A 57,671-nucleotide genomic window follows, 5' to 3' on the forward strand; every position below is an offset into this window, starting at 1 on the left:
GCTTGGCCATTGTGCCGGCAGCAGGTTTTGCGGCTGCAGCGGATTTTGTGGCCGCTGGTTTGGCAGAGGAGGCCATAGCAGCATGATTACTGTGGTCAGGCGCTGCAATAGCAAGCTTTTCTCCATCCGGAAACTGGTTGAGCGTATAGTAGCCTACGTGGTGCAGCAAGGGTTTGCCGTCTGCTCCACGCACACCTTCTGCGGTAATCTCGTGGATATAGCCTTCGCGCAAGCCATCTACCACCAGGCGGGCCTTTAATCCATCTTCCGATACTACCACGCCACGCACAGTGCATTTTTTATTGTTGATAACTGGGCTGCCGTATTCGGCCTGGTACTTATAGTTGAAACCTGTAATCTGATAAACAGAAGGATCTGCTGCTACTGTTCTGTTAACAGGAAGTGTAAACTCTATCTCAAAACCATCCGGCATAGCACGCACGGTCTTCATCTCGAAAGGTGTTCTGCCGGTCCAGACAAGGCGCTGCAGGCCGAACAGTTCTTTACCGGTAGAGGACCAGCCGCGGCTGGTCATGCCGCTGAACATGGCGCCGTCGCTGCCCCATATCAAACGGAGTATACCCGAGGAGAAGCCTTCCCTGAAAGGAAACACAACACCCTGGTACTGCCCCTTTACCTTTTCCAGTGCCACCCGCATAATCTTGCTCTGCCCCTGGTCTCCAACAAAGAACTGGTTACTGAAAGGGCCGAATTTTCCGTTGGTATTGTCGTTCAGGATGCCGGAGGTAGAAATGCCCAGGATGCCGTGCGGTAACCAGACAGCAGGTGGCTTCAGAGCCTCCACACGTTTCGCCACATCATAGAGAGGCTCTCCGGTATCTGGTATGTCCTGTGGTTTGATGTTGAGAGGTGAGTCTGGCAGGTCCGTCCAGCGAAGGCTTTCCGCATTGCCCAGAAAGTCACCTTTTTCGATGTGCGAGATACGGCCGGAACCAACCCAGTCACCCTGGTTCTCAGTGTAGAAAACATCCCCGGCTTCATTAAACCCAAACCCGGAAGGCGAACGCAGTCCGGCAGCAACAGGCGTCATTTGCCCGTCGGGGGTAATTTCCAGCATCCAGCCGCGCCACGGGGCCAGGCTGACACCATGCCCGAGGCTATTGCTCCAGCCCAGGTTCAGGGTTACCAGCATGTTTCCGTTTGGCATAAACAGGGGGCCATAGGAATATTCGTGGTAGTTGCCCGACAGCGGCCAGGAGAATACTTTGTCGTAGGCGTCAGCCTCTCCGTCGCCATTCATGTCGCGGAGGCGGGTAATTTCGCTGCGCTGCGTTACGTAGATGTCGCCGTCTTTGTAGGCCAGCCCCAACGGCTCATGCAGCCCGTAAGCAAAACGCCTGTAAGTAGGCTTGATATTTCCTGAAACATTCGGATTAGAGATAATCCATACTTCTCCTCGCCGGGTGCAGGCTGCGATGCTGCCATCCGGTAATGTGGCCAGGCCCCCGACTTCCAGTATCACCCCTTCCGGTATCGGCAGCGAAATCAATTTATAAAAATCGTCTTCCACTTCCGGAATAGCATCGTCAGATGCCGCCTGTGTGCTTCCTTCTTCGGCATTTTCCTGTGCCATGCCTGTTTGCCCGCCCAGGGTAAGCAGGCAGGTTGCAACAAGCGTAGCCTTTGTAAGGTGTGTTATATATGATTTAATTCTCATGATGATGTCTTTCCTTCTGTTGCTCTTAGCCTACCAAACAATGTTATACTGTGCCGTTGCGATGCCTCTTCTAGCTTTTACAGGTAGCAGTAACTCTTTCCTGTTCTCTGCTGTGTTCCGGATAACAGGCCTTGCCCTGCGCGGCAATTCTATCAGGTATTCCTTGTCATTGATAGCGTAAAGCCCGTTAGGCAGTTTTGTAATTTCGCTTCCTTCTGCCACCCTGCACCACAGTTCCTCCTGCTCCTGGCCGGGTACTACTGCCAGAGAATGGGCCAGTTTCCGCCCTCCCTCAATTACTTCAAAAGCCTCTCTTACACTGGCTCCGCCCAAAGCGTATTTAAAGGATGGCCGACCGTTCTTATCCACTTCATAACCGACATAGTTATAAGCAGTATTAGAGTCAGGCCATGCCGTATTTGCATCTGACAGAAAAGCAAGCGTGGGGTTGCCGGCAAGCTCCACCACGCTTCCCATCGGTACGCCCAACTGGGGCTCGCCCCGCTCGTGCCACATCAGGGTGGTTTCCAGAAAATTGCCGCGCCAGAACTGCAGGAAATCACCGGTACCTAAGTCTATGGTATAATTTGCATTTCCGGGTTCTCCTACTGAGATGGTGTGTGTTCTTTTAATTCCTTTATGCTCGATAAAGCTTCTCAGCATCACCGGCTCTTCTTCGGCAAGCACCATAATGGCACCCACCGGATCTGCGGCGCGTAACGGAGTATTCAGTGTTGTATAAGGCACGCCTGAGCCTTCCACAGAAAGTGTGAAGTCGTTGCTCTGGGCATACCAGTATCCGAATTTCTTCAGGTAAGAAAGCTCTACCGGGTGCTCGCCTGCTTCCAGTTGCACCATGGCGGTGGCAGTTCCGTGTTCTCCGTCAATCGCTATTACTCTTTCCCCGCCAATAGCCAGCTCTCCGGCACCATTCGGTCTTTCAGGATAATTATTGTCTTCCGGTATCCAGTCTAACTTCAGGGTGAAGAGGTATTCACCAGTGCGCGGTATCTGGATGATTCCGTTTATTTTCCCGCCGAACTTGTCCCGGGTGCCGGAGCCCTGGTGGGCCAGTGCCCGGATGTCCGTTTCTTTTACAGGCGTCTGCGTATCGAAGGCAGCCACATCATCCACATCCCCCTCAAATGCCTTCAGCGTCAGGCCCGTCAGGGTGACAGGCTCTGTGCCGAATGATTTGTAGCTGATGTTACGGATAGCCACGCGGCCGTGGTCGCCCTGTATCATGAGAGGGCCCAGCGGCTGCTCATCCTGGAAAGCAGCGGCACGCGTTGGACCTGTCACTTCCACGTTCTCATGAATGGTTACTCCGTTATGAATTACCTGTACAAACACGGCATTCTCTGTTTTCTGCCCCTGCGCATTAAAGCGGGGTGCCCTGAAAACAATTTTGTAATGTTGCCACAGGCCGGGCGCCTTGCTGACATTTACGGCAGGAGGGTGACCTTCATAGCCTTTCCTGTCGCCTAGGCGGGTTTCGTCCCAGCGCTCATAGATGGCTCCGCAATCAGCGGCTGTCGGGTTTTGTACACCCCAGCTATCAAACAGCTGCACTTCGTAGCGCCCCTGCAGGTAGACACCCGCGTTCGACCCTTTGTCCATCATAAAGTCAAGCTCCAACTCTATGTCGCCATGCTCCATATTAGTGAAAAGGTTGTCCATGTTCCGGGCTGACGGGTCGTTTACCAGCACGCCGGTGCCTTGCTGTATTTTTCCCCTGCCCGCCTTCCGGAGGTCATAATATATATCCCCTGCCAGTTGCCAGTTGGCTGCTGCAGGCCTGAAGTCTTCCATGTTCTGCAGCGAAACAGTTGTGTTAGGTAATTCTCTTGTCTGTGCCATGCTGGCAAAGCTGGTAAGCATCAGAAAGAAGAGAATCGAAAAAGGTTGGTATCTCATAATCTAATAGAAGCGTTTTTCAAACACATAATTAAAGAAAGTGATTAACTAAAGCAATTAATAGCCGCATCAACAGCCAGGTAATTAGTGAGGGAAGAGGCGAAGATGCATGTTGATGCGTAACGCATTAATTTTTCAAAGATTATGAACAACTATCCTGGAGACATTAAACTATCTGCTCACTACTACAGTCAATAGTGAATATGCTTTACACACCTAATTGTAGTAACTTGAGTAATTAGTCACTTTTTTATGTTGAACATTTTTATTTATAGATAGAGGTCTTATATTTAGATAGATATATTGAGCAAGATAGAGCGGAAAATGTATTAGACTGATGTGAGCTATGGCGATGAAGGCAAAATGATAACTCAATGCTTTTTGATAATCTTAATCCTATGGGTAACGTGATATCAACCCAAATATTTTAATAATGATGGATTTAGAGTCATGGTTGCTGCCCTATGTTTTAATAGCTGAAAGAGCCTACAGAGCCTGATAAAGCAACCTTTTTATGTACACTTACAAGCCCCTGAATATTTATGTACTATCCTAAAATAAGCAGTACTTGTAAAATTCCGAAATACAAGCAGATCCTTCAGGCTATTATCGATGATGTAGAAAAAGGTGTTCTGAAAAAAGACCAGAGATTACCTTCTATCAATGATTTAAGTGCAGAACTTTGGATAGGACGTGATACTGTAGAGCGGGCATATCGGGAGTTAAAGGGGCAGGGAATTATAACCTCGATACAGGGGAAGGGTAACTTCATAGCTGGCACTGGTGCCAAAAGGCTAAAAATACTGTTGGTATTTAACAAGCTAAGTTCTTACAAAAAAATTATCTACTATTCCTTTTTGAAAACACTTGGTGACAAAGCCACGCTGGATCTGCATATTCACCATTATGATGTTCAGGTATTTAAGGATATCATTGAAAAGAATTTGGGCAAGTATAATTACTATGTTATTATGCCTCACTTCTCTTATGATGCCGATCAGAACGAATACAAGCGAATACTTAGAAGTATTCCAGGTGAGGAACTAGTTCTACTGGACAAAGATCTTCCTTCTTTAAATTCCAAGTATCTGGCGGTATACCAGGATTTTGAGAAGGATATTTTCAATGCCCTTCAGTCAGCTTTAGATTTATTGAATAAATATCAAAAGTTAACACTGATATTTCCGGTTGACGGGCAGTATCCAATCGAGATCCTGAATGGATTTCGTTACTTCTGTCTATGTTATAATAAGAATTTTTCTATCCTCAATAACCTTGCTGAAGAAGTGCCGCATACAGGTACAGTTTATATAACCATAGAGGAATCGGATCTCGGGGATTTATTTAAAAAGCTCAAACAGTTGAATTTTACTCCGGGTAAGGAGGTAGGCATTATTTCATTCAATGATACTGCTTTAAAGGAGGTGCTGTCTGTTACGATTATAACCACTGATTTTGAGGCTATGGGGCAGACGGCTGCTAACTTGCTGTTAAACAGGAAGCAAATAAAGGTGAAGAACTCTTTTTACATGATTCGGCGCACTTCATTATAGAACCTGCAGGATAACCGTAGCTCTTGTTTCAGTAGAAGAGCTTATTGTTAGACTGAATCAACTCCAATCAATTTAAGCTGGGTATTACTATGTCATACTTTGTTTATGATACATCGTTTTTGTACACCCTCCGTCTTCCTTACCTTCTAGAGTTGATCCTATGCGCTTCACATTCGCGAGGACATCTGTTCATCGCAGCCTCTCAGGAAGATTAGTGACTGCCCTGTTATGAGTTGAGAAAGCATCTTCAAAAAGTAATATAAGGTTTTGCTTATTTAATATTCCTTAAGTTATAAATACATTAGTTAATAACTAATACCTCAGTGGAACGGCAGATTGCTTTAGTACCTTAAAAGAACTGCATACGGTCAGCACAGATCATGACAGTTAGCTGCCGGGATTACAGTAGATTTAACTGATAAGCAAGTATCAAGAGAGGTTAAGTGTCGCAAGCTATTTAGTTTGTCATGACTAACTCAGTTCTCAAATAAAAATAATTAATATGAATAAACTCTTATTTAATAAGAAGATGTGGGCGCTACTGCCCTCCTTTGTCCTTTTCACCATTGTGTGGGTGCTGGCTCAGGGAAGTCTTAAAGATGAAGATGGCTTTGTGGAAATATTTGATGGCAAAACACTTACGGGTTGGGAGGGCGATCCTGCCTATTGGAGAGCAGAAAACGGCAGCTTAGTAGGAGAGGTTACTCCAGATAAACTACTGAAGAATAATACATTCATTATTTGGCGAGGAGGACAGGCGAAAGATTTTGAGCTAAAAGGGGAGTTTCGTCTTACCGAAAGCGGTAACAGCGGCATTAATTACAGAAGTGAAGAGGTAGATGGTATTCCTTACGCACTTCGGGGATATCAGGCTGACATAGATGGCAGGAACCGCTATACCGGCCAGAACTATGAAGAACGCGGAAGAACAACGTTGGCCTATCGCGGGCAAAAAGTGCTGGTGAATTCGCCAGCGGGAGAAGCAAAGGCAGTAAGAGACAACGTTAAAAACAACGCCTGGACTGCGACTACTGTGACGGAGTCGCTAGGTGCCTCAGATTCATTACAGGCGCTTATCAAAAGTGAAGACTGGAACGATGTCCATTTAATTGTAAATGGCAACAGGTTGCAGCACTATGTTAACGGCATCCTAATGAGCGATGTCACAGACAATGACACTGTGAACCGGAAACTTGCAGGAGTGCTGGGGATACAGGTGCACGTTGGTCCACCAATGAAGGTCGAATACAGGAACCTGCGCATGAAGCAACTGTAGCTTTCGAAGATAATCAGGTTATAGCCGGAACTTGATATAAGAGCAAGACAACAGCAGGAATCGTGTCAATTATTAACCTGTCAAGTTATACTTCACCGTCATTAACCATTCAAGAATTGGCTGACTCAACCTGGAAAAACAAGATTTGCAACCCTGCACAACTGGGAGGCATAGAGACTTCTGTAATGGACAATGGCCCTGGGCGCGGAACCCGTGTTGCCTGGATTAATACCGGAACGGGGCTTCGCTATAAGGTCGTAATAGACCGGGCCATGGATATTGCGGAAGCTTTCTACAACCAGCATAGCCTTGCCTGGCTGAGCCACTTGGGTATTACGCCTCCCGAACCATTTTCTGATAAGGGAATAGACTGGATAAGAACGTTTGGGGGAGGCTTATTGATTACGTGTGGCTTAACGCATGTGGGTGGTCCGGAGGCAGACGCTTATGGTGAGCGCGGCCTGCACGGGCAAATCAGCAACACGCCTGCTGAAATCGAATCGATTATTCAACCTGATCCCATCGCCGGTAAAATGGAGATGAGCATCACAGGCAGAATCAAACAGACCCAGTTGTTTGGGCCGAACCTCGAGTTGAGACGAACAATATCAGGAAGGGTTGGAGAAGCATCCATCCGGATTCATGATGAAGTGCTGAACCGGGGCAATACGCCGGCTCCGCATATGCTGCTGTATCACTTCAACTTTGGTTGGCCATTAGTAGACGAAGGCACGGATATTATCTGGCAGGGAGCATGGGAATCACGGGAGGGTGAGCCAAACAACAAAATCTTCCAGGAGGGAAACAACTTCCGTAAGTGCTCTGCTCCTTTAGAAGAACACACTGGAGGAGGCGAGGAAGCGGCTTTCATTGATGTGACACCTGATAATGCGGGAGTTTGCGTGTGCGGGCTGTACAACGCTCAAATCGGTGTTGCCCTTGCGCTGCGGTTTCAGAAAAAGCAGTTGCCCTGGCTAACAAACTGGCAGCATTGGGGGAGGGGCGAATACGTGACAGGCCTTGAACCTGGCACCAACCCGCCCATAGGACAGGCAAAGGCAAGGGAGCAAAACGAACTCATACACCTGTCACCGGGAGAGAGCAGGACATACGACCTGGAAATTGAAGTGTTCAACAATGAAAAAAGCATTAACGATTTTTTGAAACATAACTTAAGCTAACTGTAATAGAAAAAATGGAAACAGTAGAAAAAGTAAGTTTAGCTGCAAAGGCATTAGAGCAAGGAAAAGGTATTCTTCGTTTGGCCCCCACCTGGGTGCCACGTTCATTTTGTGTGCCGGGGCGAAGAATAAAGCTGCACCCTGACGATTACTATGTATTGGGAGGGGAGCGCGGCGGTATTGATGAACGTTGGCTTTCATCCACCACGCCAGCGAAAAACGGTCCGTTAACCGGAGAAAATGAAGGCTTAAGCGCCATCGTTTTTAATGATGGCGCCAACGAAGAGGAAATACTTTTAAAGGATGCCGTTGATGAACTCAAGGGCGAACTGATTGGCGACCGCTTATGGAACGAGCATGGCAGCTGGCCGATGTACTCCAAGTTCTTCGATAATATGGGTCCCCTGCCGCACCACGTGCATCATAACGACGAACATGCCAAGTTAATTGGGCAGATGGGTAAACCCGAAGCTTACTACTTCCCCCCACAGCTGAATAACCATGGAGGTGATTTCCCCTATACCTTTTTCGGTATCTCGCCGGGCACAACAAAAGGTAAAATCCGCGAGTGCCTGGAAAACTTCTCTAAAGGCGACAACAAAATAACAAACTACTCGCAGGCTTTCCGACTGGAGCCGGGCACAGGCTGGGATGTTCCGCCAGGGCTGCTTCACGCCCCGGGAAGTATGTGTACGTACGAGCCGCAGAAAGCTTCTGATGTTTTTGCGATGTACCAATCCTTAGTAAATGAAGCCATCATACCAGAGGAATTATTATGGAATGGTACTCCAGAGGATAGAGTAGGAGACTTTGACCAGCTGCTGGAGGTGCTCGACTGGGAATTGAACGTGGATCCCTATATGATGGAAAATCGTTTTATGGCTCCCAAGCCTGTAAGACCTGTAGAAGAAATGGAAGCCGAAGGGTACATGGAGACCTGGGTGTGCTATAAATCAGATGCTTTTAGTGCCAAAGAGCTCACTATTTCCCCGGGAGCAACGGTAAAGATAAAAGATAGCGCTGCTTATGGCTTAATCATGATGCAGGGGCATGGTAAAATGGGGGTTTGGGACATAGAGACTCCTGCGCTGATTCGTTACGGGCAGTTAACCAACGACGAGTTCTTTGTGAGTGAGAAAGCTGCCAGAGAGGGTGTTAAAATTGTAAACGCGTCCACGACTGATCCGATTGTGATGCTGAAGCACTTTGGCCCGGGCAATCCTGACCTGGTGCTGTAGCTGATAACCCAAAAATGAAGCTGACTGCTCTTCTTCATCAAAAGAGCAGTCAGCTTATGGTGCTGTATAATAGGCTTACGCAAATGACTGCTGTATTCACCGCTGATCAAATGACCACAGCAAGAGCCGTTTTGTTTAAGTCCCTGCTTTGCGCTTTAAATTGTTTTTTAATCCTGATAAAATTTATTGGCTTATGAACGAGAATAACTATCCAAAACTACACAATGCAACCTGGCCTGGTATCGTAGGAAAAGGTCCTGACTCAGAGCCACCCATCTCTTTTGATTCCATGCTCGAGATGACTGCTGCTGCTGAGGTAGACGGGGTGAAGTTCGATGGTGTTGACGTTGGACTTTTAGAGCCCCATGTTGATATCAATAACATGGATGAAATAAAGAGGCTGGCAGACAAGGTGTCTTCCTTTAACCTGAATATTGGCACGCTGGTAGCGCCCATCTGGGGTGGCCCTGCCATGGGCAGCAAAGAAGAGCGGGCTCAGTTCATCGAACAGGTTCGGAAGTCCTGCATTTTCGGGAGTAAGCTCCGCGAAATGGGTGTCCGTCCGCATGGGGTTATTCGCATTGACTCTGCCAGTACGCCTGAGAATTGGGCCGTTGACCCTGTTAATAACACAAAGCTGATTGCCCAGACTTTCCGCGAAGCCTGCGATGTAGCTGCCGACTATGGTGAGAAGCTTGCGGCAGAGGGTGAAATCTGCTGGGGTGGCATGCATAGCTGGAAAACCATGATTGATACCTTAGAAGCCGTTGACAGACCAAACATCGGCTTCCAGGCCGATATGTCTCATACCTTGTTGTACCTGCTGGGCTATAACAGGCCAGAGGACCGTATTTTGCCGAAGAACTTCGAATGGAGTGACCGGGAAGCTTTAACAGAGGGACTCCGAACGCTGACCAATGCACTCCGCCCCTGGACAATAGATTTCCACGTTGCCCAGAACGATGGCACTGTGCACGGAACAGGCTCACATGATAAAACAGGACGGCACTGCCAGGCGCTTGATCCGAACGGGAAGCTGGACATTGCGAAAGACGCAGGTCACTGGCTCCGCGATAAAAAGGGTGAGCTAACGAAAGCGTTCAAGCACATTTGCTGGGACGGATGCATGTTCTCCAACGATGTGATGCAGCAGCAGCAGACCTGGAACGACATCCTCGCTACTATGATAAAGGTTCGCCAGTTGCATGGCTGGTACGAGCCCGAGAAAAAGCCAGTAGTTGAAACTGTTCGATAATCTTCAAAAAGCGAAAAACATGGGAAATAATAAAGAACTGAGAATCGGATTGATTGGGTGTGGCCTGATGGGGCGCATCCATACCAACGGGTATAAGCGCGCAAATGACTTCTTTCCTGAACTGGAGTATCGGCCGGTGTTGAAGGCTGCTTGCTCGCGCAGCGAAGAGAAAGTACGTGCATTTGCCGAACAATGGGGCTACGAGTCTTACGAGACGGATTGGAAGGTCATTATTGCCCGCGATGATATTAATGCCGTAGATATTTGCACACCGAACGATATGCACGCTGAGATAGCCATTGCAGCTGCTGAGGCCGGTAAAATGATTCTCTGTGAAAAGCCCCTTGCCCGAACCTTGCCCGAAGCACAGCAGATGGTGGAGGCCATTGAAAAGGCAGGAGTTGCCAACACGGTTTGGTATAACTACCGCCGTGTTCCGGCTGTAACGTTAGCGAAACAGATAATAGATTCGGGCAAGCTCGGACGCATCTTTCACTACCGCGCTAATTTTCTGCAAGACTGGACAATTAATGCCGATGTGCCACAAGGGGGCACGGCGACATGGCGTTTAGATGCCGCCGCCGCCGGATCTGGTGTGACAGGTGACCTCCTTGCCCACTGCATTGATACTGCCATGTGGCTGAATGGTGGCATTAAGGATGTATCTGCCCTTACCGAGACCTTTATCAAAGAACGTGTGCATCAGGAAACGGGCAAGGTGCAGAAGGTGGGCATCGACGATGCCTGCATTTTCCATTGCCATTTCGATAACGGAGCCTTAGGTCTCTTTGAGGCTACGCGTTATGCCCGTGGTCATAAGGCGTTATATACGTTTGAAATTAACGGCGAACATGCTTCCATCCGGTGGGACCTGCACGACATGAACCGCCTCGAATACTTTGATCATGCGGATGACTCCATTGTCCGCGGTTGGCGCTCCATTCATGTTTCAGACAGCGATCAGCCTTACATGGACAGGTGGTGGATACCCGGCACAAGCATTGGGTACGAGCACACTTTTCTTCACCATGTAGCCGACTTCCTGAAGAGCCTGGAGACAGGAGAGCCGTGCTCACCGAACTTCAGAGAGGCGCTTGAAACACAGAAGGTGTGCCAGGCAGTTCTAGACTCGGCAGCTGATAGAAGTTGGAAAAACACGGATGTGGAGTGGAATAAAAAGCAAAAAGCAGGACAAGAGCCAGTGTTAGGAGAAGCCTAATCTGACTTGTCGTCCCTACCATGAAGCTGTTGAAGTATGAACTATCCAATAAAGGTTGATCGTGTTTCAGCAGCTTCTCTTTTATGATATTTTAAAGTCCTGAAGCATGTTTCTTGCTTGGCTATGGTGTCGTTTTGATAATCCAAACTTGTTCTTTTGAGAACCAGATAAATTTCTATAATGATAAATGTAAAGTCTTTCTTGATGTTCCTAAGCAGCGTAGGGCTTTGCTTGTGCAGCTTTAACTTAGCCGCACAGGCTGTCAATTCCACAATGCTTTGCCAGGGCGCTTATTACACAGAAGCAGAAGGAAAAGCTGCCTTGGAAAGTTTTGCCGCTACTTACCATGATAAGCAGAGTTGGGAGAAAAGAGCTGAACGCATTCGCAGCGGTATCAGGGAAGGAATAGGCCTGTCACAGATCCCTAAAAACACTCCTTTAAAACCTATCATACACAGCAAAAGAACATATGATGGGTATACTGTAGAAAACGTGGCTTTTGAGAGTCTGCCCGGCTTTTTTGTAACGGGTAATTTGTACCGCCCTGCGAAGCAACAGTCTTCTCATGCAGCCATACTGGCCACACACGGGCATGGTGAAGATGCCCGATATCAGGAATACATGCAGAAGCGTTGCGCCACGCTTGCACGCATGGGAGCCATCGTGTTTACTTATGATATGATTGGCTACGCAGATGCAGATCAATGTTCCCATAAACATCCTAAGGCTTTAGCGCTTCAAGCACATAACAGCATGCGCGCTGTCGACTTCCTGCTGTCATTTCCGGAGGTTGATGCGAGAAGAATAGCAGTAACAGGGGAATCAGGAGGTGGAACACAGGCTTTTCTATTGACAGCTTTAGATGAGAGAATTGCTGTTTCAGTGCCTGTTGTGATGGTTTCTTCCTACTTCTTTGGCGGTTGCTCCTGCGAAAGCGGTATGCCTGTCCATAAAAGTAAAGACCATCAGACCAGCAACGTAGAAATTGCCGCTTTAGCTGCTCCGCGCCCCATGCTGTTGATTTCAGACGGAAAGGACTGGACGAAGAATACGCCAGAGGTAGAATTTCCCTATATCCGCAACATCTATAGTTACTATGGCAGAGAAGACCAGGTAGAAAACCTGCATTTTCCGGACGAAGGCCACGACTATGGCATCAATAAAAGAAAAGGAGCCTACAGGTTCCTGGCGAAGCACCTCGGGCTGTCACTGGAAAATGTTACAAATGAAAGAGGCGAGGTTGATGAAAGTTTTGTGACAGTGGAGAACTCCGCCGCACTTCGTGTTTTTGATAGGCAGCACCCCAGACCTGCGTATGCCGTCGAAGGAGATAAAGCTGTAGGCGAGTTGCTAACAACAGGCGTTGAAAAAGAAAAGCAATAGTGTCCTTCTCTAAAAAAGGACTGAAAACTCTACTACAAAACAGGCACTGAAAGTTTATCTAAAGAATTCATCTTTTCCCACACTGGGCTTATAATTTATTGTTGGGTATATACCCATGTTCCTCTATAATGCATCCTTCTTTTGTCACTCTGGAACCACCCACCTTAATAGTACAGCTGAAATCTCTTCTTCTCATAGCGCCGTAGGTGTCCTGGCTATCGACCCAGGAATCTATCCGGTACCTCTTTCCACCTAAGTGCTTTACATGTTTTAGTCTTTCTTTTGTATTCGGGAATTCAGCTGTGGAAGGTTCCTGAAGAGACGCTATTGCAAAATCGGTAGCCAAATTGTAGACGAGCAGCTTATCCGAAGTGCTGTCGTTTTCATAATTAACCTGTACTGCACTAGCTACGCTTGTTGTTATTTCTTTTTGTTCATCGGCTTCACCTCTGGAACCATATTGCAAAAAGCCCCATATCACCAGACCCGAAAGAGCCACCAACGCAACAAAAATATAAGACGTTCTCATTTTAAAGCGATTCGTTTCACAGGTAATATAAGCGATAGGAGGAAAATTAAAAAACCGTTATCCCTTCCGAGTTGAAGAACGCCTTCAAGAACTTCTGTGCTTAATGCTTAAAGGCACCTCCGGACAGTCAACAGAACAATACACGGATGCTGCTCACGAAGCTTAAGCAAAATCTCAATTGAAGAGCTGAACTTCCTGAATGAGTTGGGACGTGGAAAGTGCAGTTTAAAGAAGCGGTATGGGAAGAGCCTTGGTAAAAACTAAGCTTTTTTTTAAAACTATGCTGAATATCAAGCTTTTATTTAATCAGGACAGTTCAGGATAGTTTGCTAAGCTAAACATATTAATTTATCTTGAACTAAGGAACATTCCATAGCAGGAGATATGAAAGGGAATATCAAAGTAATGCTTAAGACCTTAGGTGTGATAGTAATTGCGGTATTAACATTTCAGTTTACCCAACTCAACTCGACTGCACTGAAGATTCAAAAAGGGGATCACATTGTCCTGATCGGCAATAACCTGGGCTCCAGGATGATGAACTACGGTCATTTCGAAACTGAAATGCACCTCCGGTATCCAGACAGCTTACTCTACATCCGGAACATGAGTGACGGTGGAAACACCCCCGGATTCAGGCCCCATGCCAGCCGGGTTTCGCCGTGGGCATTCCCGGGTGCCGAGAAATTCCAGACTGAACTCGCGAAGAATTCAGGAAGTGAAGGGCACTTCGAAACGGAGGATGAGTGGCTCACACGACTCGGGGCAGATATCATTATTGCTTTCTTTGGGTATAGCGAATCTTTTCAGGGAGAACAAGGGCTGGAGAATTACAAAGCGGAACTCGACGCCTTCATCAAACATACGTTAAGCCAAAACTACAACGGAGACTCTTCCACGCAGCTCGCGATTGTGTCTCCCATTGCCTTTGAGGATCTCTTAAAGCAGTATGACCTGCCAGATGGCAAGCAGGAAAATGTGAACCTGGCGCTCTATGCAAAGGCCATGGAAGAAGTGGCCACCAAAAACAAGGTACACTTTATTGATGCTTACACGGCTACAAAAGAATGGTATGACGCCAGTGCTGAAGCGCTGACAATAGATGGTTCTCAGCTTACTGATGCCGGTTATGCAAAGTTTGCAAAGCTACTCGCGGACAGAACTTTTGGCAGGGCCGCTACTAAGGCAGAAAAGCATCGGGACTTAGTCCGGGCCGCCGTGCTGGAGAAAAACTGGATGTGGCACAATGACTTCAAAATTCCGAATGGCGTGCATGTATACGGTCGTCGCTACAACCCCTTTGGGCCAGACAACTATCCAGCGGAGATTGCTAAGATACGTGAAATGACGGCGATTAGAGATCAGGCTATCTGGCGGGCGGTGAAAGGAGAAAAAATGGATGTAGCCGCAGCAGATCAGAAAACAAGTAAGCTGCCACCGGTAAAGACCAACTACGACCCGGAACAAAACGGAAGTACAGAATACCTTTATGGTCAGGATGCGCTGAATAAACTGCATGTTGCACCAGGTTATAAAATTGAACTCTTCGCTTCTGAAAAAGAATTTACCGATTTAGCCAATCCCGTTCAGTTGTCCTTCGATAGTAAAGGCCGCCTCTGGGTGGCGACTATGCCAAGTTACCCCCACTATAAGCCGGGTGATGCGCGACCAAACGATAAGCTTATTATACTGGAAGATACGGACGGTGACGGAAAGGCAGACAAGCAAACAACTTTTGCGGATGGTTTGCACATTCCTGTTGGTTTTGAGCTGGCACCGGAAGGCGTTTATATATCGCAAGGCACTAACCTGATGCTCTATACAGATACGAACGGCGACGACAAGGCAGATAAAAAGGAAATCCTATTGAGTGGATTTGATGATCACGACACGCACCATGCACACAGTGCCTATACTGCAGATCCCTCAGGTGCCATTTATATGGGCGAGGGAGTTTTCCTCCACACCAATGTGGAGACTTCTTACGGACCGGTTCGTGCCACAAACGGAGGTTTTTACCGCTATAACCCACAGCGGCGTCAGCTTGAACGAACTGCTCAACTCTCCATCCCCAATCCGTGGGGCATAGCCTTTGACGACTGGGGGCAGAATATCTTTGCAGAGACCTCCAGCCCGGATGTGCGCTGGATGATGCCTGGGTCAGTTAAACCAAGATATGGTGTTGCTACCCATAAATCAGCGCAGTTAGTTGAGGAGAAGCACAGAGTGCGTCCTACCTCCGGTCTGGAGTTTGTTTCCAGCCGCCACTTCCCCGACGATGCGCAGGGAGATTTCCTTATCAACAACACCATCGGCTTTTTGGGCATGAAACAACACACGCTGGTAGACGATGGAACTGGCTTTAAGAGTAAGCACCGCCAGGACCTTGTGTGGGGGGACGACAGGAACTTTCGCCCGGTGGATATGGAGTTTGCGCCGGACGGCTCTCTTTATCTTGTGGATTGGCACAATGTGCTGATTGGTCACATGCAGCACAATGCCCGTGATCCACTCCGCGACCACGTGCACGGCCGGATTTACCGCATCACGTACCCGTCGCGGCCACTGGTTCAGCCAGCGAAGGTGGCAGGGGCAAGCATCAGTCAACTCCTGGATAACCTGAAGCTTCCTGAATACAGGACCCGCTACCGCACCCGCCGCGAATTACGCGGGCGTAAAGCTTCTGAAGTACTCTCTCAGATGAACACTTGGGTTGCTAAGCTTGATAAAAACGATCCACAGTACGAACACCACTTACTGGAGGCATTATGGGTAAGTTGGGGACTTAACCAGGTAAATGAACCGCTGCTTCGCCAATTGCTGAATGCAAAGGATTACCGGGCCCGGGCTGCGGCCGTACGTGTGCTGCGTTATACGGGGCATCAGGTCACTGATCAGCCGGAATTGCTGATGCAGGCAGCAAGGGATGAGCATGGCCGGGTTCGCCTGGAAGCAATCGTGGCAGCTTCCTGGCTGGACAAGGAAAAGGGGTTACCTATTGTAGTAGAAGCCGGTAAGAAGCCACTCGATGAGTGGATGGTGCATGCCCACGAAACAGCGCTGGCTCACCTCAATGACCGTGCTGTGGAAGATGAAAAAGAGGCGATTGTTAAAACAGATCTGAAAGGAACTGAACAGGCGCTTTACATCAAAGGAAAAGCGATCTATGCCCGGGAAGGTTTCTGCGGTACCTGCCATCAGCCTGATGGCGCAGGGCTTACCGCGGCTGGCTTTCCTCCTCTTGCCAAAACAAATTGGGTAAATGGCAACGACGAACGCTTAATCAAACTTGTATTGAAAGGGCTTCAGGGGCCCATTACCGTGCTTGGCAAAGAGTATCCGGGTCAAGTACCGATGACGCCTTTCGGCGGGATGCTTCAGGACGAGGAAGTAGCGGCCGTGTTAACCTATGTGCGAAACTCGTTCGGGAATAAAGCATCTGCTATCTCCCCGGAGAGAGTGAAAGAAGTACGGGAGGCCACGAAAGGCAAGACAGGTTTCTACTCACCTGATGAGCTGCTCAAACAGCATCCGCTGGAGGTAGAAGTGCAATAGCCATTCCTGCCAAAAATGTTTTAAACGAGATTTTATATTAAAACTGTCTATGAAGAATTTGATAAATATGAAGTGTTTGTTTTTGCTGTGCCTGCTGGTACTGTGCAGTTTCTCCAGTTGTGCACAGTCAACAGCTAGTTCAGACACTGAAAAGCCACTCGTGGTATTTGTTACCGGCGACCATGAGTACAGCAGCGAAGGCACGATGCCGCTCATTGCTGCTGAGCTGGAAAAGAATTATGGGTTCCGCACCATCGTCCTTAAATCTTCCCCGGATCATACTTCAGAAGAGAATATTCCGGGATTGGAGGCACTAAAAGATGCTGATTTGGCTGTTTTTTTTCTTCGATGGCGCCGCTTGCCAGCAGACCAGGTAAAACTTATTGAAGATTATTTAGAGACAGGCAAGCCTGTGATTGGCTTCCGGACTACGACGCATGCCTTTAACTATCCGAAAGGACATGAACTGGAAAAATGGAATGCGTTTGGTGAGCTTGCCTTCAACTCACCTCCTGGCTGGGGTGGCAAAGCGAATCACACGCACTATGGGCATGAGTCCAGTACGGATGTGTCAGTTATCCCCGAGGCTGGTGACAACCCCATTCTGACCGGTGTCGATAAAAATTTCCACGCTGACTCCTGGTTATACACGGTGTTACCTGACTATCCAACAAAGGGTTCTGACTGGCTGTTGATGGGCCATGCTGTGAATCCCGATAAAGAGGCCATCGATCATCCGGTAGCCTGGACAGGTACAAACGCCTACGGTGGTAAATTATTCATGACCACGTTAGGTCATCCCGGGGATTTTGAACTGGAACCCTTTCAGCGCCTGGTGATCAATGCCATCCATTGGGGTGCAGGTAAGCCAGTGCCCCGGCAATGGGCAGGGAAAATAGACATGAACGTTCCTTACCATGGACTCTAAAACCAATGTTGCAATAGCGGACAAGGCTTATAGTTCTTGTAAAAGCAGTGGTTTTGGTGTTTCCTTTAATGCTAATGATACAAGCTTTATACTTTAGTCAAGAGCTTGTTTAAATTTGGTTTTTGACAGCGAAAATGCGTGATTTTAGGTTCTGACAAAGCTCATTTAGAGTGTAATAGCAGCGCTATTGCGCGAAAAATAGCTGAAGTCAGGTTCTGAAAGCGCGCGTTTGCAGCTCAAAGTACAAAGTTCAAACATGCTCTTATAATAAGTTAATGAATAGCGATGAATAAAATAGGGTTTAACGTACTGGCTTGGTCGGCAGTAGTATCGGATGAGCTGCTGCCTATCATTGATAGATTGAAAGGTATCGGTTATGATGGCATGGAATGCCTGATAGGTTCACCAGATAAAGTTGCTTATCAGCGTATTGGTGAGCACGTGAGAAGCCTGGGCATGGAAGCAACCTGTGTTTTTGTGGTAGGGAAGGACGAAAACCCTATTAGTGAGGATGCGGCAGTAAGATTAAAAGGACTGGACCGCATCAAATGGGCGATAGATCGTGCCCACGATATGCAAGCCAAGGTAGTTTGCGGTCCCTTCCATTCGGCCCATGCCATTTTTGCGCATCATGCGCCCCAGGAGCAGGAATACGGCTGGGGTGCCGAAGTACTACATGCTGCCGGGGAGTATGCCGCACAAGCTGATATCACGTTGGCGTTGGAAGCGCTTAACCGCTTTGAGTGTTATTTGTGTAATACCATGGAGCAGCTTTCCCGGCTGCTGAAAGCGGCCGATCATCCCAACGTAAGGGCTATGTTCGATACCCATCACGCCAATATTGAAGAAAAGAAAGTAGCCGGAGCCATACAAACCATAACCCCTCTGCTGGCGCACGTCCACATCAGTGAAAACGACCGCGGCACACCCGGCGATGGTCATGTGAATTTCGATGAAGCCTTTTCGGCATTAGCCAACATCAACTACACGGGCTGGCTCACTATTGAGGCTTTTTCCCGGAACGATCCTGATTTTGCCAATTCTATAGGGGTGTGGCGTGAATATTCCAGGCCATGGGATATTGCGGAAGATGGGTTCAAATTTATTAAGCAGATGTGCCAAAAGCATGGCCTTGATGAGCAGGTGAGCGTAAATCATGCGCTTTAACTACCATACAATTAAATTCAGTTTTTGATATGACGCAACAATTACCATTTCGCTTTGGCTCAGAAGTATATACCTGGTTCATGAACAATGACGGGGAAACCTATAAAGGCCAGCTAAGGCACATGATTGAAGTGATTGCCAAAGCTGAATTCTCCGGCATCCAGCCTATCTACTCCTGGATGGGGGAGCTAAGTGACGCAGACCGGCTGGAAGCAAAACTGAAAGAGCAGGGAATAGAGCTGGCGGCTCTCTCCCTGGCGATGGATTGGAATGGAGCAGAGGAATCGGAAAAGGAACGTGCTGAAGCAGACCAGGCTATCAGTTTGTTGCAGCATTTCCCTGGTGCTATACTTTGTACGGTGCAGAAGCCAACCGGCAGGCACGATTTAGCTTCACGCCGCCATAACCTGGTGAATATAGTGAACAGCATATCCAGGAGAGCCATGGAAAAAGGAGTACCCTGCAGCTTTCACCCCAATTCTCCTCATACTTCCATCACCCGTACCGAAGAAGATTATCGCGTTATCCTGGAAGCGTTGGATAGCACTGCTACCGGCTGGACACCTGATGTTGGCCACATCATCAACGGGGGCATGGATCCGCTTGAGAAGATGAAAGAATATGCCTCCCTAATCAACCACATGCATTACAAAGACTGGGATGGAGCGCCGGAGTTTACTTTGATGGGCAAAGGAAAGGTGGATCTTTTGGCTATTACACAATGGCTCAAAGACCGGGATTATAAGGGATGGATAATTTGTGAGGATGAAGGAAAAGAAGCACTGGAAGATCCGGACGCTGTAACACTGCACGATGGCCGTTGGATTAGGGAAGAGTTAGTGCCAAAACTAAAATAACCCAGTGTATGCCAATCATAAACACGAACGGAATTGACCTGTACTATGAAGAACGCGGCTCCGGAGATCCACTGTTACTCATCATGGGCATCACGGCAACTGGGTCTGTCTGGGAGCAACATGCGGCATATTGGGAAAAGGATTTCAGGTGTATTCTGGTTGATAACCGTGGCGTAGGGCGCTCAGCCAAACCTGCCGGCCCTTATACTTCCGCGCAAATGGCAGATGATTGCGCTGGTCTGCTGGAGGCACTTCAGATACAGGAAGCCCGGGTGGTTGGCTGTTCTATGGGAAGCATTATTGCGCAGCAACTGGTGCTGCGCCATCCGGAAAAAGTGCGTTCATTTGTGTTGATGTGTACCTGGGCCCGGTGCGATAACAAGGCCAAAGCAGTATTCCGACATATAATGCACTGCAAAGCCAGACTTAGACCAGAAGAGTTTGCCTTATTTATACAGTTGCTTATTTATTCAAAAGCCTCATGGGATGCTCCTATCATGTTTGCTGAACTGGAAGAGGGACGTGAGCAGGCTGCCGTTGAGCCACACCCCCAGCCGCTGCATGGTTTGGAAGGGCAGGCTGCTGCCTGTATGACCCATGATGTGCTGGATGAACTAAGTAGAATAGAAGTACCTGCCCTGGTGATTGGTGGGATGGAGGATAGCTTTACACCTGCATGGATGGCGGAAGAAGTAGCCGTGGCCATCCCAAATGCCAGGCTTCATCTGTATCAAAGTTCCGGACATGCATTTCATTGGGAAAATCTGGAGGATTTTAATTCTTTGGTTAGAGATTGGCTACTCAATCACTAAACATGTATAAAAATCAGGCTTTATATTTGAATTTATTATCTGTCGCAGTATCTTGGAAAACATAGTAAACCCGGTTTCCATGGGAGTGATGGAAAAAGGAATCATGTGCAGCTATACGCCTAAATACATCCACCTTTAAAACTTCTAAACTCAAAATCAAATGAACGACAACATTAACAAAAATGCCTTGTTTTACGGGAGTTGCCTTGCGCTCATCACGACAGGCTTTACTTTCTCTATCAGAGCAGGAATTCTCCCCCAGTTAGGTGCACAATTTGGTCTGTCTGCCGAGCAACTGGGATTTATTAACTCTATGTGGTTTTTGGGTTTCCCTATCTCTATGGTCATAGGGGGATTGGTTTACCATACGGTTGGCCCTAAAATCATCATGACAGTGGCCTTCCTATGCCACGCTTTGGGAATTCTGTTAACCATCTATGCGGGGGGATACACCACTTTACTTATCTCAACGCTCTTGATTGGTATCGCGAACGGATGTACCGAAGCTGCCTGTAACCCTATGATTGCAGACATGTATTCAGGTGTGAAAATGAACAAAATGCTGAACAGGTTCCATATGTGGTTTCCTGGTGGTATTCTGCTTGGTGCCCTTATCTCTAAATTTATGACCGATTTAGGGTTCTCCTGGCAAGCACAGATGTGGTTCATCATGGTGCCAGCCATTGCCTATGCTGTTTTGTTTTTCGGCAAAACTTTTCCAAGACCACAAGTGGAGGGTGCTACCTCACTTGGACAAAACTTCAAGGCGATGGTTAGTCCTCTATACATATTCCTGATTATATGTATGGCGCTTACAGCTATAACGGAATTTGGACCTGGCCAGTGGGTAGAAATCATCCTGGGTAGCAGCGGTGCAGAACCTATGTTGATCTTAGCCCTGACTGCTGGTTTAGTGGCTGTGCTTAGATTTTTTGCCGGGCCTGTTGTTGCTACATTGGGCCAGACGGGTGTTTTACTTGGAGGTGCGATTTTTTCAGCACTAGGCATCTACATGTTCAGCACGGTAACAGGATCTATGGCATATGTAGCAGCCATCATTTTTGCCCTGGGATATGGTTATTTCTGGCCGGTTATGGTTGGGGCCGTGGCACAGCGTGTTCCTTTGAGCAGCGCCCTGGGCATGTCCATCATTGGTGCAGTAGGCATGTTTTCTTCCTCCATCTTTCAGCCTATCATAGGAAACTGGATTGATGGCTCCATGGCAGTATATAGCGCCCAGGGACTTACAGGAGATGCACTGCAATTGGCGGCTGGTCAGGCTACCCTGGAGAAAATGATTGCCTTCCCTGCCATTTTGATTGTGCTGTTTACCATCCTGTTTTTCTGGCAGAAGAATCCAAAGAAAACCGAGAAAATACCGCAGGCGGTTACTACTCATTAAAAAGCTGGTAGTACTGTAAAAAGCTAGCAGTACTACCAGAGCCATTCAAAAAAGGTGCGTTGCTTCCTGTTATGCAGGAAGCAACGCACCTTTTTGCTTGTATCGCAGGCATCAGATAATACCAATGTCAGTTGATCTGTGCGCAGTACTTTGTCTATAGCAGATTCACCTCCTTAGAACTCATCCTGTAGGTAAAGATATTTCATTTAAAAGCCATGCCGCAAGTTTAGCGATAGCGTAACTTGTGGCTGTTTATGAGGCAAGTCTGTGACTTGCGGGATTTAATAGTGCCTTGAAACGCAAGTTAAAAACTTGCTGCATGTACAACCACCAGTTTCCGCTCCGCTCAAACTGGCGGTATTAAACTATAAAAAGGCTACACTCCTTTTTATAGTTTCCGGTTTTTCCCTACAAGATGAGCCTTGGCGGGGCTAGGGGTGAGTTAAACTACGCATAATCCCTGGAGCAGCTTTATGCGCAGCATTCAGTTGATGGTATAAGGTAAACGTTGAGTCTCTGACCTGACTGAGCCGGAGGTACAAAGGGCTATAAATACGAGCATGTTCGCTTACACCATATAAAGGCAGTAAAGCTTTACTGTTATTTGATATTACGCACACAAAGTCCCAGCGGGACGGACTGTTTATAGCCGATTGGTCCATAAGCTTCTATAGCTCCAGCGGAGCGGCCTGTTTGGGATATTTTAACAGGTCGCTCCGCTGGAGCTATAGAAGCAATGGGATTGGTTTCTATCAACAGTTCGTCCCGCTGGGACTAGAAGCAGAACTAATGTAGTCCTTATCAATAGTTGAAAATTATTTACTTTAAAACATGCGCTTGAGTGCGGTAAAAGAAAAACCTCCAGCGCAAGTGCCCTGGAGGTTAAACAAACCAAGTATGAAATATCAGTTTATCTAAAATTTTCTATTGCGTTCCTGAAAAGCTACACCTTACTTTTTATTACTATCAGGACTGTTTGAAACAGTATATACTTTGTGCTCCTTATTGCCTGCAGATATCAGGTAAGCCATCAAGTCCTTCAATTCATCAGGGTTTAAGCGGTTGATCAGGTTCGGTAACATCGGCGAAACTTCAGATTCTTTCGTTCTTGTCACCTGGCTTTTAGGGATTTCACGAAGCGTCTGTGGCGCAAATGGATTCTGCGAAACAAAATATGTATTGTCGTCCTCGTTTGTCAGCCTTCCTACAACAGAACTTCCGTCTTTTAAATGAAATATGGTAGCCGCATACTGGTCCGATATAACACTATCCGGATGAATGATGGCTTCCAAGATGTCTTTAGTTGTAAACCGATTTCCTAACTGACTTAAATCCGGACCAATAAATCCGCCTTCGCCTTCCATCGTATGGCATGACTTGCAGAGCGTAGCAGCATAAATCGCTTTACCCTGCTCCAGGTTCTGGTGAGCAAGACCATTCTCCACTAAAGGCAACGCTTCTTCAACAGTCCATTTTCTTCCAGGACCTTGTGGTTTGTAGGAGCTTGTATTAGCTAGATCCAGTCCGCCACCACCAAGCAGAGAATCACCTGACATCGTGTTGTAATGCGCAAACTGGCTCTTGGGCACATGGCTTAGAGCAGCCTTACGCGCTTTGTCTACAAATCCTACATAGCTTCTGCCCCCCTTGTAGTTAAACGCATTGTACATCCACTGGAAGTACTTGTCACGAAGCTCAGGAGTCCAGCCGGTTTTGGCTTCACTTAATGCCGTTGCATAGTACGTTTGCTGGGCAGGAGGTACATTGGCTAACATATTGGCGATGTCCAGTCCGTATTGCGGGTTACGAAGAATAAGGTCAGAGGATGCTGTAGCTGTTTCCTGTTCAGTCTTGTCATCCTTTGCTGCCTCGAGTAATGCCAGCGTTTTAGGTACTACCTGCGGTGCATCCAGGCTAACAAGTAGTTTGCTGAGAGACCGGTTCAAGTTGTTGTTTTCGGCAGGGTAACGCTCGTCCAGATATGCGATTGCCTTATTCTTCATGGCTGGATCTGGTGTGCCATATCGGTACAGAACCAACTCGAAGGCCCGAAGCAAATCCTGCTTTTGAGGTGCTGAAAGCTGGGCATAATCAATGGTCATGAGCGACTCCAGCATCTGGTTTCGCTGCGCCTTGTTACCATGCCGAGCTAACGCAATCATAGCCTGTGTTAAAATCTGTGGATCCTTCTCATTCAGGGCACGTGCTTGCCACTGGCTTACCGGCTGGTGCTCCACGGCAATACGTGCGGCATAGCGTACAAAGCGGTCATTGTGCTTGAGGTAAGGCCACGCGAAATCAACGGCTCCTGCCTGTGGCTCTCCATGATACCGCTCTAACTGCTTTCTGATTTTGCTTTCGGCTGTTTCCTTTACATTCGATTTCTTAGAAGCAGCCGCTACAATTTCCTCCTGGTCCCCGTAATAAACCCGGTAAAGATCTGATTCCAGCCTGCGCCCTCCGGTAAGGAAGTAAAGCGCTCCATCAGGGCCAATAACGCCATCTGTCAGCGGCAAAGGTGAACCAGAGACAAACTCTTCTGCCTCTGCTTTGTAAGAGGCACCTTCCGGCTGAAGGTGAACGGCATAAATAATTCCAAAGCTCCAGTCAAAGGCAAAAACAGAATTGCGGTACTTTTCAGGGAATTTTGCGTCTCCGGCATAAACAACGTTGGTAGGAGAGCCCTGGCCAATGTTGAGCACTGGCGGTAAGTTATCAGGGTAAGCAGGAGACCACTTTCCGTTACCCGTACGCCAGCCAAACTCGCTGCCGCTCGTTACATGGCAAATACGGGTTGGTCTGTACCAAGGCATCCCAAAGTCCCATTCCATGTCGGAGTCATAGGTAAACAAATCGCCAGCGTCGTTGAAAGCAATATCAAAAGGATTCCGGAAGCCTGCGCTTATCAGTTCCCAATGTTGCCCCAGGGAATCAATTTTAGCAATCCAGCCTCCTGGCGCTTCCCGATCGTTGGCATGCCCGCGAGGATCTTTTATCTGCGGAAACAGGTTGTCTTCTTTCCAGACAGGAGGAAGCCTGTAGGCGTCCATCTCCGGGAGGTCGGTATGGTTACCGGCAACAACGTAAAGCGATTTTTTGTCAGGTGATAACTTGATACTGTGCGGACCATGCTCTCCTTCTCCTTTCAGTTCCTTCAGTAGGGTTACCTTATCAAACTGGTCATTCCCGTCTGTGTCCTGGAGGCGGTAAAGGCCGCTTCCTTTCGAAAACTCTTCGTTGCTGTTGTGATTTACCATGACGTAGAGGCTGTTAAAAGCCCAAAGCAAACCTTGTGCATAGCCCATTCCCCCATGCGTGCTGGCAGAGTCAAGTTCTGTACCGTCACCAATTATCAGCTTTTCTATTTTAGGCTCTAAAGAATCAGAACCGATAGGAGGCAATTCCAGGCGATACAAGGCACCGTATTGGTCTGATGCTATCATCCTGCCTTTATCATCGAAGGCCATTGACACCCAGGAACCCTGCTCATTTTCTGAAGGGCTGTGTAAATGCTCCGCCCGAAATCCCTCCGGCAGCTTTAGTTTCTCTGTTCTGGGGTCTACCGGTACGGCGCTTACCGGTTCCTCCTTTTCCATCCTGCTACAGGAAGAGCCAACAAGGACAGACACAGAGAGGGCTAACAGGAGCCTTATTGATAAGATTTTATGACGCATAATAATATAGAATTATGGTTTAGTTGATTACCGTTGATAACAAGATTTAGAGTACTACTATAAAAGCCTGTAAAGTACTTTGCTTCTATTCTTCCGGGCATTCACCTTAATGCAGAAGCGATAGTACAGTCTATTTTATTTGATAATCAATTTAATACCTTAAAGTCGGGTATCTGTCATGAACTGTCCTGACTAATATCTGAAATCAGAAGCTATCAACAGAAAGTTTGCTGGAGTCTCCCTCCACTTCTGCCAAAACCTCTAACATAATAGAGATCAACAGCCTTTCTGTTGAAAGACGCATGAAGAATATTTTTGCTTTCCTGGTGAAAGTTGAAGCTTGTTCTATGTCTGCCTGTAACAAATCTCAAGTCTAAGGCAGCAGGTCCGGTTTTTCCGTATTCTGTTAGAACAGTTTAAGCATGACAGTGCAGGACAGTAAACAGCTACATCTGCATTATATTTAGCCTTGATTACTTCCTTGACTTGTCTGTACAGGTAATTCCGGGTGTTAATTTTAATTGTACAGGAGGCTTTGCTTCAGGTAGATCATATCTAGTGTAAGAAGATGGGTTTGGGAATTTAAAAAATTATCGGTGAGCCTGCCTCCTGACAGCTTACATGGAGGTCCGGGCCTCCTCCGTATTATTTGGATGGTTGACCCTGCCAATTTTTAAATGTTTTTACCCATTGGCTGTAGGGCATCACGTTAAGAAAACAAAAGGGAGTAATCAAAAGTGTTTGCCTCCATCGTGCCCGGAATCGCATTCATCAATACTCTCTGTAACCATAGTGGGATACGGAAACGCAATATAAATACGCAACTTAAAATCATTGAAGCATATGTTAGAATCTACAACAAAGACAGAATTTAAGCATGTAAGCTATCTGTGGGATGAGGGAGAAGCCGCCAAACTTGCAGGCGATGAAGTAGGACTGCTGATCTACAGGTCGAACCTGCTGGGAGCAGACCTTCGGCTGACAAACTACGGAGGAGGCAACACCTCCTGCAAGGTGATGGCCAAAGACCCGCTCAATGGCCAGGAAACAGAGGTGATGTGGGTGAAAGGCTCCGGCGGTGACCTGGGTACCCTCAAGCGCAGTGGCCTTGCCGCCTTGTATGTAGATCGCCTCAGAAGCCTGAAGAACGTGTACAGGGGAATAGAGCACGAAGATGAGATGGTGGAGCTTTTCAACCACAGCATCTTCGATCTCAGCTCCAAAGCGCCTTCCATTGATACGCCACTGCACGGCTTCCTGCCTTTCAAGCACATTGACCACCTGCACCCGGATGCGGCCATTGCCATTGCCGCAGCAAAAGACGGGAAGAAGATAACAGAAGAATTATTTGAAGGCACCATCGGGTGGGTAGACTGGCAGCGCCCTGGCTTTGACCTTGGCCTGCAGTTGCGCCAGTGCCTGAATGAGAACCCGGGCATCCGGGGCATTATGCTGGGCTCCCACGGCCTGTTTACCTGGGGCGACACCGCTTATGATAGCTACATCAACACACTGGAAGTAATAGAGCAGTGTGCAGAGTACATGGAGCAGAACATCGGCAAAAAAGGACCTGTGTTCGGCGGCGCTAAAATAGAGAGCCTGGAGGAGGCAGACCGAAAGAAGCAGGCAGCTGCGCTGGCTCCTGTGCTGCGGGGCTTCTGCTCCAGCGAGCGCCACATGATAGGCCACTTCACAGACGACGCCCGCGTGCTGGAGTTCATCAACTCCAACGACTTGGACAGACTCGCCCCGATGGGTACCAGCTGCCCCGACCACTTCCTGCGCACCAAAATCAGCCCGCTGGTGCTGGACCTGAAGCCGGACGATGACCTGTCGGATGTGAAGGCGCTGAAAGAGCGGCTAGCCCCTGCCTTTGAGGAATACCGCCAGATGTACGCCGACTACTACGAGAACCACAAGCACCCGAACAGCCCGGCCGTGCGCGACAAAAACCCGGTGATTATTCTGTATCCGGGAGTAGGGATGTTCTCTTTCTCCAAAGACAAGCAGACAACCCGTGTGGCCTCTGAGTTTTACATCAACGCCATCAACGTGATGAAGGGTGCCGAGGCTGTATCAGAATACACGTCCCTTCCGCGCCAGGAGGCTTTTGACATAGAGTACTGGCTGTTGGAAGAGGCAAAGCTGCAGCGCATGCCCAAGCCAAAAGCATTGTCAGGCAAAATCGCCCTGATAACAGGCAGTGCGGGTGGTATAGGTAAAGCCATTGCGAAAAGATTTGTGGAGGAAGGCGCTGTTGTCGTCCTCAACGACATGAACGAGGAGCGGCTACAGGAAGCAAGTGAAGAGTTTAAAAGCCAGTACGGCAAAGACTCCTATGCCACAGCAGCACTCGACGTAACAAAAAACGACGAAATTCAACAAGCCTTTGACGCAGCGGCCTTAGCCTTCGGCGGTGTGGATATTGTTGTCAACAACGCCGGGCTTTCCATTTCCAAAACAATTGAGGACCACACCGAGAAGGACTGGGACCTGCTCTACGATGTGCTGGTAAAAGGGCAGTTTATGGTCACGCAGGCAGGGGTAGAGGTGATGCGCAAGCAGGACATAGGCGGTGATGTGCTGAACATCGTGAGCAAAAACGCCTTAGTATCTGGCCCGAATAACGCAGGCTACGGCTCCGCCAAAGCGGCGCAACTGCACCTGAGCAGGCTGAACGCCGCCGAGCTGGGTGGCGACGGTATCCGCGTGAATGTGGTGAACCCTGACGCCGTTATAAGCGACAGCAACATCTGGGCAGGCGGCTGGGCCGAGGGCCGGGCCAAAGCCTACGGTGTGAAGGTGGAGGAACTGCCGGCGTTTTATGCCAAGCGCACGCTGCTGGGAGAGATCATTCTTCCGGAAGACATTGCCAATGCCTGCTTCGCCTTTGTAGGCGGGTTGCTGAACAAGTCAACCGGCAATGTGCTGAACGTGGACGGTGGCGTGGCAATGGCCTTTGTGAGATAAAAAGTACATCATGCAAGGAAAGTCCCCCTTTGAAGGGGGTAGGGGGATGACAAGTGGGTTGGAGCATCTAAATGCCTGGGCTTAATTGTAAGTAGCTTCAGATTATCTCACGGAACAAAATTGTCCGCAGGTGTAATCATCCCCCAACCCCCTTCAAAGGGGGACAACAACATGTACCGATAGAATTAATGAATACAGAAGGGTATTTCCCCTACGGGCCCCTTTCCATCAAACAACACGAATCTCATGCAGATCGATAAATACAAAATACAGGAGTTTAACCAGGGGCATGCGCAGGATCACAAACGCAAATTTGATTTCGCGGCCTCATCACAGCACAATGTGGAGGGTGTCCTGCAAAAGCTGGTTGATTTCCAGATAGGTATTCCGAGTTGGGCACTGGGCACGGGGGGGACCCGCTTCGGTCGCTTCTCAGGCAGTGGGGAGCCACGAAGCCTGGAAGAGAAGATTGAAGACGTAGGCTTGCTGCACGCTTTAAACCAGTCCAGCGGTGCTATTTCGCTGCATATTCCATGGGATATCCCAAATGACTATAAAGCCATTAAAGCGTTGGCCGCACAGCACGGGCTGAAGTTCGATGCCGTGAACTCCAACACGTTCCAGGACCAGCCGGACCAGAAACTGAGCTATAAGTTCGGCTCCATGCAGCACGTAGACAAAGCGGTGCGCCGGCAGGCGGTGGAACATAACATCGAGGTCATCAGGCATGGTGTGGAGCTGGGCTCCGACTCCCTGACGGTATGGCTGTCAGACGGCTCCAGCTTTCCCGGTCAGCTCAACTTCCGTGATGCCTTCGAAAACACCCTGGAAAGTCTGCAGGAGGTATACGCTGCCTTGCCCGATGACTGGAAGGTATTTGTGGAGTACAAGGCTTTCGAGCCTAATTTCTACTCCATGACGGTCGGCGACTGGGGGCAGTCGCTGCTGTACGCCAACAAGCTCGGTCCGAAGGCTTATACTCTGGTCGATTTGGGCCATCATCTTCCGAATGCCAACATCGAGCAGATTGTTTCGCTGTTGTTGATGGAGGGCAAGTTGGGCGGCTTCCACTTCAACGACTCCAAGTACGGCGATGATGACCTGACTACAGGCAGTATCAAGCCGTACCAGCTGTTCCTTATCTTCAACTCGTTGGTAGATGGAATGGATGCCAGGGGTATGAACCACGCTACCAGCCTTGCCTGGATGATTGATGCCTCGCATAACGTAAAAGACCCGCTGGAAGACCTGCTGCAGTCCGTGGAAGCCATCATGATCGCTTACACACAGGCCTTGCTGGTAGACCAGAAGGCGCTGAAAGAAGCACAGCAGGAAAACGATGTGGTGCGCTGCCAGGAGGTCCTGCAGGAGGCGTACCGTACCGATGTGCGCCCCTTTGTGGCGGAGGCACGCTTGCGTTCAGGAGCCGCCCTGCGCCCGCTGCAACTGTTCCGGGAACTGAAAGTGAGGGAAAATCTGATAAATGAACGCGGTCTGAAGACTGTTGCTACAGGATTATAACATGCAAGGTACACCTGTTATAGCGGTATTTGATGTAGGGAAGACAAACAAGAAACTGTTCCTCTTTGATGAGAACTACAGAATCGTGTTTGAGCGCGCAGCACGGTTTATAGAAACAGTGGACGAGGACGGCGACTCCTGCGAGAACCTGGAAAGCCTTCGCCTGTCGGTGTTCGACTCGCTGCACGAAGTGTTCAGGCGACAGGAGTTTGACGTGAAAGCTGTCAACTTCTCCTCCTACGGGGCGAGCTTCGTCTATCTGAACAAAGACGGCAGGCCGCTCACTCCCTTATATAATTATCTGAAAACATACCCGGAGGAGCTGAAGAAGCAGTTCTACGACACTTACGGAGGCGAGGACAAATTATCGAAAGAGACCGCTTCTCCTGTGTTGGGCAGCCTGAACTCTGGCATGCAGCTGTACCGCATCAAGCAGGAGAAGCCGGAGCTATACAACCAGATAGCATACGCCCTGCACCTGCCGCAGTATATGAGTTATCTCATAACGGGCAAGTGCTTTTCGGATATCACCAGCATCGGCTGCCACACCAACCTGTGGGACTTCCAGAAAAACGACTACCACGAATGGGTAAGGAAAGAGGGTATCATAGATAAACTGGCGCCCATTGCCCCGTCTGATGAAGTGGTGCCTGCCGCTTTTCCCGGAAACAGCTACAAAGTAGGTATCGGACTGCATGACAGTTCGGCGGCTTTGATTCCGTACCTGGTAAACTTTCAGAAGCCTTTTGTGTTGATATCCACGGGAACCTGGTGTATTAGCCTAAACCCTTTCAACACCACCCCGCTAACAGATATGGAACTGCAGCAGGATTGCCTGAGCTTTATGCAATATAAAGGCAAACCTGTTAAGGCTTCGAGATTCTTTGGCGGGCACGAGCATGAGCAGCAGGTAAAACGCATCGCGGACCATTTCAACCAAAGCCCGGTCCGCTACAAATCAGTGCCTTTCGACCCTGAAATCATCAGCAGGTTGCAGGGCGAGAGACCGCAGGCAGGGCGCGGGCGTGCGAAGGAGAGTCTGCTGCAGGATTCAACGTTCGGGCAGCGGGACCTGTCGTCCTTTGCAACCGACATAGAGGCCTATCACCAGTTCATCCTCGACTTGGTGACGCAGCAGGTTGCCTCTACACAGCTTGTGTTGGAAGGAGCCGATGTGAAGCGCATTTTCGTGGACGGCGGGTTCAGCAAGAACGCCGTTTATATGAATTTGCTGGCTTCTCTTTACCCCGACAAAGAAGTTTTTGCCGCCTCTATGGCACAGGCAACGGCTATTGGCACCGCCATGGCCATTCATAAGCACTGGAACACAAAGCCAATGCCCAACGACATCATTGAATTAAAATATTATGCGGTAACGCACGACGCTAAGCTATGACTGTAGGTCTGTTTATCCCTTGTTATGTAGATCAGTTTTACCCCAATGCCGCCATTGCCACCCTGGAGCTGCTTGAAAAGCTGGGAGTGAATGTGGTATACCCGTCCAGGCAAACATGCTGCGGCCAGCCTATGGCCAACTCCGGCTTTGAGCACCTGACAAAAGAGAGCAACAATCAGTTTATAGAGAATTTCAGGGACTTCGACTATATAGTAGCGCCTTCCGGAAGCTGTGTGCTGCACATGAAAGAGCACCTGCACTCGGGCAAGTATCCGAACGAGACAGAAGCGATGCGGGGAAAAGTGTATGAGCTGATTGAATTTCTGACGGATATACTGAAGGTAGACAAACTGAAAGCCCGCTTCCCGCATAAGGTGGGCCTGCACCAGAGTTGCCACGGGCAGCGGGGCCTGAAGCTGGCCCAGATGTCAGAGCTTGTCGCGCCAGCCTTCTCCAAGCCAGAGCAGCTGCTAAGTATGGTAGAGGGGCTGGAACTGATTGAACTTACCCGTAAGGATGAGTGCTGCGGTTTCGGGGGAACTTTTTGCGTGGCAGAAGAGGCCGTGTCCGTGAAGATGGGCAAAGACCGCGTGATGGATCATCTGCAGCACGAAGCTGCGTACATCACAGGAGCAGACATGAGTTGCCTGATGCACATGGAGGGCATTTTGCGCAGGCAGAAAAGCAGTGTAAAGGTGGTGCATATCGCCGAAATACTTAACGCGCAGGAGATATGAAGGAGACAAAAGACCATGCCGCCCTTGCCGAAGTATTCAATGCAGACGAGCCCCGGGTAAACTGGCACGATGAGACATTGTGGTTCATTCGGCAGAAGCGGGACAAAGCCGCCCATACCGTTGCGGATTGGGAGCTGCTGCGCGAAACTGCCTCACAAATCAAGCACAATGTACTCTCGAACCTGCACGACTACCTGCTGCAGTTTGAGGCCAATGCAAAAGCCAACGGCATTATCGTGCACTGGGCAGCCGACGCCGCAGAGCACAACCGGATTGTGCATGCTATCCTGCAAAAGCATAAGGTGGACCGCATGGTGAAAAGCAAATCGATGCTCACCGAGGAATGCCACCTGAACGAGTACCTGGAAGAGAACGGCATTGAGGTAATAGACTCTGACCTGGGGGAGCGCATTGTGCAGATGGCAAAGGAACCGCCGAGCCATATTGTACTGCCCTGCATCCACAAGAAAAAGGAGGAGATAGGGGATTTGTTCCACGAGCACCTGGGCACCCCGGCCGGCATGGCTGATCCGCAGGTATTGACGGAGGCAGCCCGGCAGCACCTGCGGGAGACCTTCCTGACCCGCCGCGCCGCACTCACAGGCGTTAACTTTGCCGTAGCCGAGACAGGGGAGTTCGTGATTTGCACCAATGAAGGGAATGCCGATATGGGCGCCCACCTGGCAGACGTGCACATCGCCTGCATGGGCATCGAGAAAATTATACCGAAACGGGAGCACCTGGGCGTGTTCCTGCGGCTGCTGGCCAGAAGTGCCACAGGGCAACCGATTACCACCTACTCCAGCCACTTCAAGAAACCAAGAGAAGGGCATGAGTTGCACCTGGTGCTGGTGGACAACGGCCGGAGCATACAACTGGGCAGAGAAGACTTCCGCAACTCGCTCAAATGCATCCGCTGCGGGGCCTGCATGAACACTTGTCCGGTGTACAGGAGAAGCGGCGGCCACAGCTACCATACGGCAGTGGCTGGCCCCATCGGTGCTATCCTGGCACCGAACCTCGACATGAAAAAGAACGCAGACCTGCCCTTTGCCTCCACGTTGTGCGGCTCCTGCTCCAACGTCTGCCCCGTTAAAATTGACATTCATGATCAGCTTTACAAATGGCGCCAGGTGATTGTGAAAGAAGGCTATGCTGACACAAAGAAAACCCTGGGCATGAAAGCCATGACACAGGCTTTTGCCTCGCCTGCTACTTTCCAGTTGGCCGGGAAAGCAGGCCGCTGGTTTATGCGCAACGTGCCCTTTGCTGTTAACAACAAACTGAACCCCTGGTACAAACAGCGTGAAATGCCGGCGCCCCCGAAGGAGTCGTTTGGGGAGTGGTACTTAAAGAACAGGAAAAAGAGAGATGAGTAGCAGAGACAGTATACTGGCCGCCGTTGCCAGAAACCAGCCGGAGCGCATACCCTTGCCGGAAATTCCTGCCTTCTTTACAGAAGAAGCAGACGTGTTGGAAAAATTCACGACAGTAGCGGTGAGTATCGGGAGTAGGGTGTTCCGGGTGCAAAGCCTGGAGGAGGTAAAGCAGGTACTGCTGGAGGAGCATAGCGGCGCCAGGAGGATAGTCTCGGCTTTCCCGGAGTTTGCAGCTGTGGCCGAAACAACTATAGCACCTGGCATAGACCCGCATACATTGGCTGATTTGGACCTAGCGGTACTGCCTGCACAACTTGGTGTGGCAGAGAACGGTGCCCTGTGGGTGACTGATGCACAGCTGCCGCTGCGGGTACTGCCGTTTATTTGCCAGCACCTGGCGCTGGTTGTGCCGCAGAAAAATATCGTCCCGCTCATGCAGCAGGCATATGAGGTGATAGGAGCGCAGGAGTATGGCTTCGGGACATTTGTCGCTGGCCCCTCCAAAACAGCCGACATTGAGCAGTCGCTGGTATTGGGTGCACATGGTGCCAGAACGCTTTCAGTGTTTTTGCTTGAGTAAAGCTATCTTTCCAAGTAACTGATGTTATACTAAATCAAATTGGTTTCATTCTTTTAGTCCTAGCGGGAGATTCTGTTAGAAAAAATTGAATCCTGCGCCTTTTCAAACTCCATAGGAGCGCTCTCAATACCTATCACAAAAAGACACCTCTGAAATTTTTTTTTAAGCTGAATAGTCATTATAAAATGTTCGTTTCTATATAGCGCTCTTTTATAAGCTATACCTCCACCTGCCCCAAAGCAGTTTTGAAAAGTGCTTGGGAAAGGCTTTCGATTGACTTATTCAGCATATTTTCTCCTTTGGCAGGTTGCCTCCTGAGTAGGCTTGTCCGGGATATGTAAACTGCATCTGGTTAAAATAATATCCTGCCATCCTGTAGCCCAGATAAAAGCGGCCTAGCTAAAGGCTATTTTTACAGGTAAAAATGTTTGCGTAGTTAAAATATTTCTTTAACTTTCAGCATTATAAGGAATGATTGATTGCTCACTATTGATTTAAGTGTGGTTGTGAAACCCTCTGAACGGCGAGATTATAAGGGAATATTTTTTACTGTATCTGCAATCGATTCCAAGTATGGGTTCTATGCCATAAGCATTCATGAATCTGTTTCACCAGTTGCGTTTTCTTTTAAAAACACTTTTAATGGCTTGTTACCAGGGATGTTATACCTATAGGGAGCAAGGGGCCGGAGAAAGAGTGCTGGGAAGTAAACCAGCAGACCATCTCATTGTCTGATTAATCTGAGTTAGGTATAGGCAATTCTCTTACCGGTAAACTAAGGAGCTGAAAATTCAATTTGAAACCTGGGAAATACGAAATAAGGGCGTTTTTACTATCATTCCTACAATCGATTCCAGGAAGCTGAATTAAGATATATAATAAATAGCAGGTTTGTTTTACTCTTACTTAATCTATCAGTCTGTTAAGGCTGTCTTAGCTTACCAGTTTCACCTTTTAAAACAATTTTAAAAAATATCGCTTATGGCAAATTTTACAAAAATTACCTTTTTAGTGCTACTACTAGGCCTTACAGAGGTTTCCGTAAAGGCAGAGCTATTAGCCACAGCAGAGGGGTATACACCCGGCATCAACACGAAAGTGGCAGATGTAGTGGTAGAGGGTAAAGTTACCTCCAGTAAAGGAGAACCACTTCCGGGGGTAACAGTAGTCGCGAAAGGAACCGCGAACGGAGCAACTACGGGAGTGGACGGTACCTTTGCGCTTCGCCTTCCACAGGCATCGGGCACGCTGGTTTTCTCTTTTGTAGGTTTTGTTTCCAAGGAGGTTCCTTTAACAGGCCAAACCACTGTGAATGTGGTGCTGCAGGAGGATACAAAAGCACTTGAGGAAGTAGTGGTGGTAGGGTATGGTACTCAGAAAAAGAGCGATGTAACAGGTGCAGTTAGCTCGGTGAAGGCTGAAGAAATTCAGGAATTACCTATTACGAATGCTGCTCAGGCACTACAGGGGCGCGTGGCTGGGGTAAACGTAACAATGGCCGGAACCCGGCCCGGAGCAGGTGTAGAGGTGAGGGTGCGGGGAAACCGCTCTTTTTCTGCGAACAACGATCCGTTGTATGTGCTTGATGGTATTCCGATAACGGGTGGTATCAATGACATCGCACCGCAGGATATCGCCTCGATAGAGGTGCTGAAAGATGCATCCGCTACTGCTATCTACGGTTCAAGGGGGGCGAACGGCGTTGTGCTGGTTACAACTAAAAGAGGAACTGTGGGCAAACCGCAGGTAACCTATGATACTTATATAGGCTTTTCTCAGGCGCTGGGCAAAATAGACATGATGAACGGTGCTGAGTTTGCAGAGTATAAGCGTGAATCGAGGAGAGCCACCGGCGACTACGACGATAGTAATCCACAAGCCTCTGACGAAGAACTTTTTGAGCCTGTTGAGCTGGAGTCTATCCGCTCAGGGCGCTCTACTGACTACCAGGAGCACATGCTGCGAAAGGGGGTAATACAAAACCACCAGCTGGGTGTAAACGGCGGTACAGAAAACACCAGATACGCTATCTCCCTCAACTATTTTGAGGACAATGGCATTATCAAAATTCAGGACATGTCGCGTTATACGCTACGGGTTAACTTAGACCAGCAAATAGGGGACCGGATAAAAATTGGGGTGTCCTCCCTGGCAAGTAGAAGTGTGCTGAACGGGCTTGACTTGAATCCGTATGACGATGCGCTGGCAGAAAATCCACTGGGTGTACCATATGATGAAGAAGGAAACCTCATCTTCCTTCCCACGAATGACGGCTTGCGCTCTAACCCGCTGAGCGAAATACAGGACGGTGCACATGTGAACAGGGAAGATCGCTTTCGCATTTTCAGTAGCCTGTATGGCGAATTGAAAATAGCCGAGGGGCTAACGTACCGGCTTAACTTCGGGCCAGACCTGATACAGAGCCGAAAAGGCAACTTTACCGGGCGCTATACCAATGCCCGCCGCGGTAATGACCCCACTGCTCACACAGATGAAAACCAGGTGTTCAATTATACCCTCGAGAACATCGTCAACTACAACAAAACTTTTGCTGGCAAGCACAGCCTGAACTTTACGGGCTTATACAGTGTGCAGCAGCGGCAGCAGGAGGAAACCAGAATTGATGTGCAGGGTGTGCCCGCTGAAGGTATGCGGTACCATAACTTAGGAGCTGCCTCAAAAGTGACTGGTGTGGGATCTTACTATCAGAAATGGAATATCCTGTCTTACATGGCACGGGCAAACTATGGCTACGACAGCCGGTACCTGCTGACCCTTACCGGTCGTGCAGATGGTTCTTCGCGCTTTGCTGAAGGAAACAAATGGGGTTTTTTCCCTTCGGTGGCATTGGGCTGGAACGTCAGCAACGAAGCGTTCATGCAGGATGTGTCCTGGCTGACAACACTACGGATGCGCGCAAGCTATGGCGAAACGGGTAACACAGGTATAAACCCTTACCAAACCCAGGGCACTTTGTCCCGCACAACGTATTCTTTCGGAAACACAGGCTTGTTTGGTTTCAGACCAGGGTCTATCAGAAATGATGCCCTGCGTTGGGAGACAACCACCTCCTACAACGTAGGAGTAGATTATGGGCTCTGGAACAACCGTGTGTCCGGTAGTATTGAACTTTATCGCCAAAATACAAGAGATCTGCTTTTGCAGCGCCAGCTTCCTTTCACCAGTGGCTTTGGCAGCGTGTTAGAGAATATTGGCAGTACCCGCAACTCAGGTATTGAGTTCGGTCTCTCTGCTATCATCATTCCGGGCAATGACTTTAACTGGTCTGTAGATCTGAATGCATTTGCAAACAGAGAGGAAATCGTAGAATTGTACGGCGGCAAGACAGATGATGTGGGAAGCCAGTGGTTTATTGGCCAGCCAATCAATGTATACTATGACTACGAGAAGATAGGGATCTGGCAACTAGGCGAAGAGGAGCAGGCAGACCAGTTTGGGCAGGTACCTGGAGAAATAAGAGTAAGAGACGTAAACGGCGACAATCAGATTACAGCCGCTGACAGAGTAATACTCGGTACGCCAAGACCTAGCTGGCAGGGAGGCATGACCCACCGTTTTGCTTACAAGAACTTCGACCTGTCTTTCTTTGTGTTCGGGCAATTCGGCAACACCATTATCAGTAACATCCACGAGGGAGGGCCAATTAATCTGTTTGGCCGTTACAACAGCTTGGACGTAGATTACTGGACTCCTGAAAATCCAACAAATGCCTACCCAAGGCCAAATCAAAACCAGGAAAGCCCGATTTACGCGAGTACTTTAAGATACTTTAGTGGCTCCTTCGTGAAAGTGCGAAACATTAACCTCGGTTATAACCTTCCTGAAACGCTTACGGAGAAGGTAGGACTAAGCTCCGTGAGAGTGTATGCCACGGCGCAGCAACCGCTAATCTTTTCTTCTTATGTAAGCGATCATAAGGGTATAGACCCGGAGTTTCCACGCCAGGATACCCCTTCTTATTCACAGTACCTGTTAGGATTGAATGTTAGATTTTAGAAGCTTAAAAACCGAATTTTATGAAACGACATATATTTAGCCTGTTACTACTATCCTGCCTTACCACTTCCTGCAATAATTTGTTGGATGAGGATGTGCGAACCCAACTAACAGGTAGCTTTATTGGCACAAGCGAGGGCCTGGAGGCTGCCGTAGTGGCTGCATACCAACCCTTGCGACAGTTCTACGGTGTAGAGCGAGGCATGACAACAACTGTTTTTGGCACTGATATTTACATGCAGGGGTCTGATGGAAGCTTTAAGTATTTTGATACTTACTCCTCACAGCTAGATGCCCGCAACCAGTACAGTAGAGAAATCTGGAACAACTTTTATGTAGGCATCAATACAGCCAATGCCATCATTGAGCGTGCCCCGGAGATAACGAACATGAACGACGCTACCCGGACTATCAGAATTGGGGAAGCAAAGTTTCTGCGGGCGCATCATTACTTTGTTCTGGTGCAAATGTTCGGCCCGGTACACATTACCCTCGAGGAGACACAACAGGTGGAGACAGAGTCAGGCCGGTCTAGTGTAGCGGAAGTGTATGACGTTATTGTGACAGATCTGGAAGACGCTATCAGCAGACTTCCTGCGACTACAAACGACTGGGGAAGAGCGGTGAAGCCTGCTGCAGAGCACTTGCTGGCCAGGGTGCTGTTAACGCGCGCCTCTTCCGTTGCTGCCCAGCCGACAGATTATGAGCGTGCCGCAACGCTTGCCAAAACCGTTATCAATGACTACAGCTACACCCTGCTGCCTGATGTGGCAGAGGTGTTTGCCCAGGGTAACGAGAATAATCCTGAAATGATTTTTGCCGCCCAGTACATCAATGATCAAATCTACAATGGGGATGGTCCTAATAACGCAAGCCGCTTTGTGCTGATGCAGTATGATGTAGAACCAGGCATGAAGAGAGATATGTTAAACGGAACTCCATGGAAGCGTTTCAGACCTACTGATTTCCTGTTAAACGAAGTATATGATGATCGTGCCAATGATGTGCGGTATGATAAGTTCTTTAAAAGAGTTTACTATGCAAACAATGCAGCCACTATCCCTCAGGTAAATGGAGCGCCTGCCTATAGTGTAGGTGATACTGCTATATGGCTGCCAGGGGTAGAGCTTCCTGCCAGCGTTATAGAAAGCAAGTCTTATCAGGTACTTACACCAAGCAGATATACGCCCAAGCTCTATCCCTCATTGATAAAGTTTGATGACGCTATACGCCCCGATAATCAGGCACCTGGTGTACGGGACTTCCCGATGATGCGTCTGGCAGAAACCTACCTTATCGCAGCAGAAGCGCTTATGATGAGTGGCCAGGCAGAGGAAGCAGCGGAGTACATCAACACGCTGAGGTTGAGGTCTGCGAGAGTTGGTGATACTCCTGAAGAAACAGAGCAGCACCGGCAGGCGATGATGGTCTCACCGGACCAACTGAATATTGACTTTATACTTGATGAAAGGGCCCGTGAATTAGTGGGAGAGATGTTCCGCTGGTTTGATTTGGTAAGAACCGGTGAACTAGTAGAGCGTGTGAGAGAACACAACCCCTATGGAGGAGGCAATATACAGGCGCACCATGTACTCCGCCCAATACCTCAGGACCAGATAGACCGTACCACTTCTGAATTTGCTCAGAACCCTGGCTACTAATCAGATTCCGTTCAGCTTCATATCATGGAGCTGAACGGAATCTTTACAGTTAGTTTAGGAAGACTTCGAAGTGCACACTTTATAGATGGTGCTCTGCCTGCCATAGTTTACTGAGAAATAGTTATATTGCTATAAGAGTTTGGCAGATGAAGCTGACTGAACAGGAGTAGGAAGTATAACAATAGTGTTTCGGCAGAACGATGTTGTATGGTTCAACAGAAGGGCTTATAAAATTCTGGAAGTTCTAATCCTTGTTTGGGTTTAATTAAGCCTGCGCTACCCTTAAAACAATAATTTATTTTTAAAACATAAAAAAGATGAAAAGAAGTCATTTGCCCCTCTTGCTATTATTGTTTCCTGTCACCTGCATCCAGTCTGGGTGCGCCTCAAGAAGTAATGAAACTGTGCAGACTACCCAAACTGCGCAGGGTACAGAAGCTGCACAGGAGAGTGGTTGGACACAGCTATTCAACGGCAACGACCTGACTGGTTGGGAACAGGTAAACGGCAGTGCCGCCTATAGAGTAGAGGATGGGGCCATTGTCGGAACAACCACCATGAATTCTCCCAATAGCTTTCTGGCTGCCGATAAAGAATATGGGGATTATATCCTAGAGTTTGAGGTAATGCTGGATAACGACATCAACAGCGGTGTGCAGTTTCGCAGCATTTCAGACCCAGCTGTGATGGGTGGCCGTGTACACGGGTATCAGTTTGAGCTGGATCCATCCGACAGGAAGTGGACCGGGGGAATATATGACGAGGCCAGGCGCGGATGGCTGTACCCGCTTTCGCTGAACCCGGATGCCCAGTCGGCCTTTAAAAAGGGCGAGTGGAATAAGGCCCGGATCGAAGCCATTGGCAACAAGATCAAAACCTGGATCAACGATGTACCTGTTGCGGCAGTTGTGGATGACATGACGCCCAGCGGACTCATAGCCCTGCAGGTGCATTCCATCGGAAATGCCGAAGACGCCGGAAAAGAAATCAAGTGGCGGAACATCCGCATCAAAACCTCAGATTTGGAGCACCGCGAAGGGCATGATGCCTTTGTCGTTAACCTTGTGCCCAACACCCTGACAGAACAGGAGAAAGAACAGGGGTGGAGCCTGCTCTGGGACGGCGAAACGACCGAAGGCTGGCGAGGGGCTTATAAAGATAAGTTTCCGGAAGGTGGCTGGAAAGTGCAGGACGGTGAGTTGCATGTGCTGGAATCAGGCGGCGGCGAATCTGTGCACGGCGGAGACATTGTGACGGAGAAAGAGTATGATGCTTTCGACCTGCAGGTTCAGTTTAAGCTGACAGAAGGCGCTAATAGCGGCATCAAATACTTTGTCACTGAAAAAGAAAATGTACAAAACGCATCTGCCATCGGCCTGGAGTACCAGCTGCTGGACGACGAAAAGCACCCGGACGCTAAAATGGGCCGGGATGGGAACCGTACGATTGCTTCTTTGTATGACTTGAAGACCTCTGAGAAAAACAAGCGCTTTCTGAAGCCTATTGGTGAATGGAACCAGGCGCGCCTGATAGTAAGACCTGATAAAACAGTGGAGCACTGGCTGAATGGCATTAAAGTGCTGGAGTATGAAAGAGGGTCTGAAGAGTTTCGCAACCTGGTAGCTCAGAGTAAATACAAGAACTGGGAAAATTTTGGAGAGGCTGAGAAAGGCCATATCCTGCTGCAGGACCACGGAAACAATGTAGCATTCAGAAGCATCAAAATCAAAGAATTGTAGTGCTATGAAAGTGCCAGGAATATAAGCTACTATACTTTTAGGTATAAGTTACCCGGAAGTATAGTGGGCTTCTATTCCTGGGCTTACGAAAACAGAAGTCAGTTTTGTAATGGATTTTAAATAATGTTCAAACTATAACGAACAAAGGAATGGATCACAAGGATAATAATAACCGGAGAGACTTTCTCAAAAAAGCTGTTCTTGGAACAGTCGGCTTATCTGTAATTGGAATGGGCTTTAGTGCCAAAAGTTACGGGAAGATTCTGGGTGCCAACGACAGGGTAAGAGTCGGGATTATTGGCTTCTCTGATCGATTTAAACATTCCTTATACCCGGCGATGATGGGCCATGCAAAAGAACTGAATTTCGAGTTCGTAGGCGTGTCTGATATCTGGAACCGCCGCCGCGATGAGGCAGAGGCTTATGTAAAGGAAAAGCATGGCATCAAGCTTAAGAAGTACCGCAATAACGATGAACTCTACTCTAAAAAGGACATTGATGCAGTCATCATCAGCACAGCTGATTTCCAGCATGCGTTGATGGGCGTGGAAGCGGTGCGCAACGGAAAGGATGTATACCTGGAGAAGCCGATGGCAGAAACCATGGAAGATGCCCGCGCTATCCTCAAAGCGGTAGAAGAGACCGGTAAAATCGTGCAGATCGGCTCGCAGCGACGTAGTGCTCCGAACTACATTGCAGCAAACGAGTACATTAATTCCGGCAAGTTCGGAGATATCAAAATGGTGGAGATGACCTGGAACGTGAACCAGCCAGGGCGTTGGAGGAGACCTGACCTGGTGAGCCAGATCCGGAAGGAAGACACGGACTGGGAACGCTACCTGATGAACCGGCCGAAAGTAGACTGGGATCCGCGGAAATACCTGGAGTACCGTTTGTTCTGGCCTTACTCATCCGGCATACCGGGGCAGTGGATGTCGCACCAGATAGATACCGTGCATTGGTTTACAGGGCTGGACCATCCGCGAAGCGTGGCGGCCAACGGCGGTATTTACATGTGGAATGATGGCCGTGAAAACCCTGATACCTTAACAGCCGTTTTTGATTATGGTCCGGCAAACGATGCGTCCAAAGGTTTCCAGGTGGTGTACTCTTCCCGATTCAGCAACTCAGCCGGTGGCGTGAAGGAGTTATACTACTCCAATGGCGGTATGCTGAACCTGGACACAAACAAGATCACGTCGGAGGGTGGCTTATCTAAAAACCAGGCGGACGATATGAATATGCAGGCTAACTTGCTGACGGATTATACCCTGCCTGACCAGGCAAAAGTTTCTACAGACGCCAATACAGGCGGCGACCCGATGACTTCGCTGCACATGCGCAACTGGATGGAGTGCGTGCGCAGCCGCCAGACGCCAAATGCTTCTGTAAAGGCCGGTTACAACCACTCCGTTGCCAACATCATGACGCGGGTAGCCATGCAAACAGGCAAGCGCGTTACCTTCGATGATGCGAAGCAGGACGTTGTGGCAAGCTAGCACAAATACCTGGTAAGGGATAGTGCAAAGCTGGCCGTTGGTCGAGTAGCCTGGTTTCTAAGCTGCAGTCTTTAAATTTAAAGGGCTAGAGCTAAGAAGCAGGAAAATTACGCTGTTTTTTGAATGGTTAAGGCCGCTGCAGAGAACAGATAGTCAATGCATTAGCATAGATAGCGCTTTTTATTGTGCTACTTGTGCCGCTTTTTGTGCCATGGGTGAGAGTAAAATTCGATATATTTAAATGCAAATATGATTCCAGCGGATAATGGTAGCGTGAACATGAGCAGACAATCGCAGCACAGACTAAAAGATATAGCCCGTGAACTGGGAGTGTCTACCTCTACCGTTTCAAGAGCGTTGAGTAACCATCCGCATGTTAGCGAGGAGACGAAAGAACGGGTAAAGCAGGCGGTGGAAAAAGCAGGCTACCAACTGAATGCCATGGCATCGAGCCTTCGCAAAAGCAAATCCAATATTATCGGGCTGATTGTGCCCCGGATTTCCATGTACTTTCAGTCAGCGGTTATCACGGCCATCCAGAATGAGCTGCAGAAGTGTGACTACAACCTGATGATTTTTCAGTCAAATGAATCGCCGGCGCTGGAAAAGCAACTTGTGAACGTACTGCATGCCTTGCGCGTGGAGGGGCTGATAGTTTCAACCACGCTGTACACCGAAGACTTTTCACCGTTTGATGTTTTTTCAAAGGCCAATGTTCCGTTGGTGTTTTATGACAGAGTGCCGAAAGGGTACTCCGCCCACAAAATAAAAGGCGATGACTATCAGGGAGCTTATAAGTCAACCCTCCACTTGCTGGAGCAGGGCTGTCGCCGTATTGCGCATATCAGTGGCCCGCTCAGCTGTAGCCTGTACAGTGAACGCTATGCCGGCTATCAGGACGCACTAAAAAAACACAAGGTCGCTTTGGACGAAAGCCTGGTGTTCTTCCATGAGTTAACGCATGAAAATGCGCTGAAAACATGCCAGGTGTTGTTTGCGGAGGAGCCCTATCCGGATGCCTTTTTTACAAGCAATGACACGACAGCCATCGCCGTGATGGAGTATGCCAACAAGCTGAAGCTGAGCATACCCGAAGATTTAAAGCTGGCAGGATATTCCAATGATCCGCGTGTGCAGATTGTTCATCCGGCCATTACTTCAGTTGAACAGTTCCCTTATGAGATGGGGGAGCATGCAGCAAGGCTTATCATGGATTTAGTCCGGCAAAACGTAAGGCCTGGCAGGAGCTTTATTTCACTTACCACCCCCATAGAGCTCATTAAACGTGAATCTAGTAAAGCTTTAAGTTTGACCTGTTAATTATTTGTTATACCTTAAAAGAATAATTAAACAAAAATAAAGGTATGCCTTTTTTTAGTGTTTTATGCAATCGATTGCGGGATGGCTTGTAGCTGATTGATGAAAATGCAGTTGCAAAAAGCAGGTGCAGAACCGCTTGAGTAACAAAAGCGGTGATTAGGTATGCCTGTTTAGATAGTTGCTGTTTGCCTGAAAAGGTAAGGGATTAATCGCTTTCTACCTTCGGGCGGTGTACTTACATGAAAGGCAGAATCTTTACAATGGTAGATAGCGCTTCGCGAGGAGCTTTATATAGATAACAAGGTCTCTGGTTAGCAGGGAACAGAAGTATGAAATCAAATAACAACACATGAGCGGAATTGAACAGTTTTCATTAGCAGGCAAAGTAATTGTGATGACAGGAGCCACCGGCATCCTGGGAGAAGCCATGTCACTTGCCATAGGACAGGCCGGTGCCAAAGTGGCCATACTGGGGCGCAACAGGGAGCGTGCCGAAGAGCGGGTGGCTGCCATAGAGGCTGCAGGCGGAGAGGCCATGGCGGTGCTGGGCGACGTGCTGGATGAAAAGGAGATGCAGTCGGCCAAAGAAGCCATACTGGAGGCATGGGGAACGATTGACGGCCTAGTGAACGCTGCCGGCGGCAATATTCCGGGAGCCACCGTGATGCCGGACCAGAACCTGTTTGATACCAAAATAGAAGACACTAAAAAGGCGGTAGACCTTAACCTGTTCGGCACCATTATCCCGACGCAGGTCTTCGGCAGGGTTATCGCCGAAAAGGGAAAAGGAGCCATCGTAAACATCTCGTCGCTGACGGCGCAACGGCCACTGACCAGGGTGCTGGGTTACACGATAGCTAAAAAGGCGGTGGAGGCTTATACGCAATGGATGGCGGTGGAACTGGCGCAGCGCTACGGCGATGGCGTGCGGGTGAATGCCATTGCGCCCGGTGTGTTCCTGACGGAGCAGAACAGAACGCTGCTCCTGAACGCTGATGGAGGCTACACTGACAGGGCCCAGAAATTTATCAACAATACGCCCTTCCGAAGGCTGGGAAACCCGGAGGAATTGACAGGTACGCTTATCTACCTGTTGAGCGATGCGTCTAAATTCGTGAGCGGAGAAACGATTTTAGTAGATGGCGGCTTTAATGCCTTTAGCGGCGTGTAGGCTTATCCAGGGTTATAACATCTAATAATCTAATCAGAAAATATGCCACTGTTACAAAGCTGGAGATGGTACGGACCTAAGGACCCGGTTTCCTTACAGGATATCAAACAGGCCGGTGCCACGGACATCGTTACGGCGCTGCATCATATACCTAATGGAGAAGTATGGCCTGTGGAGGAAATCCAGAAGCGGAAAAGTGAAGTGGAGCGTGCCGGATTGATATGGAGTGTGGTGGAAAGCGTGCCGGTACACGAAGCTATCAAAACACAAACCGGCAACTTTAAAGCCTATATTGAAAACTATAAGCAGTCGGTGAGGAACCTGGCTGCCTGTGGCATTTACATCGTCACCTACAACTTTATGCCGGTGTTGGACTGGACCCGGACAGATCTGAGTTATACAGTGGAAGACGGTTCAAAGGCGCTGCGCTTCGAATTGGCGGCTTTTATTGCCTTTGATGTATATATACTCCAGCGGAAAGGTGCGGAGAACGATTACGCAGCGCAGGACCTGGAGAGGGCAAAGCAGCGGTTCAGTGAAATGAGTGGGGAAGAGAAGTTGCTGCTGGAACGAAACATTATTGCAGGGCTGCCTGGCAGCGAAGAGAGTTTTACAGTAGAGCAGTTCCAGCAGGCCCTGGATACCTATGCAGGCATTGATGCAGACAAACTACGGCAGCACCTGGTCTACTTCCTGCAGGAGGTGGTTCCGGTGGCCGAGGAAGCCGGTGTGAAAATGGTAATACATCCCGACGACCCGCCTTACAGCATCCTGGGGCTGCCAAGGGTGGTGAGCACTGCCGCCGATGTGGAGGCCCTGGTACAGGCGGTTCCGTCTCTGAGCAACGGCCTGTGCTTCTGCACCGGCTCTTTCGGGGTGAGGGCCGACAATGACCTGCCGGGGATAGTGAGGCAGTTTGCCGACCGTATCAACTTTGTGCACCTGCGAAGCACGCAGCGGGATGAACACGGAAACTTTTATGAGGCTAACCACCTGGAGGGCGATGTGGACATGTACGCGGTGATGGAAGAGCTGATTACTATCAACAGAAAGCGGGAGCAGCCCATCCCGTTCCGGCCAGACCACGGCCACCAGATGCTCGATGACCTGCACAAAGTCACCAACCCCGGTTATTCTGCCATTGGCAGATTGCGTGGGCTGGCAGAGCTGCGGGGCCTGGAGATGGGTATAGAAAAAACAATTTTTAAAAACTAAAGCAGTACTCCCATGAACGAAAATGACCTGATAGTACCCGCTGCTGCAGAGCGCCGGTACTCACAGCCGAAGAACGGTTTTATGAGTGAAGATTTCCTGTTGCAAACAGAAACAGCCAAGCTGCTGTACCACGAATATGCCAGGGAGCTGCCTATTATAGATTACCATTGTCACTTATCCCCAAAGGCCATTGCGGAGAACAAACCCTTCAAAAACATGACGGATATCTGGCTGGCGGGAGACCATTATAAGTGGCGGGCCCTCCGCACGTTGGGAATCGAAGAAAAATACATTACCGGCGACGCCACGGACGAAGAGAAGTTCACGACCTGGGCCAAAGCAGTGCCTTATACCATGCGCAATCCGCTGTACCACTGGACGCACATGGAACTCAAGAATCCCTTTGGCGTGACGGAACTGCTGACAGAGGAGAACGCATCAGAGGTGTATGCCCATTGCAATGATCTGTTGCAGAAACCAGAGTTTACCCCAAGAGGCTTACTGCAGCACTTTGGAGTGGAAATGGTCGGTACAACCGACGACCCAACAGATAACCTGGAGTATCATCAGCAGATAGCCGCTTCGGATTTCAACATAAAGGTGTTGCCGTCTTTCCGGCCAGACAAGGCGCTGAATTTAGCAGGAGGGGAGGCTTTCAGGGCATATCTTCAAAAGCTTTCTGAAGCAAGTGGAGTGGCTGTTTCCAATATAGATACCTTACTGGAAGCGCTGCAGCAGCGGGTGGATTTTTTCCACGCTAATGGTTGCCGCGTTTCTGACCATGGCTTGTCGTTTATGCCTTATAGCAGTACCAGCAGCGGAAAGCTGGAAGAAGTGTTTGCTGCCGTTCTGGATGGCAACGATCAGGAGGCTGCCGCGCATGAGCAGGAGTTCGCAAGCCTGCTATTGATGGAGCTTTGCAGGATGTATCACGAAAGAGGATGGGTGCAACAGTTTCACCTGGGTGCGCTGCGCAATAGCAATACCCGCATGCTGGAAATCAACGGCCCCGATACGGGTTACGACTCCATCGGCGATTTCCCGCAGGCAACGAATATGGCTGCCTTCTTCAATGCCCTGGAGAAAGAAGACAAGCTGACTAAAACCGTTATCTATAACCTGAATCCTGCCGATAATGCTGCCTTCGCCGCCATGGCGGGCAACTTCCAGAGCGCCGGCACAAAAGGCAAAATACAGTTCGGCTCCGGCTGGTGGTTCCTGGATCAACTGGACGGCATGAAAGAGCAAATGAACACACTTTCTAACATGGGCCTTATCAGTTGCTTCATCGGTATGCTGACTGACTCTCGTTCCTTCCTGTCATACCCCAGGCACGAATACTTCAGAAGGCTGTTGTGCAATATGTTCGGAGATGATGTAGAGCAGGGCCTGTTGCCGGCAGATATCCCATGGATAGGAAAGATGGTGCAGGACATCTGCTACTACAACGCCAGGAATTATTTCACTTTTTAAAGCAGAACGCGAGAAAATTATAGCGCGAGCCTCTTGGCTCGTGATGAATATCGTGAGGCCTCTGGCCTGGTGGAATAAGACAAGCAGGGTTGTGTGATTCGCATTGATGAAACCCACCCCTACCCCTCCGAGGAGGGGAATTACGCATAGGAGGAAAATTCCCCTCCTCGGAGGGGTAGGGGTGGGTTCTTTTTTACACATTAACAAATATTTAACTTGAGCAATGAGGCCGGAGGCCCAACAATAACAGGCATGAGCCTTTTGGCTCATGCCATAATGTAGAGCTTAAAGAAAAAACAGCATACCCTATGGAAAAAAGACTAGTACGGGCTGGAATAGTTGGCTCCGGCTTCGCCGCCAAATTTCATTATGAAGCACTGCAGCGTGTTTTCAGTGCCAAAGTGGAAATAGCCGGCGCATACTCTCCCTCACCGGAAAACCTGCAGGCTTTTACAAAAGAGCGAAACCTGAAGGCTTTTGATAGCCTGGAACAATTGATGGAACAGTCTGATGTCATTCATGTCTGTACCCCGCCTGTAACGCACGAACCTATTGTGGTAGCGGCTTTAAAACGGAACAAGCACGTTATCGTGGAGAAGCCGTTTACCGGTTACTTCGGCGATGGGAGCGAGAGTTTTAGTGGAGACACTTTTTCCCGGGAAGAGGGGCTGGAACAAACCCTGAAAAGCATCAGCAGAATGCTGGAGGCGGAGAAGGAGAGTGAAGGCCTTATCATGTATGCAGAGAACTGGGTATATGCCCCTGCCATACAGAAAGAACGGGAAGTGCTGGAGAAATCAGGTGCCCAGATTATCTGGATGCATGGCGAAGAGTCCCATTCAGGCTCACATTCCTTAGCCTATGGGCAGTGGAAACTTTCCGGTGGTGGCTCCATGATCGGGAAAGGGTGCCATCCTTTGTCGGCAGCCATCTACCTGAAACATGTGGAAGGCCGGGCACGCAATGGAAATCCTATCCGCCCGAAGACTATTTCCGCACGCACACATGCCATCACGCGCATGCCGTGTTACCAGGATGAGGGCCACCTGCGAACGACTTATAAAGACATTGAGGACTTTGCCCAATTGCATGTTGTGTTTGAAGACGGCACCATCGCAGATGTATTTGCCAGCGAACTGGTGTTAGGTGGAGTGCATAACTGGATTGAAGTAAACACCAGCAACCACCGCACCATTTGCAATATTCATCCTAATAATGCCATGCAGGCCTATACCCCGGCGGAGCATTACTTCAAAGATGTGTATGTGGTGGAGAAAACAGAAACCAAACAGGGATGGTCGTCTATGTCGCCGGACGAAGCCTGGTTTGCCGGCTATCAGCATGAAATGGATGCCTTTTACAAATCTGCCGCCTTTGGTGAGCCGGTAGAAAGCAACAGTAGCCTGGCTGCCGATGTGATTGCCACCATTTATGCCGGCTATGTTTCCTCAGAGAGAAAAGGTGCAGAAGTGCCTATTACGATTCTATAAGGTCGCTTTGCAAAAACTCTGAAAAAGTCGCCCTTCGTAGGATGACAAAAAAAATGCATAGTAGCAGGCAGCTAGTACATAGCATTACCAAAATAACAGACGCAGATTCAATACCATATCAACAGAAATCAGATGAACTCCATGGGAAAAACGAAACTAAGCGACAACGAGACCGGCTACGTGGAAAAAGGGAAAGTAGGCAATTACCGCTGGGTTATTTGCGCCCTACTTTTCTTAGCTACCACCATCAACTACATCGACAGGCAGGTGATTGGCTTGCTGAAGCCTACCCTGGAAGCCCAGTTTAACTGGACGGAACTGGATTATGGGTACATCATCATGTTCTTCTCTGCCTCTTATGCTGTGGGCTATGTTATCTTCGGTAGTATCATCGATAGGATAGGAACGAAGTTAGGGTATTCTATTTCTGTTGCTGTCTGGAGTGTTGCAGCTGTATTACATGCCGCCGTGCGTAGCACCCTGGGCTTTGGCCTTGTGAGGGGACTGTTGGGTTTAGCAGAGGCAGGCAACTTTCCGGCGGCCGTTAAGGCGGTAGCAGAATGGTTTCCGAAAAGAGAACGCGCCCTTGCTACCGGTATTTTCAACTCCGGTACCAGTATCGGAGCGGTAGCGGCTCCTCTTCTGGTTCCCTGGATTTTAGGCGCTTATGGTTGGCAGGAAGCATTCATCATCACCGGTGCCCTGGGTTTTGTGTGGCTGATATTCTGGTGGTTCTTATACGAAATACCTTCCCGGCATAAAAAGCTGACGCCCGAAGAATACGACTTTATCCACATCGATAACGAGCCGGCTGTGACCGAAACCGCAGGTTCATTAAATTGGAGCCGCTTGCTCCAGGTCCGGCAGACATGGGTCTTCATTGTCGGTAAAGTATTAACAGACCCAATCTGGTGGTTTTTCCTGTTCTGGCTGCCTTCCTATTTCGCTACTACCTTTAACCTTGACCTGACAAAGCCAAGCTTGCCCCTGGCTGTTGTCTATACTGCGACCACTTTTGGCAGTATTGGCGGGGGCTACTTATCCTCTCACCTGATTAAGCGGGGATGGCCGGTGCTAAAAGCAAGAAAAACCACCTTGCTCATTGTTGCTTTTGTGGTGCTGCCTATCATGACGGCCAGATACGCCACCGATATTTGGGTGGCTGTAGGCATCATAAGCCTGGCGGCAGCCGCACACCAGGCATGGAGCACTAATATTTTCACTATCGTATCGGATATCGTTCCTAGAAGAGCAGTAAGTTCTGTGGTAGGTATTGGCGGTATGTCCGGATCAGTAGCCTCCACCTTTTTCCCTTTGTTCGTAGGGTGGCTTCTGAATTACTATGACTTGCTTGGGAACATCGGGGCAGGGTACAACATCCTGTTCATCATCTGCGGCTTCGCTTACCTGCTGGCCTGGCTGATTATACACCTGCTTACCAAGCGCATGAAACCAATGGTACTGTAGCAGTGCTGGCAGCAAACTTAAACTTAAAGCTGGTTGCAGTGTTCTTAATGAGTGATAGTCAGTGTTGTACTGATTGCCAATAGTTCAAAAAATAAAGGAACCCACCCCTGCGCCCCTCCGAGGAGGGGAATTTCAGCAAGATTAAAATATTCCCCTCTTCGGAGGGGCGCAGGGGTGGGTTTTCTGTATTCACGCGAGGAAGCAAGTTGTTGGTGAAAACACACAACAACGGCAGCAATTTCTTAAGTCGAAGGTATCAGAGGTAAGGGTGGGGTAACTGTGCTTATATCCTGAAACTGGTGTCGCTTTACAAGCTAAACTGAATTCAATTATTCAAAAATGAAAAAATACCTGTATTCGTTTCTTCTATTGGCCATGACGTGTTTTTTGATGTACTGCCAGAGCAGTAAAACAAAAAACACACAACAGGCTACGGCTACTCCTGAAGAAGGAAGTAAACCTGAAGCTGCCAGATTTAGCCTGGACTCATCTCCTGTTATCTCTCCGGAGGCATCTCTTAACCTGATGCAGGTGGCAGACGGCTTCGAAGTAAAACTAGTGGCGGCAGAGCCCCTGGTGAGTACACCGGTAGCCATGTCGTTTGATGATGACGGGCGTATGTGGATAGTGGAAATGGAAGGTTATATGCCGGATACCTTGGGAACCGGAGAAGACACCCCGAGTGGTAAAATCGTTATCCTGGAAGACAGCAACAAGGATGGCGTGGCAGATGAGCGCAGGATTTTCCTGGACTCTCTGTTAATGCCCAGATCCATCTGCCTGATTGACGGTGGCATACTGGTGGCTGAGCCGCCAAGCCTTTGGTATTACGAAATAAATAATGACAAGCCGGGGAAAAAGACATTGGTGGATGCCGCCTATGCGGAGGGAGGCAATGTGGAGCACCAGCCCAATGGCCTGCTGCGGGCGATGGATAACTGGATTTACAATGCCAAATCAACCAAGCGCTACCGGAAAGAGGGGGATAAGTGGCTGATAGAGGATACTCACTTCCGGGGTCAGTGGGGCATCACCCAGGACAATTACGGACGGCTGTACTATAATACCAATCCCTCCAATGTATTGGGAGACTACTTTTCGCCGGGTTTCGGGGCTGCAAATAATAACCAGCGCGGTGTTTCCGGGTTTAACGAAAGAGTAGTGCCCAATAACAGGGTGTACCCCATCAGGCCGACACCAGGTGTGAACAGGGGCTATATGGAAGGCATTCTGGATGACAGTTTGCGCCTGGTGGACTTTACAGCAGCCTGCGGGCCTGTGGTATACCGGGGCGATTTGTTCGGGGAAGCCTACGCGTCGAATGTATTTGTGGCAGAACCTGCCGGCAATCTTATCAAGCGCAATATCCTGAACGAAAACGGGTATGTAACCGGCGGGGAGCAGGCGTATCAAGGGAAAGAGTTTATAGCCAGTGTGGATGAGCGCTTCCGGCCAGTGAACCTGTACAATGGCCCGGATGGTGCTTTGTATGTGGTAGACATGTACCGCGGTATCATTCAGCATAAAACCTACCTCACAACTTACCTTAAAAATGAAATTGGCCTGCGGGAACTAACACAACCGCTTGGGTATGGGCGTATTTATAAGGTTGTGCCGAAAAACAAAACGGCTCAAATGGTGACACTGCTGGATGCCCCGGAGCAGCTGGTGAAAATGCTGGGCCATGCAAATGGCTGGGTGCGGGACAATGCGCAGCAAAAGATCATAGACCGCCGTTTTACCCAGGCTATCCCAGCGCTGCGGCAAGCGGTAAAAGAAACTGGCAATCCTTTGCTGGTGATGCACGCGCTCTGGACACTGGAAGGTTTAGGAGCCCTGCAAACAGAAGAGGTAGTCGCTTTGTTGAATCAGCCCGCCTGGCCTGTCCGGATGCAGGCATTAAGTGTGATGCCTTCTGTGCTGAGCAAGGCAAACTACAAGCAGTTTGTGCCGGTGCTGGAGCAGTTGATGGCCAGCAACGATACACTGGCAGCACCCTATGTGGCCTTTCTTGCCAACTCCATCCAGCCGTTTGATAAGGTAGCGGCGAACAACCTGTTGCAGCAGATAGTGAAAAGCCATCCTGCAAATGAATATGTGGCAGATGCCGTGATAAGCAACCTGCAGGGGCGTGAAGAAGCTTTCCAGAAAGAAGTGCTGGCTTTTGCTCCTGATACTTCCTATGCCATTAACAAGCAGCTGCAGCAGGTGGTCACCAACATACGCAATGCCCAGGCAAGCCGGAACCCGGAAGCACTGGCAAAGGCGTTTCCGATAGGGGCGGCGATGTATGCCAGGTCCTGCCAGACGTGCCATGGCGCAGACGGCAATGGCGTAAAAGCCTTAGCGCCTCCTTTAAACAAGTCGGAGTGGGTAACAGGCGACAAAGACAAGCTTATATCTATTGTATTGTATGGCCTCACCGGCCCGGTAAAAGTAGACGGCCACCTGTACAAAGCACCGGAAATAAACGGCGACATGCCGGGTATCGGCTACGACAAGACCCTGCCTAACGAAGAGGTAGCGCAGCTGCTTAGCTTCATCCGGAAGTCGTGGCAAAATGATGCCAGCAGGGTTTCTACCGAGGAGGTGACAAAAGTAAGGCAGCGTTTAAGTGACCGCCAAAGGGCTTTCACCGTAGAGGAATTAGATAAAATACAATAAGATTAGTATTTTAACTTCCCAAAGCCTTTTGGAGCATAAACATGCTCTCAGATACCCGGCACCTGGTTGGTGCAATTCAGGTGCATAATCCTGAACTGCGCAGCGAGTGGTGTTTTGCCGGTGTCTTAGCTTTGCTTCAGTAAAGATAAGCATGATGCAACTCACCAGACTGTCGTTTCTATTAGTGCTGCTTTGCTCCTGCGCCACACAACGCGGGGCAGAGAAGTTTTTCGACAGAAACCCGGACAAACTGGCTGAGTATGTGGAGGAGAATACGGAGTACACGGAGAAGTACGGGGAAGCTTACGCTGCCAGGCATTTCCCTGCAAAGGTGTCGCCGCAGCTTACTCCGCCTACCCTCGAAACAGAGAGAACGATTGTGCCCGGCAGGCTGATTCCCTGGCCGATGCCGGAAAGCAGACCAGCTGTTCCACAGCCCACCCGCACTTTAGAGTGTCCGGAATGCAAACCCATTTACACCACAGATACCGTTTACCAAGAGGATACAGACAGGCTGGATGCGCTACTCGAAGAGCTGAACAGTGAATTTGTAGCGCACAGCCAGACAAGGCAGCGGCTGACCAAAACCGAGACAGAGCGGGACTTCTGGCAGGAAAAAAACCGGAAAAAGTTCTGGACATTGATAGCAATGGTTTTTTTCGCTGTGCTGTACATGATCTTCAGGTTGCTGGCGTCCCGGGTTCGGGAGACATAGCGTGTGTATAGCTAGCTAAATTTAAGTAGAAAGGCAGCGCCCATCCAGCCGGAATGGGCGCTGCCTTTCTACTTAAGCGGATTGTTGGCCAGGTAACAGACAGCCGCCGCATAAATTAAAGATGAGAATGTTGTTTTACATATATAAAATTATATATATTTAGAACAAATTTAACACTCCCCGCATCACATGTCCCGGCTATGGCGATAGTTATTATCTTGATTGGTACAATACTGCTGATAGGTGTTCTGATTGGCGGCCTTGCCCTGACATTGAGTTTTGAAGAAGAGCCGGACAGGAGAGAAAATGAGGCAGCAACGCTTCAGCCCATCCCTGGCGAATTGCCTGCTCCTATCGTGGAAGAAGTGCCAGAGAATGATGTGGTGATAGAACCAATAACTTACCCTCAGCCGCCAGTATCTGAACCCACAGCCATGCAGGCAGAAGAAACACTGAAAAGTGTGTGAGTTGTATGACAACAAATTTTAAGGCTATTTTTCTGATGAGGATTCTACAGGACTGTTCGTGGGGGCAGCTTATGGTGGTGAAAGGCTCGAACTCAAGCCAGCGCATGCGGGAGGTATTCAGCTATTCCTGGGTGAAGAGCTGAATAAAGAAGGTAGTGCCTTTATTCTCCTCGCTCTCAAACCAGATTTTACCCTGGTGTAGCTCTACAATAGTTTTGATGACGGACATGCCCAGGCCTACGGATTCTTCCCCTTTCAGTCCCGGTCGGCGGGCTTCCGTGAATTTATCGAACAGGCAGGGATGGTGCTTTTCAGGAATACCAATGCCGTTGTCTTTCACAGAGATAACTACATCGTCCTCGTTTTTCTCAATATAAATGCTGATAACACCCCCCTCATGGGTAAACTTCAGAGCATTGGAGACGAGGTTGTTGATCACCTGCATAAACTTCATGCTGTCTACCCGGGCATATACCTGTTCATGTGAGGAGTTAAGTTTAAACTCCTTGCCTAGGTTTTGCTGTGAATCCCGGTATAGCTTGATTACTTCCTTAATCTCCCACACCACATCCAGGCGCTCCTTGTTCACTTCTACCTGGGCAGACTCCAGAAACTCCTGGTGAACCAGGTCCCGAATCAGGTCGATATTGCGCTTACAGATCTCCTGGATTATTTTCAGCTGTTTCCGGCTATGTTCACTTTCAGACTTTGGCAGGTCCTCTTCAATAACACCGGCAAGCGTCTGCACCAGGGATATTGGCCCTCGCAGATCATGGGCCAGTATCTCCAGCATAGAATCTTTCCGGGCATTGATCTTCTGCATATTGAAAATGTTTTTCATGCGGGAAGAATCATCCTCGGCCATGCCAGCCACTAAATGTACTTGTTCTGCCTGCCCCAAGGGGTATACTTTTAACCGCATCCATCTGTCAGTGGTGTAAGGCCATACCACCCGGAACTGCAGGTGCATTTTTTCACGCTCCTCTAAAAGCTTCCTGTAATTTGCTGTCACGTGCTCCCGATCCTCAGTGTGAATAGAGTCCAGCAGAGAAGCAGGGTTCTCCATTACCTCCTTCACTTTTCTCTTCCACAAAGTTTCAAGGGCGTCGTTCAGGTAGACAAACTCCCCGGCTTCCAGGTCAAATACAAAAAAGACCCCGTCATACTGATCGCCTACTAATTTGAAAACAGTCAGGTCTAAATTGTTATTGGAAGAGCTCATAGACAAAAAAGAATTGAAAAGGTGAAGCTTAGTTATGTAAGAGTATACAACATGCGAAGTATTTGGTTGTACCAGGAACCTTAAGTGAATCATTCTCCACTTTACTGGTGCAGGTTTCCAAAATTGTGCTTAAAGTGATACCTGGTTTATAACTCCACTAGGGCAGAGATCCGGGAGTAGCAGATATGAGGAAGGCCGCTTTTCTTGTCCACAAAAGGACAATCTTTCCTACTGCTGGTGCTAATGAGCAAGAGTATACCTAAGCTGGAAATTAATATTTAACACTTCGGGCAGGCACCAGCAGGTAATATATGACAAAGATCAATATAAGAGATGATATTTCTGATTTGCAACAAACAGTAAGTCATGTACTTTCGTTAATGTAATTAAACGATAAAAAATATTAAATTAATTGTTTTCACACTAAACCGATATAAACATGAATACGCTACTTGTTCCAGTTGATTTCTCTGAAAACTCTCTCCGTGCCCTGCATTATGCTATTGACCTGGCTGCACAATCAGATACCGAGGTCGTGGTGATGCACAGTTTTGAAAAGAAATCAATAGTGCCCGGCTTTAACAGCGGCAAACCGCTTGAGAGCAAAACAGTGGCGCAACAGAAATTAGATTCGCTTCTGGCAAACATGGATACCAGGCAGGTGCCTGTGCAGGCTATCGTCAGAGAAGGTGGCGCAGTAGGGGAGATAAATAAGGCAATAGAAGAGTTTGCAGTGACACTGGTTGTAATGGGAACTGGTGGCGCAAAGAACTTCAAGGAAAAGGTTTTCGGCACTACCACAGAGGCTATCGCAAAGCTTGGCCTGTGCCCGGTGCTGGCAATACCTGAGGGAGCCACAATAGGGCACATACAAAACATTGTGTACGCAGCAGACTTCGAGAATGGAGACCAGGTAACCGCCATGCAGCTGTTACAGCTGAAGGAGCTGATGAACGCAACGTTAACCTTCTTGCATGTTAAGAGCGAAAGCCAGCCGGATTATATAGACGATGAGTACATCAAGCAAAGCCTGGTGAAACAGTTTCCGGAGGCTGAGCTTAACTTCGTGGAGCTCCAGAACAAGGATGTAGCCGAAGGAATCACAAAGTATATACAGGAAAACCAGGCCAGCCTGCTTGCCTTTACTATCCTGCACAGGGAGTTCTGGGATAAGCTGTTCCACAGCAGCGTTACTTCCCGGTTGCTCCACAACCTGAAGCTTCCGATGCTGGCGCTGCCTGAAAACGGCAACCTGCTCAACCTGCGAAAGCCATCCAACTCAGAAACAGGCAGAGTTTAGCAAAACTACCTGTTGCCTTATCTGGCTGCAGGTAAACGCATAGT

38 protein-coding genes (1 of these 38 only partly in view) are annotated in these 57,671 nt (G+C 48.9%); 33 read left to right on the forward strand and 5 right to left on the reverse strand.

Annotated elements, in window-relative coordinates; all coding sequences use genetic code 11:
* Both DXT99_RS19240 and DXT99_RS19245 read right to left on the reverse strand, forming a co-directional pair.
* Positions 1–1,678 carry the 5' portion of a plastocyanin/azurin family copper-binding protein gene (locus tag DXT99_RS19240; RefSeq protein ID WP_246000859.1) on the reverse strand. It extends 407 nt beyond the left edge of the window, so 1,678 of the gene's 2,085 nt are visible here — the first part of the coding sequence; the start codon lies at positions 1,676–1,678; the stop codon falls past the left edge of the window.
* A 30-nt stretch (positions 1,679–1,708) separates the two neighbouring features.
* Positions 1,709–3,595: a 3-keto-disaccharide hydrolase gene (locus tag DXT99_RS19245; protein WP_115567215.1), complete on the reverse strand. Its 1,887-nt coding sequence runs from the start codon at positions 3,593–3,595 to the stop codon at positions 1,709–1,711.
* Between the two features lie 542 nt (positions 3,596–4,137).
* On the opposite strand from DXT99_RS19245, the gene DXT99_RS19250 reads away from it, so the two are divergent.
* From DXT99_RS19250 to DXT99_RS19285, 7 genes are all read left to right on the forward strand, one after another.
* Positions 4,138–5,148 (forward strand): GntR family transcriptional regulator, encoded by a 1,011-nt coding sequence (locus DXT99_RS19250; protein WP_115567216.1) that lies wholly within the window; start codon positions 4,138–4,140, stop codon positions 5,146–5,148.
* Positions 5,149–5,650: 502 nt separating this feature from the next.
* Positions 5,651–6,424, forward strand: coding sequence for a 3-keto-disaccharide hydrolase (locus DXT99_RS19255; protein WP_115567217.1), 774 nt, complete (start codon positions 5,651–5,653; stop codon positions 6,422–6,424).
* Between the two features lie 116 nt (positions 6,425–6,540).
* Entirely contained in the window at positions 6,541–7,605 is a 1,065-nt protein-coding gene (locus DXT99_RS19260) for an aldose 1-epimerase family protein (protein ID WP_115567218.1), read from the forward strand.
* A gap of 14 nt (positions 7,606–7,619) precedes the next feature.
* Positions 7,620–8,843 carry a class I mannose-6-phosphate isomerase gene (locus DXT99_RS19265; RefSeq protein WP_115567219.1) on the forward strand — a complete coding sequence of 408 codons (1,224 nt, stop codon included), beginning with the start codon at positions 7,620–7,622 and terminating at the stop codon, positions 8,841–8,843.
* 193 nt (positions 8,844–9,036) lie between these two features.
* Complete coding sequence (locus tag DXT99_RS19275; RefSeq protein ID WP_115567221.1) at positions 9,037–10,098, forward strand: sugar phosphate isomerase/epimerase family protein; 1,062 nt, start codon at positions 9,037–9,039, stop codon at positions 10,096–10,098.
* Positions 10,099–10,117: 19 nt separating this feature from the next.
* Positions 10,118–11,317 (forward strand): Gfo/Idh/MocA family protein, encoded by a 1,200-nt coding sequence (locus DXT99_RS19280; RefSeq protein WP_115567259.1) that lies wholly within the window; start codon positions 10,118–10,120, stop codon positions 11,315–11,317.
* Positions 11,318–11,638: 321 nt separating this feature from the next.
* Complete coding sequence (locus tag DXT99_RS19285; RefSeq protein WP_317048154.1) at positions 11,639–12,700, forward strand: alpha/beta hydrolase family protein; 1,062 nt, start codon at positions 11,639–11,641, stop codon at positions 12,698–12,700.
* A gap of 88 nt (positions 12,701–12,788) precedes the next feature.
* On the opposite strand, the gene DXT99_RS19290 is transcribed toward DXT99_RS19285, so the two are convergent.
* Positions 12,789–13,229, reverse strand: coding sequence for a hypothetical protein (locus DXT99_RS19290; RefSeq protein WP_115567222.1), 441 nt, complete (start codon positions 13,227–13,229; stop codon positions 12,789–12,791).
* Between the two features lie 384 nt (positions 13,230–13,613).
* Here DXT99_RS19290 and DXT99_RS19295 point away from each other — a divergent pair, with 384 nt between their 5' ends.
* The 6 genes from DXT99_RS19295 (at position 13,614) to DXT99_RS19320 (ending at position 21,950) form a co-directional block, all read left to right on the forward strand.
* Positions 13,614–16,784, forward strand: coding sequence for a PVC-type heme-binding CxxCH protein (locus DXT99_RS19295; RefSeq protein WP_115567223.1), 3,171 nt, complete (start codon positions 13,614–13,616; stop codon positions 16,782–16,784).
* A 49-nt stretch (positions 16,785–16,833) separates the two neighbouring features.
* Positions 16,834–17,712, forward strand: coding sequence for a ThuA domain-containing protein (locus DXT99_RS19300; protein ID WP_115567224.1), 879 nt, complete (start codon positions 16,834–16,836; stop codon positions 17,710–17,712).
* Between the two features lie 285 nt (positions 17,713–17,997).
* Complete coding sequence (locus DXT99_RS19305; protein ID WP_115567225.1) at positions 17,998–18,879, forward strand: sugar phosphate isomerase/epimerase family protein; 882 nt, start codon at positions 17,998–18,000, stop codon at positions 18,877–18,879.
* Between the two features lie 29 nt (positions 18,880–18,908).
* Positions 18,909–19,736, forward strand: coding sequence for a sugar phosphate isomerase/epimerase family protein (locus DXT99_RS19310; protein ID WP_115567226.1), 828 nt, complete (start codon positions 18,909–18,911; stop codon positions 19,734–19,736).
* An 8-nt stretch (positions 19,737–19,744) separates the two neighbouring features.
* Positions 19,745–20,548: an alpha/beta fold hydrolase gene (locus DXT99_RS19315; protein WP_115567227.1), complete on the forward strand. Its 804-nt coding sequence runs from the start codon at positions 19,745–19,747 to the stop codon at positions 20,546–20,548.
* A gap of 160 nt (positions 20,549–20,708) precedes the next feature.
* Positions 20,709–21,950 carry an MFS transporter gene (locus DXT99_RS19320; RefSeq protein ID WP_115567228.1) on the forward strand — a complete coding sequence of 414 codons (1,242 nt, stop codon included), beginning with the start codon at positions 20,709–20,711 and terminating at the stop codon, positions 21,948–21,950.
* Positions 21,951–22,900: 950 nt separating this feature from the next.
* Here the strand turns inward: DXT99_RS19320 and DXT99_RS19325 are convergent.
* Positions 22,901–25,624, reverse strand: a complete 2,724-nt coding sequence (locus DXT99_RS19325; RefSeq protein WP_115567229.1) for a c-type cytochrome — start codon at positions 25,622–25,624, stop codon at positions 22,901–22,903.
* Between the two features lie 843 nt (positions 25,625–26,467).
* On the opposite strand from DXT99_RS19325, the gene DXT99_RS19330 reads away from it, so the two are divergent.
* From DXT99_RS19330 to DXT99_RS19420, 19 genes are all read left to right on the forward strand, one after another.
* Positions 26,468–28,594, forward strand: coding sequence for a bifunctional aldolase/short-chain dehydrogenase (locus tag DXT99_RS19330; protein ID WP_115567230.1), 2,127 nt, complete (start codon positions 26,468–26,470; stop codon positions 28,592–28,594).
* Positions 28,595–28,840: 246 nt separating this feature from the next.
* Positions 28,841–30,115 carry a TIM barrel protein gene (locus DXT99_RS19335; RefSeq protein WP_115567231.1) on the forward strand — a complete coding sequence of 425 codons (1,275 nt, stop codon included), beginning with the start codon at positions 28,841–28,843 and terminating at the stop codon, positions 30,113–30,115.
* A 1-nt stretch (position 30,116) separates the two neighbouring features.
* Positions 30,117–31,511 (forward strand): FGGY-family carbohydrate kinase, encoded by a 1,395-nt coding sequence (locus DXT99_RS19340; protein ID WP_115567232.1) that lies wholly within the window; start codon positions 30,117–30,119, stop codon positions 31,509–31,511.
* Positions 31,508–32,248 carry a (Fe-S)-binding protein gene (locus DXT99_RS19345; protein WP_115567233.1) on the forward strand — a complete coding sequence of 247 codons (741 nt, stop codon included), beginning with the start codon at positions 31,508–31,510 and terminating at the stop codon, positions 32,246–32,248. Before DXT99_RS19340 ends, DXT99_RS19345 begins: the two co-directional genes overlap by 4 nt.
* Positions 32,245–33,627 (forward strand): lactate utilization protein B, encoded by a 1,383-nt coding sequence (locus DXT99_RS19350; protein ID WP_115567234.1) that lies wholly within the window; start codon positions 32,245–32,247, stop codon positions 33,625–33,627. Before DXT99_RS19345 ends, DXT99_RS19350 begins: the two co-directional genes overlap by 4 nt.
* Positions 33,620–34,207: a LutC/YkgG family protein gene (locus tag DXT99_RS19355; protein ID WP_115567235.1), complete on the forward strand. Its 588-nt coding sequence runs from the start codon at positions 33,620–33,622 to the stop codon at positions 34,205–34,207. The genes DXT99_RS19350 and DXT99_RS19355 overlap by 8 nt, the downstream gene beginning before the upstream one ends.
* Positions 34,208–35,188: 981 nt before the next feature.
* Entirely contained in the window at positions 35,189–38,224 is a 3,036-nt protein-coding gene (locus DXT99_RS19360) for a SusC/RagA family TonB-linked outer membrane protein (RefSeq protein WP_115567236.1), read from the forward strand.
* A gap of 20 nt (positions 38,225–38,244) precedes the next feature.
* On the forward strand, positions 38,245–39,885 hold the full coding sequence (locus DXT99_RS19365; RefSeq protein ID WP_181885182.1) for a RagB/SusD family nutrient uptake outer membrane protein: 1,641 nt from the start codon (positions 38,245–38,247) through the stop codon (positions 39,883–39,885).
* Positions 39,886–40,289: 404 nt separating this feature from the next.
* A complete protein-coding gene (locus DXT99_RS19370; RefSeq protein WP_246000861.1) occupies positions 40,290–41,624 on the forward strand; it encodes a 3-keto-disaccharide hydrolase in 1,335 nt (444 codons plus the stop codon).
* 149 nt (positions 41,625–41,773) lie between these two features.
* Positions 41,774–43,123 (forward strand): Gfo/Idh/MocA family protein, encoded by a 1,350-nt coding sequence (locus DXT99_RS19375; RefSeq protein ID WP_115567238.1) that lies wholly within the window; start codon positions 41,774–41,776, stop codon positions 43,121–43,123.
* Positions 43,124–43,372: 249 nt separating this feature from the next.
* Positions 43,373–44,443, forward strand: coding sequence for a LacI family DNA-binding transcriptional regulator (locus DXT99_RS19380; protein ID WP_220273410.1), 1,071 nt, complete (start codon positions 43,373–43,375; stop codon positions 44,441–44,443).
* 349 nt (positions 44,444–44,792) lie between these two features.
* Positions 44,793–45,614 carry an SDR family oxidoreductase gene (locus tag DXT99_RS19385; RefSeq protein ID WP_115567239.1) on the forward strand — a complete coding sequence of 274 codons (822 nt, stop codon included), beginning with the start codon at positions 44,793–44,795 and terminating at the stop codon, positions 45,612–45,614.
* A gap of 42 nt (positions 45,615–45,656) precedes the next feature.
* A complete protein-coding gene (uxuA, locus tag DXT99_RS19390; protein WP_115567240.1) occupies positions 45,657–46,829 on the forward strand; it encodes a mannonate dehydratase in 1,173 nt (390 codons plus the stop codon).
* Positions 46,830–46,841: 12 nt separating this feature from the next.
* Positions 46,842–48,302 carry a glucuronate isomerase gene (uxaC, locus tag DXT99_RS19395; RefSeq protein ID WP_115567241.1) on the forward strand — a complete coding sequence of 487 codons (1,461 nt, stop codon included), beginning with the start codon at positions 46,842–46,844 and terminating at the stop codon, positions 48,300–48,302.
* A 308-nt stretch (positions 48,303–48,610) separates the two neighbouring features.
* Positions 48,611–49,792, forward strand: a complete 1,182-nt coding sequence (locus tag DXT99_RS19400) for a Gfo/Idh/MocA family protein (protein WP_115567242.1) — start codon at positions 48,611–48,613, stop codon at positions 49,790–49,792.
* A gap of 141 nt (positions 49,793–49,933) precedes the next feature.
* Positions 49,934–51,259 carry an MFS transporter gene (locus DXT99_RS19405; protein ID WP_220273411.1) on the forward strand — a complete coding sequence of 442 codons (1,326 nt, stop codon included), beginning with the start codon at positions 49,934–49,936 and terminating at the stop codon, positions 51,257–51,259.
* 339 nt (positions 51,260–51,598) lie between these two features.
* Complete coding sequence (locus DXT99_RS19410) at positions 51,599–53,923, forward strand: DUF7133 domain-containing protein (RefSeq protein WP_115567243.1); 2,325 nt, start codon at positions 51,599–51,601, stop codon at positions 53,921–53,923.
* A gap of 151 nt (positions 53,924–54,074) precedes the next feature.
* Positions 54,075–54,638: a hypothetical protein gene (locus DXT99_RS19415; protein ID WP_115567244.1), complete on the forward strand. Its 564-nt coding sequence runs from the start codon at positions 54,075–54,077 to the stop codon at positions 54,636–54,638.
* A 200-nt stretch (positions 54,639–54,838) separates the two neighbouring features.
* Positions 54,839–55,105, forward strand: coding sequence for a hypothetical protein (locus DXT99_RS19420; RefSeq protein ID WP_115567245.1), 267 nt, complete (start codon positions 54,839–54,841; stop codon positions 55,103–55,105).
* A 121-nt stretch (positions 55,106–55,226) separates the two neighbouring features.
* Here DXT99_RS19420 and DXT99_RS19425 read toward each other — a convergent pair whose 3' ends face one another.
* Complete coding sequence (locus DXT99_RS19425) at positions 55,227–56,327, reverse strand: PAS domain-containing sensor histidine kinase (protein ID WP_181885183.1); 1,101 nt, start codon at positions 56,325–56,327, stop codon at positions 55,227–55,229.
* Positions 56,328–56,766: 439 nt separating this feature from the next.
* On the opposite strand from DXT99_RS19425, the gene DXT99_RS19430 reads away from it, so the two are divergent.
* On the forward strand, positions 56,767–57,627 hold the full coding sequence (locus DXT99_RS19430; protein WP_115567247.1) for a universal stress protein: 861 nt from the start codon (positions 56,767–56,769) through the stop codon (positions 57,625–57,627).
* Positions 57,628–57,671 lie beyond the last annotated feature (44 nt).

Origin of the sequence: Pontibacter diazotrophicus (assembly GCF_003367245.1) — a bacterium.
GTDB lineage: Bacteria > Bacteroidota > Bacteroidia > Cytophagales > Hymenobacteraceae > Pontibacter > Pontibacter diazotrophicus.

What these genes read in the sequence shown, in the direction of transcription:
- DXT99_RS19245 (WP_115567215.1), bottom strand. Translation starts at nt 3,595, where the DNA reads ATGAGATACCAACCTTTTTCGATTCTCTTCTTTCTGATGCTTACCAGC.
- DXT99_RS19250 (WP_115567216.1), top strand. Translation starts at nt 4,138, where the DNA reads ATGTACTATCCTAAAATAAGCAGTACTTGTAAAATTCCGAAATACAAG.
- DXT99_RS19255 (WP_115567217.1), top strand. Translation starts at nt 5,651, where the DNA reads ATGAATAAACTCTTATTTAATAAGAAGATGTGGGCGCTACTGCCCTCC.
- DXT99_RS19265 (WP_115567219.1), top strand. Translation starts at nt 7,620, where the DNA reads ATGGAAACAGTAGAAAAAGTAAGTTTAGCTGCAAAGGCATTAGAGCAA.
- DXT99_RS19275 (WP_115567221.1), top strand. Translation starts at nt 9,037, where the DNA reads ATGAACGAGAATAACTATCCAAAACTACACAATGCAACCTGGCCTGGT.
- DXT99_RS19280 (WP_115567259.1), top strand. Translation starts at nt 10,118, where the DNA reads ATGGGAAATAATAAAGAACTGAGAATCGGATTGATTGGGTGTGGCCTG.
- DXT99_RS19290 (WP_115567222.1), bottom strand. Translation starts at nt 13,229, where the DNA reads ATGAGAACGTCTTATATTTTTGTTGCGTTGGTGGCTCTTTCGGGTCTG.
- DXT99_RS19295 (WP_115567223.1), top strand. Translation starts at nt 13,614, where the DNA reads ATGAAAGGGAATATCAAAGTAATGCTTAAGACCTTAGGTGTGATAGTA.
- DXT99_RS19300 (WP_115567224.1), top strand. Translation starts at nt 16,834, where the DNA reads ATGAAGAATTTGATAAATATGAAGTGTTTGTTTTTGCTGTGCCTGCTG.
- DXT99_RS19305 (WP_115567225.1), top strand. Translation starts at nt 17,998, where the DNA reads ATGAATAAAATAGGGTTTAACGTACTGGCTTGGTCGGCAGTAGTATCG.
- DXT99_RS19310 (WP_115567226.1), top strand. Translation starts at nt 18,909, where the DNA reads ATGACGCAACAATTACCATTTCGCTTTGGCTCAGAAGTATATACCTGG.
- DXT99_RS19315 (WP_115567227.1), top strand. Translation starts at nt 19,745, where the DNA reads ATGCCAATCATAAACACGAACGGAATTGACCTGTACTATGAAGAACGC.
- DXT99_RS19320 (WP_115567228.1), top strand. Translation starts at nt 20,709, where the DNA reads ATGAACGACAACATTAACAAAAATGCCTTGTTTTACGGGAGTTGCCTT.
- DXT99_RS19325 (WP_115567229.1), bottom strand. Translation starts at nt 25,624, where the DNA reads ATGCGTCATAAAATCTTATCAATAAGGCTCCTGTTAGCCCTCTCTGTG.
- DXT99_RS19330 (WP_115567230.1), top strand. Translation starts at nt 26,468, where the DNA reads ATGTTAGAATCTACAACAAAGACAGAATTTAAGCATGTAAGCTATCTG.
- DXT99_RS19335 (WP_115567231.1), top strand. Translation starts at nt 28,841, where the DNA reads ATGCAGATCGATAAATACAAAATACAGGAGTTTAACCAGGGGCATGCG.
- DXT99_RS19340 (WP_115567232.1), top strand. Translation starts at nt 30,117, where the DNA reads ATGCAAGGTACACCTGTTATAGCGGTATTTGATGTAGGGAAGACAAAC.
- DXT99_RS19345 (WP_115567233.1), top strand. Translation starts at nt 31,508, where the DNA reads ATGACTGTAGGTCTGTTTATCCCTTGTTATGTAGATCAGTTTTACCCC.
- DXT99_RS19350 (WP_115567234.1), top strand. Translation starts at nt 32,245, where the DNA reads ATGAAGGAGACAAAAGACCATGCCGCCCTTGCCGAAGTATTCAATGCA.
- DXT99_RS19355 (WP_115567235.1), top strand. Translation starts at nt 33,620, where the DNA reads ATGAGTAGCAGAGACAGTATACTGGCCGCCGTTGCCAGAAACCAGCCG.
- DXT99_RS19360 (WP_115567236.1), top strand. Translation starts at nt 35,189, where the DNA reads ATGGCAAATTTTACAAAAATTACCTTTTTAGTGCTACTACTAGGCCTT.
- DXT99_RS19365 (WP_181885182.1), top strand. Translation starts at nt 38,245, where the DNA reads ATGAAACGACATATATTTAGCCTGTTACTACTATCCTGCCTTACCACT.
- DXT99_RS19375 (WP_115567238.1), top strand. Translation starts at nt 41,774, where the DNA reads ATGGATCACAAGGATAATAATAACCGGAGAGACTTTCTCAAAAAAGCT.
- DXT99_RS19380 (WP_220273410.1), top strand. Translation starts at nt 43,373, where the DNA reads ATGATTCCAGCGGATAATGGTAGCGTGAACATGAGCAGACAATCGCAG.
- DXT99_RS19385 (WP_115567239.1), top strand. Translation starts at nt 44,793, where the DNA reads ATGAGCGGAATTGAACAGTTTTCATTAGCAGGCAAAGTAATTGTGATG.
- uxuA (WP_115567240.1), top strand. Translation starts at nt 45,657, where the DNA reads ATGCCACTGTTACAAAGCTGGAGATGGTACGGACCTAAGGACCCGGTT.
- uxaC (WP_115567241.1), top strand. Translation starts at nt 46,842, where the DNA reads ATGAACGAAAATGACCTGATAGTACCCGCTGCTGCAGAGCGCCGGTAC.
- DXT99_RS19400 (WP_115567242.1), top strand. Translation starts at nt 48,611, where the DNA reads ATGGAAAAAAGACTAGTACGGGCTGGAATAGTTGGCTCCGGCTTCGCC.
- DXT99_RS19405 (WP_220273411.1), top strand. Translation starts at nt 49,934, where the DNA reads ATGGGAAAAACGAAACTAAGCGACAACGAGACCGGCTACGTGGAAAAA.
- DXT99_RS19410 (WP_115567243.1), top strand. Translation starts at nt 51,599, where the DNA reads ATGAAAAAATACCTGTATTCGTTTCTTCTATTGGCCATGACGTGTTTT.
- DXT99_RS19415 (WP_115567244.1), top strand. Translation starts at nt 54,075, where the DNA reads ATGATGCAACTCACCAGACTGTCGTTTCTATTAGTGCTGCTTTGCTCC.
- DXT99_RS19420 (WP_115567245.1), top strand. Translation starts at nt 54,839, where the DNA reads ATGGCGATAGTTATTATCTTGATTGGTACAATACTGCTGATAGGTGTT.
- DXT99_RS19425 (WP_181885183.1), bottom strand. Translation starts at nt 56,327, where the DNA reads ATGAGCTCTTCCAATAACAATTTAGACCTGACTGTTTTCAAATTAGTA.
- DXT99_RS19430 (WP_115567247.1), top strand. Translation starts at nt 56,767, where the DNA reads ATGAATACGCTACTTGTTCCAGTTGATTTCTCTGAAAACTCTCTCCGT.